The organism is Pseudoalteromonas sp. MTN2-4, assembly GCF_042848605.1.
Taxonomy (GTDB): Bacteria; Pseudomonadota; Gammaproteobacteria; order Enterobacterales; family Alteromonadaceae; genus Pseudoalteromonas.
Window position 1 is genome coordinate 230686 of sequence record NZ_BTGK01000002.1, and the last position, 57671, is coordinate 288356.

Sequence of the window (57671 nt, forward strand, 5' to 3'; positions counted from 1 at the left end):
AATACTGCTCAACAAGTTGCGCGCCGATCCCTCGAGTGCCGCCTGTGATTAAAATCGTTTTCGTCATGTTCATGTCCTTATAGCTTTACCAATGCACTGAGATCTAGTTCTTGCTCGAGCTCGACGTTAGCAAGGTACTCTTTATATTTTCCGTTGTGTTTTTTGTCTCTAGGTTCAATTAAACCGTTGATTTTTCTGAGTACTGGTTTGTCTTTATCAAAATAAAATCGAGTTGAACCAAACACTAATCGCCAAAACCAAGAAGCAGGCGTGACTTTGACAACAAGCTGATCGTTTTCAATCCTGGCTTGCACTTTTATTTTGGTGTGTGCCTGAACTTTGAGTACCACATAATCAAAGTAAAACACCTCACCAGCTTTGAGTGCATCCCAGCGCTTAGCCACCTCAAAAGGGATGCTTAACAACGATGCAGGCTCGTACGTAAAGCGATTAGTTTTGGTTTTACGTTGTAAATTTGTTTTCGGACTGCTTAATACAAACTCCCCCTCTCCTGATTTATGAAAGAGCAGCCCTGTTTCATTTAAACTCGGTTGTGCCATCTCAAGACGCTGTAACCCATTTGCGACAGACCAAGCTAGAGTCTCGGTTGCGACTGGGTCTTGCCCGACAGCAAACCATTTACGGCAAATGTGTAATACGGACTGGTTGTCGACACTCAACGACATAGTCATAGAAAAAGTCGGTCTTGGGTTTTGCAGCGTTAAGTCGTAACTTTTTGCAGAGGCAAACAAGTTATTTACGGTCAGTAAGCTCATAATTTCGTTTCCTGAGTAATAATTACTGAGCCAGTGTAGGAATTTGCAAAGCGGATGAATTGAATATTTACGCCAAATTGAGATTTGTAGATGCGTTTTAGAACCAAAGAGAAAGCGCGGGATAAAGCCGAGCCTACAAGTTGAGTTCGAGTAGTTTGCAGTGTTGTAGGCACGATTTTATATCGCACAAAATAGTGTTTGAATCACAACCGATAAAACATGAACCCTAAATTAAATTTAAGGTAACAGATTCTGGGATGCCGAGACAATGCTCTATATCTTTTGCCTCGTATTATCAGCGTCACAGCGAACAGCAACCCTAAAAACCATAATCAATTGATTAAATTAAATAAACTAAAAAACTAACTTTGCAATGATCACTTGGCTTTATCAGTGAAACATGGAATCATTACACTCAACATATTATAAAATAACACTGCTAATTTATGGACAAGCCTACTATACAACTGATTGACAATATTGGCTTATGGCAAAATGCCACTTTGGAAGCGCAACAGGCAGCCATCGCATCACTTTTAAACACCACCAACCTTACAGAACATTTTGAATTTATTGCCATTGAGCCTTTTAGTTGTGCCAACCTTACTTTCAATATTGCTCGTTTTAAACACATTAAGACCAATATGGTGTTTCATTTAATCCCAGGTTGTGAGGAATATAAAGTTGGGCTATCTCCTGAGCGTTATCAAATGGTTGTTGATGAGTTTGGGCGTTCGTGTATGCCTTTAGATGAAAATGATTATGAACAGAGCTACCCCATTAAGCTCGCCCCTTTTTTTATGGCTGAGTTTGTCATCACTCAAGCACAATGGGAGAGTGTAGGCGGACGAAAAGCCCATCGTGATAATGCGCCTTCTGCTGGTATCGACGTCATATCAAAAGAAGAAGTAGCAATGCTCTTTAAGCCATTTAACTTACGCCTTCCCTGTGAGATGGAATGGGAATATGCCTGTAAAGCTGGCTCTAATTCGATTTATTACTGGGGAGATGAACCAGACCTAAGTAAAGCTTGGGTGAGTGAAAATGTTCCATTTAAGGCAGATGATTATCGGAATTTAACATTTGAAGAGCAAAAACCAGCCAATGCATTTGGTCTAGTGGGCATGATTGGTAATTTTGCCGAGTGGGTCGAGGATGATGCCTATGAATACAACACAGGGGTACCCTCACAAATACCTCACAGAACTGGCTTGCAGTCTCCCGACGGTATTTTGCGCGGCGGATGGTTAGGGTATGATTGGAACCTTAATCGCTCAACATTACGAATTCCTTGTAGTACAAGCGCTGCTGATACTGGGATAGGTGCCCGTTTAGCGGTGAGCTTACATGATCTCATTCATGACGAGCAGTCGTGATGTACTGGCTGCGTTTACTCCTCGTTGGGTGTTTAACCTTACTGATATCAGGGTGTGTTAATCGTTATTTTGCAGCAAGTTGCGATAAACAAGCGCAAACAGCCAATCAAACACGCTCATTTACTATGTTGTGCCGTTCTGAGCGCCCCGATTTACTCAACATTGGCAGTGAGTACGATGCAAAACAATTTTGCCAAGGTGCAGTGAAAATGCGGGTCCTTGAAGAAGGCACCCGTATAAAAACCATCAACACACCTGTCGCGGGTCAAAGCTTAGCCTTATCAAGGCTCGAACATTGGCAAAAAATACACGTTGAGTGCTTAACTCAAAATATACCTTAATACTCCCCCAGACAAGGCCTATAGTTGCCATTGGTTGTATATCCACATGGGGGGTAAGTAATCATTTTTATGTTTTAAGGTCCAACCGTGTTTATCAAAAGCCAAACTGGCTGCGCCGAGCAGCTCAGGCGGATAGTCTTCAAATCCATAATGGGTTACTGAGTTGACACGTTGGGCCATCTTTTTATGGGTTTGGGTGGCCGTTATCATGGCTTGTTCGAAGCCTTTTTCATCTCCGATGGCAATGTAGAAATACGGCATGTATGGGTCGATGTAAAACGCATCTATGGCATCTCTTCGCGGAAAGGCATTGACAAAATTACGCCATAAGCGCTCATGAGGGGCGGTGTCATCCAACATGCCTTTGAGATAGTCAACCTTTAAACGCGTAAAGATTTTGGAACTATCGTCTTTATCAACTATGGCTTTTTCACTGGTGTGTTGAAGTAATAAAGCCACCATGTCGTGGTCACGAAAGCTCAAAGCCTGGGTTAAACTCTCGAGCCACCTGCGAAGCGGGATAAAAGTGTTATATTGCAATGGGCCTGCAAACTCACTGACCTCAACTTCAACGGGGTTAGGGCTGGCCATATAAGCTTTGGCTTTTGCATCGGTGGCATTTTTACTTAGCCGTAACATGGTCAGTGCATAGTCTAAATCACTGTCTGCTTGTGTCTCTTTATAGACTGCAAAGCTTCTAGTAAACGCTATTCGCGCTTCTTCTTCGACACGACCGATTAGCCTTGAAAGTTGATTATCGAGCGGCGGAGCATTTTTAATTAAATTTACTTTACGTTGGTACTTATCTCTTGCCAATTTACGTAATGTGATGATTTTTTTTCAGGATCTTTTTGGTATTTAGCATGGGTTTTTATGTGTTTCATGGCGTTTTTCTTCTATGCATGATTTAGTTAATCTTATAACGCCCACTGGTTATAAATCTACGCTTTATCAGTAATATATATGGCCGAGGAAGGTCGCGCATGAGCCGCCTTCTAACAAACAAAGAAATTAGTCCTAAACATCTAAATCTCTTTGGGTTGAAGCTTCATGGGTGCATATTTTCATTAGCACTGACACCATTTGGCTAAAGTTATCAATGCGACAAATGAGAGATTTTAAGACTAAGGTTAAAACGCTACTCTTTGTAAGAAAAGTATTGTGTTGTATTACGTCCCTGTAGCTTGGATCCGGTTCGGCCATCCTGGGCCTCACGCTCGGCGCTAGCCTTGCTAAAAAATTAAAAGAGTAGGCAGTATTCGAGCCGTATTACTTCCCTGTAGCATTGCCCTTCGGGTATCCATACCCTCACTTCCTCGCGCTGCGGAACTACGTTCCGGACACTCGTCAACCTTGCGCAAAAGTAATCTTGCTGCGCAACAAAAACTAGTCAGAGCGGTTAAACTTGCTCATTTCACCTTGCGCAAAAGTAATCTCGCTTACAGAGTACTTCTCCACAGTGTATAAAACGGCTTACTTCACCTTGCGCAGAAATAACCTTGCTGCGCAACGTGTATTCTGCACTTAGAACCCAAACGGGATGTTGAACGCGAAGAACGCGATTAATAAGCCAGTCCAGCACACTAAGAAGGTCAGTGAGTAAGGGATCATCATAGTGATCACATCACCGAAACTGAGATTTTTATTGTACTTACGCATAAACGCTAAAATAACACCGGCATACGTCATCATCGGAGTGATGATATTTGTTGATGAGTCTGCAACTCGATATGCAGCGGCGACAAGTTCTGGCGTCATGGCTGGGTTGACTGCATACAGCATAGGTACGAATATTGGCCCCAATAGCATCCACTTTGATGTTAAACCACCAACGAATAGGTTAATCAACGCTGTGGTTAATACAAAGCCGATGATCAACATAATTGGTGAATCTTGTAGGCCCATTGCAGATAAACCACTTGCGCCTAGATAAGTGATGTATGTACCTAAGCCTGAGTAACCTAAAATGCCTAAGAAGTTATAACAGAAGAAGGTAAGCACTAAGATGTAACCCATGGTATTCATTTGCGCTACCATGGCTTTGACTACGTCCATCAGGCTTTTAAATTTACCTGTTGCGACACCAAAAGCAGCACCTACTGAGGTAAAAATAAAGGTGATCAACAAAATTACATTATTTAGGTAGGGCGTCACGGTTTTACCCGCTTCATTTTCGTATGGAGCTAGCGGTCCTAGCGCCAACAAAACGACTAAACCAATTGAAGCAAGCAAACCCCAGAATGCGGCGCGAAGACCTTTTTTCTCGTCTTCAGTCACTGAGAAATCAGACAAGTCCATACCTTCAGGCAGATCATAAGGCATGTCTTTAAACTTAGGTTCGATGAACTTTTTGGTTACCCAAGCACCTAAACCCACCAGCATAAAGGTCGAGACAAAAATAAAGTAGTAATGCATGGTTGCTGGTGTTAGCGCACTGCCATCTGCCGCTTGGAAAGGTATGCCTTGAGATTCAGCAAAAATTTGTGCATTCAAACCAATGATCACATCCACTGGCGTTGCAGGAATTAAGTTGGCACTGAACCCTGCTGATACACCGGCAAATGCAGCCGCCATACCTATCATCGGGTTTTTACCAAGGCCGGCATACAAGAGACCAGCCAAAGGAATAAGAATAAGGTAACCCGCATCGGTTGCGATTGAGCTCATGATCCCTAAAAAGATAAGCGCTGGCGCTAAAAATTTCTCATTTAAACGCGTACCAATTTTCTTGATAAGGGCATTGAATAAGCCTGAGCTTTCGGCCACCCCAACACCTAGCATCACGATTAAGATGACCCCTAATACGCCACCACCAAAACCGAGCCAGTTATTCAGCAGAGCATTATCAAATACCCAACGAACATGTTCGGCTTCGGTCATATTTTTGATGGTATGGGTTATGGCGCTGCCATCGGCGCTTTGTGTTTCGAACGTTAAACCGCCTATTAATGCGGTTAAGGCAAATACGAATACCAAAAACCACATAAAAATAATGATGGGATCGGGTATTTTTTTACCTGCCTTTTCAATAAATGCAACGATACCGCCGCTGCTCGGCTGAGCTACTTCACTTGTCGACACTTTTTTACTTCCTATTTTGTTATTTTAATTATGCTCTTTGTTCAGCATTAACCCACTTAGAGCACTAATAGCGCAAATAGTTTAATGATTTTGTCACAAATCAGAAACAAACAAGATAAAACCACATAATAGCGAGATAATGTAACAATTAAAAGCTCATTTACTTGTAAATTGACTTGCAACTTTGCAAAGAAAAGCGGCTATTTCCTGCGAAGTAGCCGCTTTAATTTACAATTTACGTAAAGTTAGATTTATGGTTTTACCGCTGGGGTTGAGTACTTAGGCGGCTTAATATTAAGTGGCGACTTGCCTTCAAGCTCTTTCATTAGCTCTGATACTGCGCGCTCTAGCTGAGGGTCTTTACCTTGCGAAAGCGAACGTGCATCTTGATACACCTTAATATCAGGCGCGATCCCCTTGTTTTCACCTACCCATTCATTGTTGATAGGGTCAAACACGGCATTATCTGGTGCTGTCAGTGCGCCACCATCAACCAGTGGATAATGCACCGATGATTTCACTACCCCACCCCAGGTTGTTGCACCAATCAGCTTGCCCACTTTTTGCTGTCTAAACGCCCATGGGAAGTAGTCACCACCCGAACCAGCTAGCTCGTTGATAAGCAGAGCTTTTGGCCCTTTTATACCCGCAGGTAATAGCATAGGTTTGCCGTTTGGTACTTCATTGGTGATCGCAGCACGCAGCTTGCGATTCATTAAATCAACCATGTAGTCATCTAATAAACCACCACCATTAAAGCGCTCATCGATCACCGCGCCCATTTTGTCTTGTTGCGCAAAGAAGTAACGGTTAAATGACGTAAAACCAGGTGTTGAAGTATTTGGCACCCACACATAAGCAAGCTTGCCGTCTGACAACTTATCAACTAAGCGACGGTTGTCTTCAACCCAAGCACGCTGACGAAGGCCATACTCACTTGAAATCGGCTCAACAATCACTTGATGCGCCCCTTCATAGTCTGGCTTGTCGTTTACTTTCAAGGTCGTTTGTTTACCCGCGGTGCCGTCTAATAGCGCATAAGGGTTATCGTTTGCTGTAAGCGGCTGGCCATTAATCGAAACGATATATTGCTGCTCTGCTACTTTTAGATTTGGCTGATCTAATGGACCTTTTAGTTTCGGGTTCCAGCTTTCTGAGGTATAAATTCGGTCGATTTTCCAATAACCGTTATCTTGAACTAAGTCTGCACCCAATAGGCCCGCTCGACGTTTTTCAACATCTGGCATATCACCACCGAATACAAAGCTGTGACCAACAGACAGCTCACCGTTAACCATATCAAGTAAGTAATTTAAGTCCGAGCGGTGTTTAACATGCTCAACCAAAGGCTCATAACGTGAAAACACTTCATCCCAATCACGACCATGCATATCAGGGTCGTAGAAGTAGTCACGTTGATAACGCCATGCTTCAACAAACATTTGACGCCATTCTGCTTGACGGTCTAAACGCGTTTCTAAATCAACTTTAAGTGGCTTACCCAGTTTTACAGATGGTTTAGTTGCATCGACCACATGCCAACTGCGGCCTTTTTTCACTATGAGCTTTTTGGTATCAGCAGAAATGTTCACATCACTGATACCGCTTACATATGGCTTTGCCTTACGCTTTTTAACACTGTATTTATGTAGTGAGAAAGACCAACCTTTGTCGGCACGTTTAGCAAAGAACACACTGCCTTTTGGACCATGTATCACACCGCTGTAACGGCCTTCAGGCATAGGTAGTGGCATAATGCGACGTTCAATGTTATCAAAGTCTATGCTAACAACGACGCCATCTTTCTTTTTGTCTTTGCCTTCTTTTTTATTAGACGCATCTTTTGGCTTATCTGAAGACTCAGCTTTTGCCGCTTTATCAGCCTTTTTATCTGTATCTGTATCTGCTTTACCTTCGTCAGGCTTAGCTTCTTTTTTCACCTTTTCTTCATCGCTTCGCAGTGCAAAAGGTGAATCTAGATCTTTGGCAAGATTGATAATGTAAGGCGCATACTCATGATCTGCCGACATTGAGCTTGTATTTGCCCAACCACTGTCTAGACCATAGTCAGTACTGGCTAAGAAAAATAAATGTTTACCACTTTGATCCCATGCAGGCGAAACTGAATTAGCCATGCGGTTTGTTATGGCACGGCTTTGCCCTTCTTCTAAAGACCAAACTTTGATTTGTTTAAAGCCATTATCAGCTTGCTTGGCATACGCTAACCATTTTGAGTCGGGTGCCCAAGTTAAACCTGTGCGACCACGTTCTAAATTGTTACCGCCGACATCAATGGTTTTAATCGTCTCAGATTCTAAATCGACTAAACGGTAACGCACATCGTCATCAACAAAGGCAATATACTTACCATCCGGTGACCACTGTGGTTCCCAGGCCATTTTCGACTCACCAATCGAAATGGTTTTACGCTCACCCATACCATCTTGGTTTTGTAACACTAATTTATAACCTTGCTCACCTTCATCAGAGAACCAAGCAATTTTATCGCCTTTTGGTGACCAAATTGGCGCTCTATCGGCTGAACTATGATCTTTGGTTAAATTACGCGTTGAGCCATGCTCGACAGGCACTGTGAATATTTCGCCACGCGATTCGAATAACGCGCGTTTGCCAGAAGGCGATAAAGAGGCATTTTTAGCGCTGCTAGCAACGTTTTGCCACTTAGTTTCTGCCCATGGGAAGTCGGCTTGTATGTTAATGTCGAGCTTTTTAGCACGTTTGCGCTTTACATTATAAGTATACAAATAGCCGTCTTTTTCAAATGCTAATTGCTTACCATTGCTGGCAAGTTGCTTAATGTCACCACCTTTAAATTTAGTGATTTGTTTGGTTTTGTTGCTTTTTGGGTCATATTCCCAAATATTCGATATCCAATCTCTATCTGACAAATAATACACTTTGCCTTTAAGCCACACCGGCTCAATATCTGTTGACGTATCGAAGTGAGGTAGTTGGGTTTCTTCTTGTGTTTCTAAATCAAGTAGCACAAGTGGGGTATTCTGGCCGCCTTTGTAGTTACGCCACTCGCTATCCCAGCGACTCATACGGTCAATAATGAGTTTGTCACCGTCTTTTGAAAATGCGCCATTGAAGCCCCATTGATGCGTAACAAGCTCTGGTGCTCCGCCATCGACAGACACGGTCCATAAACGCTCATAGCGCTTTGGTGCGGTACCACGAGAAGAAGCAAATAACACCTTTTTGCCATCTGGCGTCCAGCCTCTTACATACGCATTGTTTGCATGCCAAGTGAGACGTTTTGGCTCTCCCCCCGCAACAGGCACAATATAGACAGATTGCTGGCCGTTTCGATTAGAGCTAAATGCAATAGTCTCACCATCAGGTGATAAATGTGGTTCAGTTTCAACTGCTTGCGTACTTGTAATTCGCTTAAGGTTTTCACCTTTGAGGTCTGACACCCAGACATCTCCACCATAAACAAACCCGATATGAGAATCGCTAAGCGTCGGTTGTCTTAAAAGTCGAGTCTCATCAGCCGCATTGGCTGAAAAAGCACTGATCACGCCCAGTGCAACGGCTGAAATAATATTCTTCATTGTTATATTTCTCTATTTTCCTTATTGCTTGTCACCTAACAAGAGTAAAAAATGATAACTTTTAGACTGTTAGCTACATTTTGATGCTAACACAAAAACCCATATCAGGAACAACCTCTATCAAAAGCCAGATTATTAAACAGGCGCAAATTTATAATTGAAAGGAAGCAATTGTAATAAATTGCTTCCTTAAGACCTTAGCCCACCTAAAATTCTAAGATTTCAGGTATCAAAATCGGTTAGCCTTTCTGTGCAGAAAACTGCTCCCAAGGGCCTGTAATAGCGAGGGTTTTGGTCGGTGAGTAAAGATTTACAAATAGTGTTTTTCCATCGTGAGAGAAACACGCACCTGCAGGCTCTGTTTGAATGTGAAGTTTTGCAAACGGATATACTGCACCTTTTGGTGTCACGCCTCTTAAAAAGTTTCGGGTTACATCGGTGTATTGATCTTCACACACCAATAAATGGCCTTGTGGAGTCACCGTTAAGTTGTCACCAAAGTTATACTGACTACCATCAGTACTCTCAACAAATAGCTGTAATAAACCTGGGTGCTGAGATTCTTGCGCTGTGCCCTCAAAGGCTGATGGCTGATAACGCATTACTTGGCCAAATTGTTTTTGCCCTCCATTGGTACAGCAGAAATACAATTCATTAGTGCCAAAATGAATACCTTCACCACGCGCAAACAGCGCTGCGCCCGCTTCATAACCTTGCGCGCGTAAATCATCATTGGGACTTTCAGGGTTTGAAAGCGTGATCCATTCAACCTCTAACCAATCACCCAATGCCATGCTGTTTTCAGCCCAGTTTCGAGTATCAAACTGTGGCTTTTGCTTAACGACAAGGGCTTGTAATGTTCCCCCTTCACTTAACTGGCCTTTTACCTTTGGAATAAAGCGATAAAGTAGACTATCACCCCTGTCTTCAGTCAGATAAATAATGCCGGTTCTTGGGTCGACAGCTGCCGCTTCATGGTTGAAGCGACCCATAGCGACTAATGGTTTTGGCTCTACTAACCCATTCGCCTCTGCGGGTACTTCAAAAATATAACCATGGTCTTTTGAGATGTTGCCATCGGGACGATCGACTGACTCTTCACACGTTAGCCAGGTGCCCCAAGGCGTTGTACCGCCCGCACAATTTCTGATTGTACCTATCAGGCTCATGTACTGTTTTTCTAATGTTTGCGTTTTTAGGTTGTAAACCAGTGTTGAGGTGCCGCCTGGTAAAGCTGTACCAGATTTTAAATTGTCGTAACTTTTATTTGATTTAAAAGACTGCCATGGCATAGCTGACTTTTTTATGTGCTTTTGAGCCAGCTCGTGATTACGAACCAAAGCCACACGATCTTCATCTAATTTGATACACCCCATACCATCTGCATTGTCTGGTACTGGCATACCATCATCCATTTTATCGCCGAGTTGTGAGATCACTCGATAACTAAACCCTGGCGGCAAGTCTAGGATATTATTTTTGTCGGAAACTAAATCGCCATACCCTGATGACAGCGGCATGTCAGCCAAAGCCACACTATTGCCTTCTTTGCTGCGACAGCCCATCATATTGACGGTTAACCCCGAAAAAGCCAATGCCGCAGCACTGAATGTAAATTGTCTACGTGAGACCATTACTTCCCCCAAAATTTAAATTCGTACAATTACTCTAACCGATTTTGTGATAATGTAACAAAAGCATTCTATTATCAACATTGTTTTTATCTCTTATTAGCCTAGATTAAAGGCGTTATATGCAAAGCATATGAAAAGGTCGAATTTTATTTTGATATCGTCAGGTTAGATTTTATGGATGAGGTATGAACATTGAGATAGAATTGCGCGGTCTGTGCTGCTTTCGTTGTGATCCACAATGAAACAACGTTTTTTATTCGTGCTTAATACATTGAGGCCATCATGTTTACTGATACGCTTTTAACGATCCTCGTTATCTACTCTTTTGCTTTTTTCATTACTGGTATTTTAATGATTATTTTAGAACCTAAAGGTGATGAAAATCGCTACCAACAGAAGGTAACTGAATACACTATGTTGGCGATTGGATCGGTAGCTACTCTGTCATTTTCAATTTTTGGCCTGACAAGCCTTTAAATAAGTAAAAGTCTAGATGGGTTAGGGCGTGCTGAAATTACATAACCTGAGCTTTAGTTGCTCAAAGTTATCAATAATATACACGCCCTAATTTGTTATGCGCATTCAAGTTTCATCTCAACCAATGAAGGTGTAAAACCTAGCTTTTGATAAGCATTAATTGCAGCTTGATTTCCAGCGTACACATCTAAGTAAAATATATCTACACCATGTGCTCGCCCCCAGCCCATTAGCGCATCCATAACAAGCCGGTTTAACCCTCGACCACGAAAATCTGGTGCAACATACATAAAGCCAAGATAGCCATGTTGTTCATGAGACAGAGATTGCTTACTTGCTCTGAGCTGAATGTAGCCAGTCGCAATGATTTGGTCTTTTTCCTCGAGCACCAATACTTGGCTGTTTGTTTCACTTATGAGCGCAGGTAAGTCGTAATATGTCGCGTCATTCGCTTTAATATGGCTGTTGTAAGCTCTTTCTGCTTCAACGACGGCTTGCTCTAAATATAATAAATCGTTTATATCATCCTGAGTCGCGATTCTTAAATGCATCTATTTACTTCTTATTATTAATTTTTAATTTTTAATTTTTAATTAAATTGAGCCAAAAAGGCATTAAATTGGCTGTAATCGCCAATGTTCTTATCTATCCACTGATCATCATGGTATGTATTTAAGTACCTTTCTCCACTGTCGCACAAAAGCGTCACGATTGCACCTGACTGCCCCTGCTGCTGCATTTCTAAGACTTTATTTAACACGCCAAACATATTGGTGCCTGATGAAGGCCCTACACGCTTACCAAGTTTTTTACTGAGCCAATGCATGGTGGCAATACTGGCGGCATCTGGCACTTTTTGCATCTCATCTACTACTCCAGCAATAAAAGAAGGTTCAACTCGCGGCCTGCCTATGCCTTCAATACGACTGCCTCGACTGAGCGTAATGCTGTTGTCACGAGTCTGAAAGTAGTCATAAAACACAGAGTGTTCAGGGTCTACAACCAACAAGTTTGTATCGTATTTTTGAAAACGTAAATATCGGCCCAGCGTCGCTGAAGTACCACCAGTACCAGGGCTCATCACTATCCAACTTGGTATAGGATGAGGCTCATCTTGCATTTGCTTAAAGATACTTTCAGCAATGTTGTTATTACCGCGCCAATCAGTCGCACGCTCGGCATAAGTAAATTGATCCATATAATGGCCATTTAATTCATTGGCTAAACGCTGAGACTCGCTGTAAATTTGGTCTGTTTGTTCAACTAAATGACAGCGGCCACCATAGAATTCAATCTGTTTGATTTTTTCTTCTGCCGTAGACTTTGGTACCACAGCAATAAAGTCAAGACCAAGTAACTTTGCAAAGTAAGCTTCTGAAACAGCAGTGCTACCGGATGAAGACTCTATGACAGGAGTATTTTCAGTGATATGACCGTTACATAAAGCATACAAAAAAAGTGAACGTGCAAGACGATGCTTAAGAGAACCTGTCGGATGTGTGCTTTCATCTTTTAGGTAAATTAATACATCAGGATGAGACGCTAAATCTAAACGAATTAAATGTGTATCGGCAGAGCGCGTGTAATCTGCTTCAATGGTTTTAATTGCCCAATTAACCCAAGATCTGTGCATGCGATTTTACCTTAAATTCTTCCCTTATTTGCTTTAAGTCCACCCTTTAGGAACATACTATCACACAAAAGTGGTGCTTTCGCCAAGCACCACTTTTAGAAAAACCTTAACAAAATATTACTGTTCTTCGAGTAGCCCCCGAGTTGGTGACTTTAACTGCCTAAGAGACATAAAAATACCTGTGATTGCGATGATTATTGCCATCATTAGAGCCTGCGTTAACACGGCAAAAAAGTTTGCTTGATAAGGCATAGCCAACTCATACTTATAAAAACTAGCAATAGACAAGTAAACACACAAGGTGGCTACTAATGCAGGTAACAAAGTAATAATTGTCCATTCATAAAATATCAGTAATTTTTGCTTTATTTTATCTATACCAAATACAGTCAATAAACCGTTGCGCGCTTTATCTTGCTTTTGGTGCACTGAAATTGCAGCTGCTAAAAGTAAGTTGGTAAGAAGTGCGATGAATGCACTGTAGATCACCACTATCATAATTAAAAAGTTCATGTAAAAACGTATATCAGCCAGCATAGCATCCACCGACATTATGCGCATGCTTGGGTGTGCTTGCCAAACTTGGCCAAGATTTGCCAACGCTTTATCACTCAGTTGTGCATCTCCCATATAAAATGTCTCAACGTTTGCGACTGCATCATTACTCTGTCTCACAAACCAGAATGTTGTGTTACTGCCACCCGAAACAAAGTCGTGTTTCGCGGCAACATGCAACTCTATAGTTTGCTCTCCCATGCGCATTTTCAGTACATCACCCAATTTAAATTGCATATCTTCAAACACTTCACTTTCAATAGAGACCGGCCACTGATTTGCTTTAAGAACTTGATCACTTTGCCAACTGCCCAATACAACTTCATTATTGCTTGGCACTTGCGCTTGCCAGTGCAGACGAATGGGTCGCTCTAAACGCGCTGATGATTCACTGGGTTGCAGCCCTGTTTCGTTAAGCTTTACTTGATTGATATGCGTTAGCTGCGCGTATTGAAAAGGCGCAATATAGTTAATTTGCCCTTTGTATTGGGTTAAAAACTGCGCTAAGGCCTGTTGCTCAGTCTTCGTTACTTGGCTTATCACCACATTGCCTTGGTCTTTAAAGGTAAGTTGCTCCAATACATTGGTGACATCTTGCGTTATGCGCAGTGATAATAGCAGCAAGGTCAGACTCAAACCTAAGGCAATGATCTGCGCACCTTTTACATATATACGTTGTTGCATAAGGTATAGGGCAAAACCAAATAGCTGAGCACGCTTTGATAGCCCCCATTTGCCCAAGCCAAGTACACACCAAGTCAACAAAACTAAACCGAATAGGCAAGCCGCCAGTGTGCCGACGACCATGACGGTTAAAGTCCAATTATCTGAGTACCATACAATCAGTGCAATAATAGCGACGAGGGGCATCATACTCGTGAGCCATTGCTTACGCTCTGGAGCTTGATAACTCATCAATAAGCGCTTAACTGGTGTGGTTAATACTGAATACCAAGCAGGCAAAGTGAGTGCAATATAAAGACTGAGTGCTATAGCTATCACCTCTAACAGCGCCGTCCATTGCCAATCAAGGGCTATCACAATTTGGTAGTTTTCTAACCATTGCACCGCAAAATAAGTGGTCGCTGTAGCCATTAAAACACTTGGCACTAAAGTAATAACAGTCGTAAATAAACACCCAAAAATAACCAACCATTTACTGGCCTGTTTTGCTAAACCATTGGCCATACAAATAGCGCTAAAGGTTTGTAATGGCTTAATGACGTTTTGATTGCTTAGAGCCAAAATGATACTCGCCAAAATCACCAACAACACAGACACTAAGCCCATAAACTTTTCGACTCGCTGCCAGCTTTTAGCTAAAGGGTGATTACCTAATGTTTGACTGATGAGCGTCGCGCCATCAATGTCATCGCTGGCCGAAACTAGGCTTTGTAATTGTGTTTCATCATGTGCCATTAAGTATCGATAAGATTTGGCTTCTAATGTGTTGGCTTCTGTTAACTTTTTAATAGATGCTAAATGCACCATGGCACGCATATCACTGTTATGTCCCTCACTCAATCTGTCAGGCTCTGAGATTAAATAATGAGTGAACATAAAGGTTTGCCCAGCGACTTTAATTTCATCATTGACCTTTAGTGATAAAGCTGCGGCTAAGCGTGACTCTAGCCAAATCTCACCTTGGTTCGGCCCTTTTGTATACTCTGTTGTAGTTAATCCTTGCTCCTCACTCACACCAAGCGTGCCAAGTACTGGATAATTATCATCAACTGCTTTTAATCTGACTAATTGGGCCAAATGTTTATCTGCAACTTGATGAGTCAGCGTGACATTATAGGTTTGGGTTTCACTAAACTCGTGGCTATGTTGAATAAATGCCGAACGCTGAGCTTGGTTTAAAGGTTGAAATGTTTGTACAACAGAGTCAGCACCCAGCAGTTGCTGCAAGTTCTGTTTTAAATACCCTTGTACACCATTGCCAAGCAGTGTGGTGAAGCTCAGATAGAAGAATAAGATGAACAGTGTGAGTAACTGAACTAGATTGACGCGTGAGCGAGTTTGCTGCCAATGAAATTGCCAAGACAGTGCCCATAATGACTTAATAGAATAGTCATTGTCTGACGCTGGCGTGCGTTTATCTATGAGATTTGAAAGTGCATTTACGAGCATAACTGCAACCTCCCATGCTCTAGTTTATAAACTGTGTCGAGCTGTTCAGCTAAGGCTTGATTATGAGTAATTAACACTAAAGTCGCGTTGGTTTCGCGACAACATTTCAACATTAATTGACTGATATGCTCTGCGGTTTGCTCATCAAGATTACCCGTTGGTTCATCGGCAAAAATAAGCGCAGGCTCAGAGACAAAAGCCCTCGCGATGGCAACACGCTGCTGTTCACCACCACTGAGCTTACTGACCGAAAAGTCTGCACGCTCAGCAAGACCAACTTTAGACAACCAATTGCGCGCTTTTTCAAATGCCTGTTTATCGCCTTTTAATTTCAATGGCAGTGCGACATTATTCAATGCATCTAACTCAGGAATTAGATGGAATTGTTGGAACACAAAGCCACTATGCTGATTTATCTCGCCCGAATTAAGTGCTACCTGCTGCTTGATAAAAGCCAATTCACCACTTTGCAGCGGCTCAAGACCTGCCAGAATACTCAACAAAGTCGTTTTACCACTGCCTGACGCGCCCACGATGGCAACTTGTTCAGTTGCTTTAATTTGCAATGATGCGTTTTCAAGTAATGCTAAGTTTAAGTCCTTATTAACAGGAATATGGTGTGTCAGGTTCGTTAAATTGATTGCGATGCCCATAGTGAACTCCGTTTATTTTTATGTCTGGGCTTAGTATTTATGATTGGCTGTGAAAGGAATGTGAAGAAACATTTTCACATCTTTGCTTACAATTTTGATTAACAAGAATGCGCAGATTACTTTTCATATTCGTTGTTTTAAATTAAGTTACCTATTCAGAAACAAGGGTTTGGATGTTTAAAGTATGTTTAAAAAAATAAAATCAAATAAAAAATCTTGGCTATTAGGCACCGCTTTATTCGCTGCAATGGGGTTTTCAGGTTTTAAAGCCTATCAATATAACAAATACTATATATCTGACTTTGAAGACCGCGTGATAGAGTCTCAGGTGCTCAATGAATCTCGAAAAATATTTATCCGCTTGCCCGAAAATTATTCTGCCGATAAACAATATCCCCTCATTATTCGCTCTGACGGCAACTTTAACCTAGCCCGTTGGGACGCTGTACTCGACGAGTTTGCAGAGCAAAAAACTTATCCCGAAGCAATTTTGGTGTCTATTCCGAATCAGTTTTGGACCAATACCCGTAACCGAGATTTAGTGCCGCCCTATGCGCGTCGAGATGTAAATATCGAGCCCCGTCCTGCTAGCGATAACGACCCTGAGATATTTGGCAAAGCTGACTTGTTCTTGTCATTTATAGAGACCGAAGTACTGCCCTATATGCATAAACATTATTCTCTCAGTGGCGAGCGCATTTTAAGTGGTTACTCTGCTGGTGGTAGTTTTGTTATTTATACTATGGTCACCAAACCTGACTTATTTAACGGTTACTTTGCTTTTAGCCCTGCTGCTTGGTATGACGATTCAGTGGTAGTTGAGCAATTTCGACAAGACATTCAGCAACTGGCTGGGAAGCCTAAACTCTTTTATTTAAGCCTAGGGGCTGAAGAACCCAGCATCATCACAGGATCTTTTAATGGCTTAATTGAAGTCTTAGAGCAAGGTGCGCCTGAAAACCTTACTTGGCAGTACAGCTTTAGCCAAGGTGCAGGCCATGGCGAGAACCCGGTGGTATCGGTGCCAAAAGCGCTTACAGCCTACCAAGATTTCAGAGCTAAACATTTATAAGCCGTTTATTTAGTATATAGGAGCAAGTATGTACGCCGTTATTTTTAAGGCCATCGCCAATCAACAAGACTCAGACTATTCGAAAATGGTTAGCGTGATGCGAGAACTTGCTTTTGAAAAATATAACTGCCAAGACTTTTTAGCAGTGCAAGAGGACGGCCAAGAAGTCGCGATTTCTCATACCAATTATCTTAATTAAGCGAACTATTTTAAGGCAAGGAAAACTGGTCGATAACGAGGCGAAAATTTTGCGATTTAGTTGTTCTAAATAAGAAATTTTCAACGAAGTTAGCGTCAGTTTTAGTCCCTTAAAATGATTGAGTATTATTGAGTATTGGTATTCTTGACTAAACGAAGATGACATAAGACGCTGGCACCAAGACAGCCAACATGCCGTTGCGCAGCAGTTAGGTCGAGATAAATGGTATAAGTCGTATGTCATCGAAGTTGTTGAGGTTAAAAGACGTTATAGCTTTGACTAAAGCTATAAACTTATTATCAAATGGGAATATCACAGAGCAAACAAGCTTTGTGGTATTTCCACCCTTGATGTAAATACACGCCTTTATCGATCAAGTACTCTGCTTGGGCTTGAGTCTCAACTCCTTCTGCCACCACATCAATTTTAAAGGTTTTTGCAAGCTCAATGAGGGCATCTAACATAGTCGCAAGTTGTGATTCAGTGCCAATGGCCGCCACATAGCTTTGGTCAATTTTTATGATATCTAGCGGTAGCGACTTTAAATACTGTAAGCCAGCATAGCCCGTCCCAAAGTCATCTATCGCCAACAAAATACCTTCGGCTTTAAAGTCTTGAATAGTTTGCATAATTTGCAGATTATCAAACTCTAACAGCTCATTTTCGGTCAGTTCTAGTACTAAAAAAGGAATAAGCTGATTTAACTCTAAAATAAGAGCTTTAAAATGCACGTCTTTTAAATGCTCGCCAGTGATATTGATATTCACCTTTTTAATTTTATGCTGTTGAGTGAGCACTTCGGCGTCAAGTATCAGTGTTTTTATGATTTCATAGGTCATTTCTTTAAGTAAGTTGTTGGCTTCAATATCTGCCAAAAACAAGTTGGGGGTTAACATGCCCTCAACCGGATCATTTAAGCGTACTAAGGTTTCTGCACCGATAAAACCCCGGGCTCTGGTATCCCAAATGAACTGATAGAAATTAGTAACTTGCCCTTGTGAAATGACATCTTTGAGCTGACTTTTACGGCTTTGATAATATTTTTGATAGTTTTTAACCAATAAAAACAACAGTAAAAATGTCACCCCATAAATGACTAAGCTGATCGTTGATGGCTGATAGACTTTTTTATAGAGCGCATCTTCATTGATGGCTAACAACAGCGACAAGGATGACAAATTCTCAAGGGGAGAACCCACCAACACGTGCGACTTACCATCATCAAATAGGCTACTTTCGAGCGTAATTGGCTTATTTATAGGAAATAGCTGATTGTCTACGGGCAAGCTGTAATCACCAACTTTAAAAATCGGCACTCCCGATTTTGAGTCAGCAATCACAATGTAATTATAAGGTCTGTCTAAGTCATCTAGGTGGCGATTTAATATGGATTGCGGTAACAGTGCGTTTATCTCATAGCCGTCGGTACGGGTTTTCGCGATAACCAGTGCAGCTTCGCCAATAAAGCTAGTGTGAATTGGCCCAAAGAAACGTAACTCTGCCGAACGAGCTGGCTTTGGCCCCGCGGTTTTAAGAGGGGTATCAAGTTTGCTCCAACTAGTACAAATTAATTCACCGCTTGGGTTCACTATGCCCATTTCGGCAATGTTGGGAATTTTAAAGTGCGCGCGGCGTAGCTCATATAAGGTTTGCTCAGTGCAAGCCGCATCTAAGTCATCGTGCTCTGTAAAGAAGTGATTTAGTAGCTCGAGCTGCTGGTTTAAATCTCGCAATAGCCAATTAAAGTCAGACTGTACCTGAGTGAGCAAAGCTTGCTTTTTATTGGCTGTTTCTCTTGGGTAAAGTAGAGCGATGACGATCAGCATCCCTGCCAGCGCAATACTGAATGCTTTGAATTTATATCTGAATTTCGGCACTTTTCCCTAACCTGACTTTGCCGCCACCTAAGCAAGCTTATTGATAGTTTGCTTCAACGTTTAAGGCTCTGACATTACTACAGATTTATTTCAGATATATTACATTTAGGTGCAGACCTTCTTTGTTAGAGGATCAAAGTCATAAAACATGAATGCGGGTCAACCTCATAATCTCCAAATGGTCCGCATGGTTCAAAACCATTTTGGCTATACAATTTACGAGCGGGTGCAAAGAAATCCATGGTGCCGGTTTCTAGGCTGAGACGTTTTACACCATTGAGCTTGGCATACTTAATAACATGCTCGAGCAATTGACGACCCACTCCTGTGCCTCTTGCTTGGTTGCTGGTGCGCATTGATTTTATTTCACAGTGATAAGGTGATAAATATTTAATTGCGACACACCCTACGGCTTCATCACCGCGCCATGCACTCCAAAATTTAATGGTCTCACTTTGTAGTGCATTAATATTAAGTGTATGCACACACTCTTCTGGTGAGGTTGCATACATATCAATAATATGCTCTTTCAAAAGCTTGATAACTTGTCGCTCATCAAGCCCACCTATGCGTATTTGAGCCGGTAAAAAATGCAGAGAAGCTGTGTTTTGGTAACATAATGCCGCTGTCATAATAAAGTCACTTTTAAAATTATCCGACAACTCATAAGCAACTCCTAGACCATATTTTTCGCTCTGATTTTATTGAGAAAAATTCACTGCCATTTTTGTATTGCACCAATTTAGTGTTTTTAACTGGCTATAACAGTGCAATGGCTTTCAAAACCTTCATATAAGCTCTTTTCAGCTTGTCTGATCCTTTTGCTTTTTATATCACCTCACCTTTATCGTGACATCAGCAATCATAAAGGGACACTCTCATGAATAAATTATCTCTCGGCATAGGCGCCATACTCTCTGTTTTTTTACTCGGCTGCCAAGCTACCAATTCAGCCAAACTGGATGAAACACAATGGCGTTATGCAACCGATCCGCACGGTAGCCAAGCTATTTTGAATGGCCCTTTAGTTAATTCGGAGCGTGTAGAAATTGCATTTAAACGAGTTCCTCGAGTAGATAAGCTAAACAACTCTTGGGTTGAGCTCATTTACGACCTCCCAAGTAAGCAGTTGCCTGAGCTGGCTAGTATTACTCTGACCTATCAAAGTGATAAAGACATGGTCATCAAGTTATCGCAAAAAGACTATGGGGGAGAAGGTGATAAAACATATGCGCATTACCAAACTGTTTTACCTGCAGCCAGTACTTGGACGACTCAAACGGTCACCCTAAATGATTTTCAACGACCGAGCTGGACACCCGCTTCTTCAATCGATAAAGGCATTATTACAGAGCATGTCTCTGCGCTGTATTTTGTCCCAGATTTGATCGATGCTAAAGGTGGTGAAGCTTACATTAAAATACAAAGTGTGAGTGTTAAATAATACCTCAGGCAGTCTACTTCCACATTCTATTCAAAGTTTGGTGATAATTTATTAAAAAACGCGAATTAGGGTAAGAATGTGGAAGACCAAAAAAACTATTTAAGCCGAGGTACCTGGCTACTCGTTTTCTCAATCATCTTTGGTTATGCAGCTGATTATTGGTTCAATGTCACCTTAAGTCAGCACTTAGAAGCACATCAATATGGTGACTATAAAGTCGCATACAGTATCACTATGCTTGCATCAGTATTAGTTTTACTTGGTGGTGACAGACTTGCCCCTCGAATTTTATCTAAGCATATCGCTAATAAAGATAACTCAGCGGTATCAGCGTATTTAGCTTGCTATATAAAACGTGCGTTTATCATTTCAATTTTTATTATCTCACTGATTTGGTTTTTAAGTTATTTCCACGTTATTCATTTCGATGCTGATGGTCACCATGCCCTATCTTTAATGATTGTAGCAGTCCCCATAATTGCGCTGGGTGCTCTACTAAGCCGAGTACTGCAAAGCGCCAAACTACTGGCTTTTTCTAATTTACCATGGCGTGTTGCTCTCCCTCTTTTAAAAACATGCGCAGTACTAGCGTTAGCGTACTTTTATATTGAGCTCAGTGTTGAGCTTGTCATTTTTGCGGGGTTCATGATCGTGATTGTCATTGTGGTATGGCAAATATGGTTATTATTTCAAAAGAATATCATTACTCTTACGCCTTTTGAGTCCGCCACTCCTGACAAGGCACTGCTTAAACAATCAATTCCTATGATGTTAGCTATGCTGGTGGCACTGATGTTAAATCAAACTGATTTATTAATGCTTGAATGGTTGGCAAATGAGCACGATGTTGGGCATTTTTCTGCAGCCAATACCCTTGCGCATATCATTCCTGTGACGCAGGTTACAATTGCGAGTTTATTTCTGCCACTTATTGGCAGGCAACTTGATAATAGTCCAGATTTAGCTAACAAACTTTTTGGTAAAGCAAGGTTTATTACTCTAGTCATGACCACTGTAGTCGGTTCATTACTTTGGTTTATCTCTGATGACTTATTGAAGCTGTTCGGTACAGACTATTCTGATGCGAAAAATGCTCTACTGATTTTAATTCCAAGTTATGCGATAACGGCTGTTGCGGCGATCACTGCCACTTGGCTGCAATATACTGGGCAAGGTAAGCAAGTTGTGGGGTTTGGTGTGATTGCCGTTGCGATTAATGTGATTGCCAATATGTTATTTATTCCTAAATTTGGTTTAACTGGTGCTGCGCTTGCAACGGCTCTCTCATTATCGACATGGAGCTTGGCTGTTCTTTTATATTACCGTTTAGATAGTAACGATTTGCTCAGTTCCGTTGAGAGCTAAAACAACGAGAGCACGGCTTTAATCCGTGCTCTCAAACCTTTTTGGAGCTTCGCTACTTTTTCTCGTCGGACTCTATGACATCATCAAGTACCGACCAGCGGGTTTCTTTTGACTTGGTTCCTTGCCCTAAAATCCAATAATTGTAGGCATTATCAATGCTGCCATTGATTTGTTGAATAGCCAACCAAGCATCGACATAACTCAATAAATCTAAATTGCGTTTTGCAACAGCGAAACCAACCGGGTACTTTTGCATGTCGCCTTCAGGCACAACTACACCATATTCAGGGTAGAACATACTCCATGCAAACCCAGCTTCTGCACTAATGACTAAACCATCGAATTGCTCTGGCGATTTAAAGTAATCTTGCAAAGTGGTCAGCTGTTTAAACTGAATTGAGCTGGTACGCTGGCTCACCTGCTTTAATAAAGGGCCGTATTCCATGTGTGCAAAGCTTAAATCTCCAGAATTTCTAATTTGCTCAATGCTTGTAAAACGCGCGAGTTCATAGTCTTTGGCTAAAATTGCCAATTGCAGTTCTAACACCTTATGGCTGAAACGCACTTTTGTTAAGTCGGCGACATTTATCTCGAGGCCCGACATCGCAATATCGAAATATCCTTTATTAAGGTATTCGCTCAATTGGTATTTCTTAAATGGAATAAATTCGACTTCAACATCTAAGTCACTGGCTAATTTATGGGCCAGGCTAATGTCAAAGCCTACAAGTTCATTTTTCTGATTGAAATAACTAAACGGTACGTTATCGACTACATAGCCAATACGTAGTAAGTTGCGCCTCTTAATAACGTCAATATTAGTTAAAGACAATTCACCGCTTTGATAAGCTTTTGGTACGTGGTTCAACACATGTGCTGGTACTTTATCTGACACCACCATGTTCGCTATGACTTCATTCGCTGCTTTGCTGCTCGCAGCCAGTTGAGTATTAAGGGTAAAACTGACAACCATAAAAGCAGGCAATAATGCGCAGGGTAAAATCACATAATATGCCGATCTTAAACGTTTAAAATGCAACTGCTTACGGCAATAAAATATACTCAACAGCACAAAGGCAAAGATATACACCACCGTTGTTGGCGAGACAACTTTGGCACTCAATACAGACATTGAAAGATAGAGTTGGTAGCTGTCAGCGGGGATCCGCAAGCTGTCTAATAAAAACGGGATCGCAATATGTACGTTTGCAAAATAGCTCAACATAGCCGAGAGCGTCACATTGGGAATATCGCTAAAACTAACGGGATTGCCCGTTAACCAAGCCGCGAACATAACAAATATCAGGGTCGTTAATTTACCTAAACTCGGGAAAGTATATGCAATTGGTACCAAAACCTCGGCAATATGATCTGACTGTTCATCATTGCGGCCGATTTTACGCATGTGGGCTTTAATCCCTTCGGTGATCACTGGCAGCACAATAAATACATTGCCTGTACTAAAAGCCGTTATCCAGGCATTACGCATCACATAAATTAAATCTCTGTATTTTATTGGCGTTGCAGCCGCCACTAACATTGGCAATAACACCAGCATTAAATATAAGCCTAAGCACAGTACCAACACCCAATATACTTGCAAGTTATGTAATTGCTCAACGCTTAATGTACCTGCTGTACTGGCACTCATTGCAAAAATACCGATAGGGAAAATAGCGATGACTTTTTTAGAGATCACGGTCAGCCCTTGACCTACAACTTCAAGAAAGTCTAAGACTTGGCTTTTTCGTTTGTTAGCAATCAGTGACATACCTAAAGCAATACAGAAAATCACAATAGCCGGTACATTACCTTCAGCTAAGGAGGCAAAAGGGTTATCTGGAATATACTGTGCAACAAAGTCAATCGATGTCGCCGGAGAGATCAGAGCAGGAGAGAAAAACGTACCTGCATCGTGCTTTGGTAAAGTTAAGGTAAAGCACCATATAGCGGCTAGACCAACGATCCACAAAGTCACCATCACAGTCGCCGCTTTTACTAAAATGCTTTTTACTTGTTCAGGATTAAATTTGCCAAGGCCTACTATCAGGCTCACAACAATGTAAGGAAATATGGTTATTTGCATCAACTTCACGAAGCCGGTACCAATGGGTTGCAAAAATGCCACCCGCTCACCAAATATCAAACCGGTTGCGACCCCCAGCAATAATGCCCATAACATCCAGTTTCGATTGCCTAAAAATGCCAATATGGATTTCACGCTATCACTCACACCTTATTTTTATCTATTAATCATAGTCGTTGTTGAAAAAGTGCGGGGATTATAAAACCTTAACCTGACCTGTATCTGAATATCCCGATAAAAAGCCGACATAAACTCTGTCCTTACCCAACAACTCTGTGTGCACTCAGTTATTTGATGCTTTCGGTCACTCATTACAAGCCAAGTTGAACCCTCAAAAAGCTAATACTTTTGTATGTACACCAACATAATATTAAAAAATTTCATCTGCAATATTTTTTATTTCAATAAACGCAATAACCTTGCTAATTAACGAAATAACAGAATTGATTCATTTAAAATCATACACTTAAAAACAAGCCTAATTTAGACTCAGGAAACCTTGCAGCCATCTATATTTCTAAATTGAAGGAATTTTAAAAACTTAATATTAAAACATTATTAACATTAAATTTACCTATTAAGTTTTCTAAGCTAGTTTTACCGCCGGTACTTAGTACCAATAAAAATACAAAGTTGAAGGAAACTATAAAATGAAATTAAAAATGTTACTGCCAATTCTTGGCGTTGCTTCTGCCTCTGCATTGGCGCAAGCACCATTAACCGAAGCGCAAATGATGAAATACACTTCAAAAGCGCAAAAAACCACAATTGGTAAAGCCTCTAAACTGAATTTGCCGCTTAGCAGTCAGTTTGCAACGGCAAGCATGAACGGTCAGTCTGTGATCACACAAACTGTTTCGCATCCCAATGCAAGCTATATCAAACTCCACTTCAAAAATATCAAACTGCAAAATGGTGGTAAGTTGGTGGTTCGCTCAGAAGATGGCAGCGAGCGCTACGAGTACACAGAATTTAATATGAATGCAGCGACGACTGCGCAAGGTGATGATGGCGTGTCTTCTTTCTACGCTATGTCTGTCTCTGCGGACAAAGTCGTTGTTGAATATACGCCTGGAAACAATGTGGGTAATGCGCTTTTGGCACAGAGTGAAATGAATACATTAAATGCTGAGATAGACAGCTACTATCATGGCACTGAAAATGAACTCGTTCAGCCAGCTGAGACTGACACGGGCATATACTCAACCTGTGGTGCAATGGAGCGAAAAGATGTGCAATGCTGGGCGAATTCAAACCCAACTGAGTTTGAGCGTTCTCGCCCTGTAGCTCGACTGCTTATGAACGGCGCAGGCTTATGTACAGGTTGGCGTGTAGGTAGTGACAACCGCATGTTTACCAACAACCACTGTGTAGATTCAAGTGCAGAGCTTGCAAACACAGAAGTTTGGTTCAATTATCAGCATACTTCATGTAATGGTTCAACATTAGAAACCGTTGTAAAAGTAACAGGTAAAGATCTCCTTAAAACTGACTACACACTAGACTACACCCTATTTACTATCAATGATTTCGCGAAAGCGGCACCATTTGGTTACTTTGGTCTTGATGTGCGTGATGCTACACAGGGCGAGCGAATTTACATCCCTCAACATGGTTCAGGTAACCCTAAAGAGTTATCAATTGAGTCAGATCGTGATGCGACAGGCTTATGTTCAGTCAATGATGCAAACGCAACGGGTCGTGGAACGGGCACAGATTTAGGTTACTACTGTGACACCATTGGTGGTTCATCAGGTTCTCCTGTTTTAGCAGCTCAAACAAATAAAGTAATTGCCCTTCACCATTTAGGTGGTTGTACCAACAAAGGCGCTAAAATCAGCCTGATCTGGCCACAAGTATCGAGTCACTTCAACGGACAGATCCCGAATGGCGATAATGGTACAGGCCCTGTTGATCCGGTCGATCCACCAAGCAATGAACTTCAAGATGGTGTTGCAGTATCACTCTCTGGCGCGACTAATTCAGAGCAATTCTTTACTTTTGATGTACCAGCAAACAAAGCAGAAGTATCGTTTAACATGACTGGGGGCTCTGGTGATGCTGATTTATACATCCAACAAGGTACTAAACCTTCGAAGTCGTCTTATAGCTGTCGCCCATATAAAAATGGTAACGAAGAAACGTGTACTGTAAATAACCCAACTGCGGGTACTTGGCATGTCATGGTTCATGGTTATCGAGCTTTCTCTGGTGTATCGTTGAAAGCTCAGACTGCTGATGGCACAAGTTGTGGTGAAAGCTGTTTGCAAAATGGTGTGCCTAAAACCAACCTGTCTGGCGCTTCTAACTCTCAAGTAGTTTACACCATTGATGTTCCTGCGGGCGTAACGCTTAATGTAAATACCTCAGGTGGCACAGGTGATGCAGATCTGTATGTTAGAAAAGGTCAAGCACCGACAACTTCGACCTATGACTGTCGTCCTTACCGTAACGGAAATACCGAAAGCTGTAGCTTAAATTCGGGTACCGGTGGCACTTACTACATTATGTTACGTGGTTACAACGCTTACAGTGGTTTAACGCTGACTGCCAGCCACTAATTTCTAAAGAAGTTCATTTTCTTACTAAAAAGCCTCAGTCATGACTGAGGCTTTTTTATTTATGACTGAAGCATAACTAGCTTTGTATTGTTCTTCATAGCCACTATCAGTACATACTTCAGTCCCCAAAATCTCCAGCATGACCAGGGAACACCACTGGGCTTTCAAACCCGTCTTTGCTAACACTGGCAACACCAAAGAAGTAATTATCAATCACCACATTTTTCAGCGTATAGCTGTCGACTTTGCCGACAAACCTACTGTATTGCCACTGTGGTGCGTCAGTCAGTCGCCAATAGATTTTATAACCTGCTAGCTGTGGGTTTTCTTTTTTGTCTGCAAGTTGCCACGACAGTGAAGTGTCTGGTGAAACAGCCCCCTTGATACTGACTTTTGCTGGTGGCGTCGGTGCCCATGCCATACCTGCAAGTGAAACAGCGTTGAGCGCAGTCAACTTGGCAGCATAATCAAAGTTTACTCCATCAATGGTGTCGCCATAGACAATGCCGTTTTCGGTGCGTAAATCTTGATGTTGTCGGTTATAGTTTTCGTTGGTTTCCATGATGCGCACACCCGGAAAACCTAAATCATTAAATGGCCGATGATGTCCGCCACGGCGGAATCTATCTAAACGATACACCACCATGGTATCCAGATTTGGAATATAAAGGTCGGCCATCCAATCTATGTAACGAGCCAGATTGCGACTTGGCGAATCAACTTCACCACCACGAAAACGTCGGTTGCGAATGTCGTCTTCATTTTCTGTTTGTCGGGTGCCTTCAGCAAATATGCGTGCTGTGGTGTTATTAATCACCCCGTTCACACCTTCGATATTGCCGATCATGTCATTGTTCAGCACAGCTTTTAATCGCCAGCCATCTGCCTTTGCTTGCTTTGCCATGATCTTGCCACCGAACAAGCCTTGCTCTTCACCCGCCAGTGCGGCATAGACAATACTGCCATTAAACTTGTATTTGCTCAGTACGCGCGCGGCCTCTAGCGTGCCAGCCAAACCCGATGCATTGTCGTTTGCACCCGGTGCATCATCGGTGAAGTTCATCACGTCAGTAATACGCGAATCAATGTCACCTGACATCATCACATAACGGTTGGGGTCTGTTTGCCCTCGTTGTATGGCAATCACACTCACAACTTCAGTTGAGTTAGGTATGCGCTTTTCACCGCTAATAACATCTGATTGGTAATACACTTCTAAGCAGCCACCACAGGCTTTGGAAATAACTTCAAACTCAGCCTTTATCCAGCGCCTAGCAGCGCCAATGCCGCGAGTGTCAGACTTTGTCTCTGATAATGTATGGCGTGTACCAAAGCTGACAAGCTTTTTGATATCTTTTTTAATATTGGCAGCCGATACAGCTTTATTGATGTCATGAAGTTTTTGTTGATCGATGTAATCTATTTGCGTGTTTGCATTCACAGTTGTCGCAACCAAGCTTAATAACGATGACAGTGCAATTGGTATGTAGCCCTTCATTTATTGTCGCCTTTTTTATTGTTCTAACGTTTAAGTTATGCCTTTACGGCAAGTCTCACAAGTTGAGTCATCTTGCTATACGGTGAGTTGATCCCGTACGTTTTGATAGTAGAAACATTTTTATCAATGCGCCGTCTGTATCATTAAAAATTAATAATAAAGGATGTTTTTATATGTATTCTAACGACAATAGTTGCAAGTTCTAAATATCAGATGCAGATTTAGGAACTTGATAATGATTCTTAATAAACTTTTTAATAGGACGTCTCATTTAAATGGCAAAGCAAGTCTTTAAACCAAGCTCATATTTTTTAGCTGCGTTTTGTTTTTTGGCTTTATTGGTATTCAATATGATTGAAGATAACATCTATAGTGTGATGTTGTTTTTCTGCTTATTTTTCCTTTCTCTGCTATTTGGTATTAACCAACGTTTTAACCTACTTAAATTTAAAGAGCAAAAAACGAAAAAGCCCACTACGTTTAACACCTTTCAATAGGTGAACAACGTAGTCCAATTGTTGCTCCTTAAAACAGTACTTTATATTCTTTTCAATGGTTTATTTTGTGTATCTTGTTCAAAGCAATTTTATCTCATCTAAGGTCTAAGTATGCAACTTTTCAAAATACTCAGCTTACTTTTCATTTTCTTTTTAACAGGATGCAGTGATGCCCCTAAGCTAACCCGTTTACAGCAACATAATGTTATTCTGGCCTTTGGTGACAGCTTAACGCAAGGTGTTGGCGTGTCGAAGCAACATAGCTACCCAAGCGTGCTTGAATCGCTCTCTGGTGTGAAAGTAATCAACGCGGGGATATCTGGAGAAACAACCAGTGAGGGACTAAATCGATTTGCCGATGTCATTGAGCAGCATGCTCCAACACTGGTTATTTTATTAGAAGGCGGTAACGATATTTTACAAAATAAAAACCTTGATGAAACACAAGCAAACCTTAATGACATGATCGAAATAGCAAAAAGCTACGGCGTAGAAGTTGTGCTCATCGGTGTACCTCAAAAAAGTCTTTTCTCAAGCTCCGCGCCGCTTTATCAAGCCCTAGCAGACAAACACCAAGTTGTATTTGAGCCTAGATTAATTTCTAAATTAATGAAAAAACCATCCATGAAATCTGATTATATTCACTTTAATAAGGCTGGCTACAAAACAATGGCTGAATCAATTTATCAACTTCTAAAAGAAAATGGTGCATTTTAATCAGAGATTACTCTAGATATAGACAGACCCCCTTCATGCAAGTAGTATTAATTTTGTTCATACTGATAATTTAATAACCACAATGAATTTGTCAGATGTGAAAGGAAAAAAACTAAAAATGAAGGATACTAAAATGAAAAAACTAATTTTAACTGCATTGATTGCAGCAAGCACGTTCTCTTTTAGCGCAACCACAGATGCTAGAGGTTCAAGTATAGAAAATTTTCGCTATTATCATTTCCAGTGTTTAGACAATAATAGCAAACAATTATGGTTTGAAATTTCTTCAACTTATGATCGCTCTATAGGTGCACGTTGTGCAGCAGATGGTGGAACTATGCGAGTGACTAAAGTTTTTTGGTAAGTTGAACCAAAACTGAGAGACCATGGCCACTTACGTGGCCATTTTTGATCACAAATATACTGACTTTTCTTTAGCTTTTAGAGTTTTGTACTTTTATCCAAGCATCAACATCACTTTCAACAATGGCCAGTGGGCGTGCACCTTTAAGCAAAATCAAATCATGAAATGCTTTAATATCAAACTTCTCAACAAGCTCTGCTTTTGCTTTATCGCGTAATTCAACAAGCTTTATCATGCCTAGCTTATAACCCAAAGCCTGACCCGGCCATGCGATATAACGGTCTATTGCCGATACCACATCACTCATGGCTGAGCCCGTCGCTTGAGCGAAGTATTCGATTGCTTGCTGACGCGTCCATCGCTTGTGGTGTAGACCGGTATCAACCACTAAACGCGCTGCGCGGTATGCTTCAGCTTGAAGACGGCCCAAATCACCAAATGGGTCGTTTTCGTACATGCCCATCTCGTAAGCGACTAGCTCAGAATACAGAGCCCAACCCTCAATAAAGCCATTAAATGATGCATTTTGACGCATTAAGCCAATATCTGTTTGCAACATATTTAACGCTATTTGGAAGTGATGGCCTGGTACAGCTTCATGATAAGTCAATGTTTTTAAGCCAAAGCTAGGGACTGCTTTCATGTCTTTTAGATTAATCGCAAAAATACCCGGGCGACTACCATCTAGTGATGGGGCATTGTAATAACCACCTGGTGCTCCGGCTTCAACGGCTTTAGGAATGCGTTTTACTTCAACCGCTTGAGGTGGCAAAGATGAGAATAGGTTGAGCGCTTTCTCTTCTATGGTTTTAATTTCACCACGTAAAAACGCTAATAGTTCCTCGCGACCTTCATCGCTGTCAGCAAATAAGAAGCGCGGCTCTTCGCTTAGCTTTTGCATGCGCTCGCCAACTGAGCCTTCTATGTAGCCATTTGCAGTTAAAATTGCATCCATTTGCTCCGAAATTCGTTTAACTTCAGCCAAACCCACATTATGAATTTCTTCTGCTGTCATGCTTGAGTCGGCTAAATAGGTGATCTCATGTTGATAAAATGCTTCACCGTTTGGCTGTGCCCAAATACCGACTTTTGTCGGCGCAATTGCCTCAAGGGCTTGCATATCTTTACTTACTTTTGCAAAAGCTGGGTAAATCTCAGACTCCACAATATTCGCGGCTTTTTTAACTAAAACTGCTTTGGTTTTATCATCAAGCGTTTTGAGCTCATTAAGTTTCTCAGCAAAACTACTCACCAATGGGTGTTCTGATGCATCTGGCGCTGTGAAATTATTTAAATATCTTAAGGTGTTTGGGAAAAGTGGTTTAGGTAAGATAATGCCTTTGCTAGCATCATCTGCCACTTTGCTACGTACCTGCTCTGTTAGAATTGCAAACGCAGACAAACGCTTAAGATAATCTGTCGCATCTTTTTCTGACGTAATGCCATGTTGATCTTTTAATATATTTGGAATATCAATTAATGGCCCTGAAATTTGATTTACTACATACGGTAGATGCCCGCCCCACGTATCAATATAACCACCACTGAACTGCTTATCGCCCGCATAATAACGCGCAATCACTTCATTTACGGCAACATGTAAGCGGTCTTTTTCTGAGAGGTTTTTACTCTGCAATGCGTTAAGTTGCTCCGCCGCTTCATGCATATCTATTTGCAGGGCTTGCATGCCTACCAATGAGTAATTTGGTAAACGATCTGCGTATTGACCAAACTCATTGCTATCTAGTTTTAAAGACGTTGCTAAAGCAGGCTGATGATTGATGAAGTTTTTCGTATAGGTATTTACCACACTGTCAACTTCAGCTCGACTTACTTGAGCTTGTTGTGCTGCTACTGACTTTGTTTTTTGTGTTGTTTCAGTAGAGCAACCGGCGAGTACTGCACAAACGGCAAGTGCAGTTAGGGTTTGTTTGATCATATTTGGCTCCAAGGTATTCTCATCAATATCCTAGTTTTATTGCACGTGAATATTAATGTTTTTTATTATCCAGCTCACTTTGCACATTGTATACAATTATATTCGTTGTGCTAGTACAATAAGAAAGTACTTGTTGCTTTTTTGCCTATTGAAAAACAGTTATACCAGCCCTCTTAATTAAGCGCTCTTTTTGAGGCAAGGAAAACTGCTCGATAGCACGGCAAAAATTTTGCTGTTTAGTTATTCTAAATAAGAAACTTTTAACAAAGCTAGCGTTAGTTTTAGTCCCTCAAAATGATTGAGTATTATTGAGGGTTGGTATTAAAATAGCGCTTCATTAATTTAACGAGATTGGCTTCATACGCCCCTACTATGAATAGACGTAAGAAAATCTACGAAAAACTAAAGAAGAAAGACAAAAAAGCAAATGAAAAATTGCATAAGAGCAATAAACCAAAGTACATTTCTAAAGCTGAACGTGCCAAGTTAGAAGCCGAACAACAAGCTCAAACTGACAGTTCAACAGAAATTTGCGATTAGCAGTCATTCATGTTTAATATGTCCTAATTAAAATACGTTTTATGCTGCTTTTTAAGGACAAATAGCACAATGAAGTTTAATCTCTTTTCTTTTACCCTTTTACTTATCACACTTGCATCTACCTCAGGTTGTAACACCACTTTAGGGCTAAAAAAACAACAGACCAATCGTGCGCCCCACTGGTTTATCAAACCGGTTCATAATCAAACCATTGGATTCATTGGTGCAGCAGCAAAGTATGACAGCCTAGGTAGAGTTAATGTCGCTGGCAGTAGAAAAGCGGCCTTAGTCAAATTACAAAACCACCATCAATTCGCTATAACAGAGATAGATGCCAAGCAACTCGCAAGCACTGCTAAGCTGAAGTTACCTTCAGGAAACACAGTGCGTTTTATGCCCGAGTTTTTCTATCAAGGAGTTATTTATAGTTACGCAACATTAGAGCAAGATGCATTTGCCTTGAGCCAACAGCAAACCCTCACGAGTTTATCCACGTGCCAATTTAAGCAATGTAATCCAACATGGCTATGTGATGAGCAAGCAAACACCATTACTGGCGTAAGCTTTTATACCAGCACACCGCATCAGCAACTTTCAATGGCGCAACAAAATGCCAACTTAATCGCTAATCTACTGAGTAATAGCCAAGTACATGCAACAGAATTTATCAGTCAATCTTCGGACACCAACTCAAATCGACACACTGTCAGTTTCAATCAGCAAAGTAATGTGAAAGCAAAGGCGGACCAGCATCATGGTATGATTTTAAATGAACTCTGTGAGTATCATGGCACGTTGATCGGTAATTTTGTATTGCCCATAAACTCAATCGAATTAGAAGATAATTGGCAATCTCAAGCTGTTTACCAAGACCGCAGTTTGATCCAAGGTAGTTTTGGTCATGGTGGAGCTATCTCGTCAGATTTATTACTCAGTACAGCCATAGAGTTAGCTATTAAAGACGCCTTAATAGAGTTAGCTAAAATCAAAGGTATCGCCATTGAAAATAACAGTACCTTGTCATTTAACGATGGATTTTATTTTCTCTCGAAAAGTAAAATGACAGTCAATGAGCAGGTCTCAGGGCAACTCCTCGATATCAAAATCAGCTATAAAAAAGAGAACCCCATTGTGAACGTGTGGGTACTTGAAGCGAATAACCAACTTTAAACTCCGTGTGGTGTCAGTTAAATTGAACACCAAAGAGTAACCCAAAACGGTTACATTTGAACAAGTAACCAAATTAAGTTACATTAAATCAAGTTACTCAATTTAGTTACTTATTATGCCGATTTCACAAGAAAACTATATGGGTGTGATCACCGCCGACATTGTGAGTTCACAATCGCTCACTCAAAGTCAGTATGAGCAATTACTTGCTCAATTAAAGTATTACCTGAGCGCTTTAAGAGCAGAATTTGGCGCAGAGTTTCATATTTTCCGTGGTGATAGCTTTCAAATAGCGCTACCAGAAGCAAAAGCCTTATTCAAACAGGCCATTGCGATAAGGCTATTCTTTATACAACAAGGTTTAGAAGTAAAAGTGAGTCTCGCCCAAGGACAAATTAAGTTATCACAAGGGGGGCTTGCCACCGCAACGGGTGAAGCGCTGGTAAAAGCCGGCCATGGTCTTGATAATATCAAGCATCAACGCTTCGTCTATAACAATGTCTGCGACGAGAGCTTTTTACTGAATATTCAATTTATAGATCTATTGCTGGGTAAATTAAGCCGTAAACAAGCCCAAGCACTACTTTTATATCTACAACAAAATAAACCTGAGCATGCGCAGCTTGCAGAACAACTCAATACAAGCCGGGCGAATGTGACAAAATTGCTGAATTTAGCCAACTACACCTTAATTGATGCGTTTATCACATTGAGCGAGTCTTATATTTTCAGCAAGGAGACGTAATATGGCTGAATGGCAAACACTTTTATTATGGCTGGTCATTGGTCATGTTATCGCCGATTTTTATCTGCAACCCATGAGTTGGGTGCATGACAGAAATAATCGGCACTTTAAATCAACTAAAGTCGTTTGGCATAGTTTAGTGCATGGTGTACTAGCCTTTATTGCACTGGCAGTATGGCAACACAACTATGACTTTGGGGTTAATGGTGCAGCTTTTGGTTATGCGACGCTTTTGACTGTTAGCCACTATTTAATTGATATCGGTAAATCATATTCGAGTAAGGGAGTGATACCGTTTTTGCTCGACCAACTCGCGCATTTGTTAGTCATTTTACTCATAACCTTTAATTTATCTGAGCCACTCCATATAAGTGATCAGTTACTTTTATTCATAAGCATACCAAGTAACCTCATCATTGGGCTTGGCTATTTATTGATACTGACCCCTGCCTCTGTGATGATCAGAATGCTACTTGAGCGCTGGGCATACATGGGAAATGAAGAAGAGAGCTTACCGCAAGCGGGGAATTTAATCGGGCAACTTGAGCGAGTGCTTTTACTAACTTGTATTCTTATTGATAGCTGGGCGGCTGTTGGCTTTATTTTAGCGGCTAAATCTGTATTTCGTTTTGGCGATTTAACCGCAAGTAAAGACAGAAAGCTCACTGAATATGTGATGCTAGGCACGCTTGTGAGTATTTTAGTTACATTAAGTGTGGCTGGAGTAATCAAGCTTTTCATATAACTTATCAGACTAGACCTGAAAATTATGTGCTTTCTATTAAGAGTCTTTCATTAAGAGCTTTCATAGAAAGTACATATTTTCTCAACAATGAAACAGCCCATATACATTCTGCTTCAGCTTTAATACCCCATTTAAAAATACCTTTATTTCTCAACAACAATTCAACCTTGTGTAAGCAACAAAAGATATGCTGGAAAGTCAAAAGAAAAAACAAACTGTATACAATATATATTATTCATGTTAAAAAGTTATCCCTCTTTAATATCAAGTACTAAAAAACAACAAAAAAGAGAGTAAAAATGAATAAGAAAAGATTACTTAGCTTGTGTATCGCTTTAGCATTAACAGGCTGTAATGGGAGTGATAGTAGTCAACCAGAAGTGCTTAAAGAAGAACATTCTGATTCTGAATCAGGCAATGAAAGCTCAAGTGAAAGCAGCTTTCCATACGCTGAAGAGCCGAGCTTAACCTTAGATATCGTTAAGAAAGGCCTTTCAACATCAGAGCCTATTGGCTATTACATCGATCTAAAAGAAGCAGCACCGAGCTTATTAATAAGTTTAGGTCGTGGCGAAGCTGGCTTAGACTTGGGTGATCCTGATGTTTACATTAAATACGAAGGCCTCCCTGAAACAGGCGACGCCCCTGTATTTGACTGTGTGTCTTTCAATAGCCCAAATAGCCATGAAACTTGCATAATCGATAACCCTCAGCCGGGTCGATACAACATTCTCATTGACGCTTATGAAGACTCGGCTGTAAATGATGCAACTTTATTCGCAACGACTTCGCTTTTTGCTAGCAGCGAATTATGTGCTGATATGGTACAAGTTCGCATTCAAGAAACGATGAATGAAGAGGCAAGAAAGCGTATTTGTGACACCTTGATAGAAACCAAAGCTCGTTTCGAGACAGTACTTAATGACAAGCTGTCAGCGGATACTGGCGTACCTGTACCGAATGACTTAAACGAAATCACCAATATAAATATCTTTGCAAGTCTATCGAATCATATGAGCTGGGTTGAACACTTATGGGACTCAGATAACAGCAGTGGTATTTATTTTGAAACTGCACCTACTGAATGGTATCACGACTCAACCATCCTTACTTTTAATGCCCTAGAGTGGAGCGGCGGCCGCTCAGTTGTGCGGTCACTCGCTCATGAGTATGTACACGCGCTTGATGGCCGATATAACAAAGAAGGTGGTTATAACGGCGACTTAGGATGGTGGACCGAAGGGTTAGCTGAATATGTAGGCACTTATTACCAGCGCCCATATCAAATGTTACTCGATGCTAATCAAGAAACAAGTTATTCGCTCAGCGATATTACAACTCCTACCATTAGCTACAGCTCTTTTTATGATTGGGGCACTTTAGCCGTCGCTTACATGATTGAGCAGCACCCAGGTGAAGTTAAAACACTCATCGCGAATATGCGCGCTGGTGAATGGGACACGGTGAGTGCACAGTTAGCAGAGTTTTCAACAGCCTATGAAGAAAGCTTTAAAACATGGCGCACAAAGACCTTGGTTGACAACTTTAAAGCAAGCGCACAACCTTTAACCTTAGGTGAAGCGATGCCAATTAACGGGCGTGGTGGCTGGGTATATAGTGTCACTCTATCAGAAGAGACACCTGCGTTAACCTTCAAAACGTCTGGTGGCTCGACCAACGTGGACCTTTGGGTGAGCAAAGACTCACCTGCACACCCAGCTATAGATCAGACTGTGCTTTGCAGCTCAACCACAGAGTCATCCAATGAAGAATCTTGTTCGCTTGAAACACCAGAACTAGGCACTTACTTTGTCACAGTAGGCTCTGATTTCGCTGGCGCAGATATTTTAGACCTATATTTAACGGCATGTACGGGCACGGACTGTACTGTAGATTTACCAGCACCTATGCCACTGATCACACCTGTCGAACCATACCTGCCTCACTGGCCAGAAAAAGGCATATTGGGCAGCTGTAATTTAGTTGAAACCTATGGCCGCAGCCGGCAGCAGATTGAAGGCTTCACCGTCAATAATAGCTCTGACAAAGATGTTCAGCTTTATTGGATCAACAACTACTCGGGTACTCAGCCAAGCTCTGCATTCCATACATTAGCAGCAGGTGAAACATTCAACGCGGATAATTGGGTGGTTGGCGATCGTATGATGTTAGGCGATGCTGCGGGTAACTGTTTAGGGGTTGCCATCGTCAACGATACTGATAATAGCTTTGAAGTAGATGCTGAGTTTGTAAAAGATGCCGTTAGCGAAGCCCCTATTCCTGTCGCAACAGCTGATATTGGTAGCTGTGAATTACTCACCACATATTCTAGACAAAGTAACAATGCGCCTGAATTTGCAGTACATAACCAGTCTGACACACCAGTGACACTGGCATGGGTCAACAACAGTGATGGGTCTTTATATTATGGTAACTATGGCACGCTCGAATTTGGCGACAGTTACGCTAATAGTAACTGGGTTGTAGGCGACCGTATGGCACTGATGGGCAGTGATGGCCAATGTTATGGCGTGCTCGACCTAAATGACAGCAGTAACATTTATGTGATTGATGAAAGCTTATTTAAAGAGTAACGCCTTTTGAACACAGACCTACTTTGAGTCACTTGCAAATAGGTGACTCACACAAATCAAAAGAAACAAGGATGTTCTTTTCTGACAACTCAAGTGTTGCATACCCTGATCATGTTTAATCAAATGACCAGCTCTGCATTTCTACTAAACGACTTTTGGTTCTCTCAAAAGCAAAAGCTAACTGCTCTCCCACATATAACTCGCTTAAATCACACTGTGCATCAATCACCAATAAACAATGCTGTTCGTAACACTCGTCAACCAGCGCAATAAGACGTCGTGCTTCATCGTCAAAACGGGCATTTTGAATGCTTGAATGCGCACGTTGATAACCGTCTTCTATACCTTGAACTACTCGCTTTTCATCTAGTTCAGCGCCCATTTTTGGCACTTTGCTAATAAATATAACCCGGTGATTTTGTGCCAGCTCGATGTAATCTGCAGTTGCTCTTGGGGTTGAACACAACGCCATAAAGTCAAACAAGTAGCCGTGCTCACTTTTACCTAATACTTCGACTTCTCTGCGGCATATCTCGATTTTTTTCGTTTCTAACACACCATGAGCGCGTTCAAATTGAGTTAAAAACCCTGCCTGATCCTGCACAAAGAAATGGGTGTAATTCGCACCATAAGCAAAACGATGATCAACCTCTCCTGCCACATTAATGACTTCACACTTCAAAAGTAATAAATGTATGGTCGGCAAAAAACGCTCTCTTGCTAAACCATTATGATAAAGCTGCTCCGGGTGAGCATTTGAAGTCGTTACCAGTATCACATCTTCTTTAAATAAGGCTTCAAACAGTCTTGCCATGATCATGGCATCACCAATGTCAGTGACAAAAAACTCATCAAAGCACAGTACCTTGGCTTTGCTGGCCCAGTCTTTCGCAACTTGCTGTAAAGGGTTAAGCGTGCCTTGAAGTGCGTTAAGTGCTTTATGCACTTGCGCCATAAAGTGATGAAAATGAAGTCTTTGCTTGGTCACCCCCGACAAATGTGCAAAGAACAAATCCATCAGCATGGTTTTGCCTCGCCCAACTGGGCCATATAAATACAAACTTTGACATGGCTTGCCCTGTTCAAGTGCATTCGCCAACGTATCTAAGGCATTCAACGCGATAATTTGGGCAGGATCTTGAGTCAGCTTTTGAGAATGAATTTGTGAAAAGTAACTGTCAGAGAGAGTTGTCATACTATAGCGAAACAGAATAAAGATAGTCTATCGTGTATTTTACAGGTTTTGCTAAGAAGATAAGACTATTTTGATTTATACCAAACCGCTTAACTAAGTGGTCTATTTTGAGGCAAGAAAACCTTGTTGGTAGCACCGCTCACGCGTCCTGCTATCGCTGAGGTACCTACATCCATGTAGGCAAGGCAAATATTTCGTTATTTAGTTGTTCTCGGCAATTGCTCCTGCATTGCCCAACCTTCTGCATCCATGCAGTCGTAAATGAGAAACCTTTAACGCAGCTATCATCAGGTTTAATCCCTCAAAATGATTAAGTGTTATTGCGGATTGTTATTATTAAAAAAAAAAAAAGCGCCGGGGGCAGCCGGCGCTTTTAGATTCGTATTCAAGGGGAATTGAATACCTTTACTCTCAGTAATTTAACCAGTATAGATGAAATCACTAAAAGTCCAGTAAAGTATAGGTCGTTTTACTTATACTTGACTAAGACCACCGTGCTCAGTGCCGGTACATCAATTCCCTCTGCTGTAATTTTTGTCTCTTTGACCACAGGGTCATGACCCTGTTTTAGCACTGGATGTAACTGGTAATCTTGACTTCCGACAACTTTGAATGAATTTTGTTCATCATTAGCGTTGAAGATCACCAAAATACGCGAAAATTTGTTATCTACAGCCTCTCCCTGAGTATCATCTAACTGCATAACAATTAAACCTGATTGATGATTTTTATCATTCACTGATTTTTGCGTATTTAAAAATTGGACTTTTTGCTGAACTTGATCTGCGGTTGCGAGACGGAATAACTCAGAGCTATTTCTGATTTTCAGCATATCGATAAACATGCCTTTTGCCAATTGAATATCTGCTGTATTTACATCATCACGATCTTGGTGACCTGCAAGTACCGTTTTGATTAAAGGCCAGTTATCTTTGTCTTTATCGGCAGGAGGTAGACCTACATTAAAGTTATTGTTTTGCCCTGCAAAGTCTGTGGCATTAAACCAATCACCATAATCATAGCTATCTCGTAAAAATGACTTTGAACGTAATAGCTCAGACCCCATATGAATAAACGGAATACCTTGGCCATACATTACATAACTCATGCTTTGTGCATGTAAACGCACACGCTCAGCGGCAGTTAAATCAAACGCTAGACGGTACTGACTGTTATCCCATAGTGTTTGGTTATCATGCTTAGACACATAATTAATGGTGTCTGCCGGGTCAAACGCATAACCAGTAGGTTGGTCACCATAAGGCACCTCTTTACCTAAACGCTTATCTAACCCATTGTATTTATTTGCTAAGTTATATTCAGCGAGATTACCCGCCATACCGATGCGCACTTGATCCATCGCCACAAAATAACGTTGTTTGCTTTGTGCGTCAGTTTGTAACTCGTTAGGTAATGTTAGCAGACCATTACCCACACCTTGCGTGTCACGGGTATTGTTGCCAGGGCCTCGAACTGCATCACGAAGACGATCGCTAAATGTGCCAATCTCAGTGCCTCCTAGCTCTAATTGGCTAGCTTGAACAAATTGTACATTATTGGCTACTTCACCAAAGTTCCAACCTTCACCGTAAAAGTAAGTATCTGGATCAACTTCACGTACTAGCTCTCGCGCTTGTAGCATTTCGGTTTTTGGCTGGTGCCCCATTAAGTCGAATCTAAAGCCATCAATCTTGTAATCACGGGCCCAAGTCACTAATGAATCATTCATCAGCTTTGCCATCATGGTGCGCTCAGTTGCAGTGTTACCACAGGTATAGCAAGTTGATTGCTCAACAATGCCTGTTGTTGGATTTAAACGGTGGTAGTATCCCGGCACAATTTTGTCGAGCACGGAATTTTTCGCCAAACCAAATTGATGAGTATGGTTGTACACCACATCCATGATCACACGAAAGCCCATCGAATGAAGGTGTTGTACCATTTTTCTAAATTCAACAATACGCGTTACCCCCATCGAATCTGTCGCATAACTGCCCTCAGGCACTGTATAGTGAAAGGGATCATACCCCCAGTTATAGTTATCAAATTGACGAAGGGCACTAACAAGCTTTTGCGCTTTAGCTGAGTCTGTTGGGTAGCTATTTAATACATCGACTACTCGTGTGTCTTTATCCCAAGAGTATTGACACTCGTCTAGCTCAGGCAACTGCTTGCACACAAACTGCATGCTAGAGGTATGACCAATGACAGTTGCAGCATCTTCGTTGATACTGCCTAAATCATAAGTCGGCAGCAGATGGATGTTATTTAAACCCGCATCTCTCAGTGCCGTTAAGTGCTTCATGCCATCTGAGTTCATATCGGTAAAAGCAAGATATTTACCACGCCAAGCACTGTTACTCAGCGCTTTATCACTGGCACTAAAATCGCGAATATGAGTCTCGTATAATATGTTATCTTCAGGCTTATTGATGCTTGGCACCGAATGACTTGCCCACCCAGTTGGCTGTGTGACTTTGTTGTCCAAGTCAACAACTTGTGCATGAGTACTGTTTGTGGACAAACTCAATGCATAAGGGTCAGTAGTAACGATTGTTTCGACTTTTTTCGTTTCTGGATGATAAACGGTGATTTCATACTGGTAATAATCAAGCGCTGCGATATTGTCCGTATTTACCTGCCAGACGCCGGTGTTTTTATCTTCCTGCATGGCAATTTTATTAGCGGGATTGTGAAGACTATTACCAAATGCTAGTAGAGATACTTTTTGCGCTGTAGGTGCCCACAGCTTAAATTGCACAGAATCTGCAAGTACGGTTGCCCCTAGATCAGACACTTCATTAGCATCATTCGCCGTTAGAGTATAAAGTGAATCTAATAGCTCCCCTTGCTGTACAAAGCTCACTAGCTCACCTTTGCTATCTACGACACTGACCTGCCCTTTCGCCCAGTTTTTCGCTTTTAGATTAGTAAGTGCAACTTTATATGCCTTAAAATCAGCTAAATGAGGATAACTAGCTGCAACCCAATTAGGCAACTCAATAGCCGTTAATGTCGCTAGCTGTGACATTTGTCCTTCAAGTAAGGTAGTTTTTAGCTCTAAGCTAAGCGCCTTGATCGAAGGGTCAATCAATACTAATTCTGACGTTAACCAGTGCGCTGCATATATAGCTTGTGTTGTTTTTTGCTCTGCTTGGCGCATTTCTGCTTGTGATGAAGCAACGATTTGGCAAGCGCTAAGTGATGCTAATAGTGGGATTGTTGTTATTTTCAGAAGTAAACCCAAAGATTTTTTTACTTTGCGCATTGCTATACCTCGTATTTACAAAACGATATTCAACTCATTTATAAGGTACTGAATGCTCTATATTTGACACAACCAAATAGACAGTCTTTGCATACGTATTCAGAACTTATTAACTAAACTCATCATTATGAATACGTATGCATTAACTATTCATCAACACAACACGGCTATATATTAAGCTCCGACAACCCATAACATGTTGGCATGACCGAACGATTACACAAGTTACTATAAAGTTTGGCATGTTAACGGTATAACCGAACACCTATGGCAACGGGGATAAAACAAATGCAAAAACTAAAACCAAGCAAAGTGACTTTGGCACTTTTAGCAAGCGGCTTTGCTGCAATGAGTGCACCAATGTTTGCTGCAGCACAAGATGCCGAAAACAAAGCACAGCAAGACGTTGAAGTAATAGAAGTAAAAGGTTTCCGCCGCTCGCTAGTTGAATCAATCAACGCTAAACGTTTTTCTACTAGTGTCGTTGAAACCATTTCAGCCGAAGACATCGGTAAACTACCTGACTCTTCGATCGCAGAATCTTTATCTCGCTTGCCAGGTCTTGCTACACAGCGTTTAGATGGCCGTGCAAGTAAGATTTCTATCCGTGGTTTCGGTGAAAATGAAAGCGGCACCACGTTAAATGGCCGCGAACAAGTTTCTATCAGCGACAACCGTGGCGCTGAATTTGACCTTTACCCATCTGAGATCATGAGCGGCGTAACCGTTTACAAAACACCAGATGCAAGTATCGAAGGTGAAGGTATTGCAGGTACAGTCAACCTACAAACAATCAAGCCATTGGACCAAGATGGTCGTATTATTCAAGTTAATGGTGTTATTGAAAAAACCAGTTTTGAAAAGCTAAACCCAGACGGTGAAAACAAGGGCCATAAAGCGACATTCTTCTACCTAGACAAATTCGCTGATGACACAATCGGTGTGGCATTTGCTCTTAATACTATGAGCTCGCCAAACCAAGAAAAACGCTGGAATGCATGGGGTTACCCTGAGTTTGAACAAGACGGAAAAAAATACTCTATTCTAGGTGGTGCTAAACCATACGTTCGCTCATCTGAGCTTGAACGTGATTCAATGATGTTCGTACTAGAAGCAGCACCGCGTGATGACGTGCGTATGACATTCGATGCGCTATATGTAGATTTCTTAGACAAGCAAAGATTACGTGGTATTGAAATTCCATTTGCATGGGGTCAAGGTACTGTAAGCGCAAACTCAGTAGATGATGCGTCAGGCTTTATTACTTCTGGCACAACCACGGGCCAGCGTGTTGTAGTGCGTAACGACTACAACGAACGTGATGCTGAAATGAAGTCATTAGGCTTCAACACAAAATGGGATGTAAATGAAGACTTACACTTAGATTTCGACGTTAGCTACTCAAAAGTTGAGAGAAAAATCATCGGTATCGAAAGTTACGCAGGTACTGGCCGAGGTGATTCTCGAGGTGAAGCAGACACGCTAACTTACACGTTTGATGGCGGCAACACAGGTGCTAAATTCGATCACAACCTTAACTACTCTGACTACGACCTAATTCAATTGGGCGGTCCTCTAAGTTGGGGTTGGAGTGGTCCACTCAATGATGCCTATGGTGTTAAAGGCACTGAATTCGAAAACCAGCTACAAGACGGCTTTATTAATACACCAGAAGTAGATGATGAACTTAAATCTCTTAAATTTGCTGCTACCCAAGCCATTGAGAACGATTTTATCTCAGCTGTGTCTGCTGGTATCTCATACCGTGACCGCGAAAAAGCGAAACTATCAGAGGGTTATTTCTTAACGCTTTCTAGCTTCAGCTACCCAAGTAACACAGGCATGATGGTCGTACCTGAGCAATACCGTTTAGGAAATGCCGACTTAGATTTCATTGGCATGGGCCAAATGGTCGCTTATGATGTAAACGCCCTTATTCGCGATGGTTATTACTATGGCCTAAAAGAAAGTAAAAATGACACATCTCACAAAATAAGAAGTTGGACAGTACGCGAACAAGTCACTTCTTTATTTGTAAAAGCAGATATCGACACTGAATTTGCTGACATGCCACTAAGTGGTAATGTAGGTCTGCGCTATGTGCGTTCAGAACAATCATCTCAAGGTAACGCAACATCAATTAATGAAAAAGGCGAAGTAGTCGTAGCATCCACCGATATCAGCCACGATTACAGCCACCTTTTGCCTAGCTTAAACTTAACGTTAAAGCTTGATGACGACCAAACGTTACGTTTTGGTGCAGCAAAGACTATTTCTCGTGCGCGCCTTGACGACATGAATGCTTCATTCGGTGCGACTTACAATGAAAAGCCAGATGAAAATGGTTACTATTGGGTAATCAGCGGTGGTAACGCTAAACTTGAACCAAAAGAAGCATTTGGCCTAGATTTAACTTATGAAAACTACTTCAGCAGTGAAGGTTATTTCGCTGTTGCATTATTCCATAAAGACATTTCTAACTGGCCATTCGACGATAGTTATGAAGTTGATATGACAGGTGTTGCAAACCCTAAGGATGGTGAAATTCCACCATACTCGAATGGTATCGCTAATGGTAAAGTAAACGGTAGTGAAGGTACTTTATGGGGCTATGAGCTATCAGGAACATTACCACTGAATGTATTCTCTGAGTCATTAGACGGGTTTGGTATTATTGCCAGCTACACAGGTGTTAAGTCAGACTTAAAGAGCCCTGAAGGTTTTGAATATAAGTTGCCAGGTCTGTCCGAAAGCATTTCAACATTCACTTTCTACTATGAGAATCACGGTTTCTCAGCACGTGCTAGCATGCGTAAACGTGATGACTTCAAAGGTGATATAAATGGTATTGGTTATAAAGCCGTTCAAGTAGACATCATGGGTGAAACAATTTGGGATGCACAAATTGGCTATGACTTTGGCGAAGGTGGCTTCAAAGATCTAGAAGGTCTATCTGTATTCCTACAGGGTTACAACTTGACTGAAGAACCATTCACGACACTAAGCGGTGACAATGCGTTACAGGTACGTGATTACCAAGATTATGGTCGTAACTACTCGTTAGGCTTCGCATATAAGTTCTAAACGAGCGTGATAAAGCTAAGTTAGATATGATAGCCCTTGCGATGAAAATCCAAGGGCTTTTTTGGGAGTAAACATGCAAAACAAAATTAATGATGTCGTCATAGTTGGAGGTGGTACAGCAGGCTGGATGACTGCAAACTTACTCGCAAGGGTGCTAGGCAAAAGCATTAACGTGACTCTACTTGAGTCAAATGACATTGCAACTGTCGGTGTTGGCGAAGCGACTATTCCGCCTATTATGCAATTCAATCAAGCCATTGGGGTCAATGAACACGCATTTATGCAGGCTTCCAAAGCCACCATTAAGCTTGGCATTCAGTTCGAAAATTGGCTAAGGCCTGAACATAACTATATGCATGCCTTTGGCAGCATAGGTAAAAACTTCCCATTCTGTGACTTTCATCACTTTTGGTTAAAACAGCAAAACAAAAATGAACAAGTCGATGACCTATCTTATTGGGATTTCTCACTTAACTACCAAGCCGCTAAGCACAACAAGTTCCAGAAGCTCAAACATCTTCCTAACACTAACCTGCCGGGCATTGCCTATGCGTATCATTTTGATGCAGGATTATACGCCAAGTTTTTAACGGAACATGGCAAGCAGCATGGGGTTAACCATGTTATTGGTACGGTAAAGCAAGTTAATCAAAACAACGAAACGGGTTTTATCGAAAGCTTGTTACTTGATGATGACACACAGCTCAATGGTAATTTATTTATAGACTGTACTGGCATGCATGCCCTACTCATCGAAAAAACACTCAGTACTGGTTACGATGATTGGTCACATTGGTTACCTTGCGATCGCGCTGTGGCCATCCCGAGTGAAAATGCTGAAACCGTTGTGCCTTATACGCGCTCTATTGCCCATCATGTTGGCTGGCAGTGGCAGATACCACTGCAACACAGAACAGGAAATGGCTTGGTGTATAGCTCTAAGCACATGAGCGACGAAGAAGCAAAACAAACACTACTGGGTAATCTGCCGGGCAAACCATTAAGTGACCCAAGAATTATAAAATTTAGAACTGGTCGTCGCAGAAAAGTCTGGAATAAAAACGTCATCAGCATTGGTCTATCAAGTGGCTTTTTAGAGCCATTAGAATCAACCAATATTCATCTTGTGCAAAGTGTGGCAACGCGTTTACTCAAGTTCTTCCCGCACAACGGCATTAGCCAAACCTTAGTCGATGAGTTTAACCGCTTGTGCAAAATTGAAATTGAAGGCATTCGCGACTTTATTATTTTGCATTACAAGTTAAATGCTCGAACTGATAGCGCGTTTTGGCGACAGTGTCAGCAAATGGACATTCCCAACACGCTGAAAACTAAAATTGAGCTATTTAAACAAACAGGCAAAGTGCACTGCGAGCCAAACGATTTATTTACCGAAATCGCTTGGCAACAAGTCATGCTCGGGCAAGGTATTACGCCAACCGATACTCACCCACTTGTTGATGGGTTAAGTGATGAACAAATCGAAGATATGATGGAAAGCTTACGAACGCTGGTCGATAAAACCGTCGAAAATATGCCTACTCACCAAGACTTTTTAATGCAATTCAAATAATCCCACACGCTTTATTATGCAGCCTGATGATTAAACTTTCAGGCTGTTTGTACCTACTAAAAACACATGCTAACAAAGTATGTGAATTTTCTTCATTGCCAAGCCATTAGTGGTTTAAATTCGAACCGATATAACGTTAGTATGTAATCGGTTTGGTCAATTATTTAGGAGAAAATAACATGGGTTTAATTCAATTATTATCACAACAGGCAGCTAAGGCAGCCAAAGTACTAGCACTTCTCACAACAGAGCAAAAAAACCAAGTATTACAAGCTATGGCACATGCGCTGCGTGCCGAAACCGATCAGATCCTTGTGGCAAACCAAACCGACCTAACCCATGCCAAACAAAATGAATTAAGCCCCGCAATGATTGATCGCCTAACCCTAACACCCGCACGCATCGAAGACATGGCACAAGGCATAGAAACCATCGTGTCGTTAGATGACCCTGTGGGCCAAACACGCAGCATGGGCACCCGACCAAATGGCATCGAAATCAATAAGATGCGTATTCCTCTAGGCGTGGTATGTATGATTTATGAAGCTCGCCCAAATGTTACCGCGGATGCGGGCGCACTGTGCTTTAAATCAGGTAATGGCGTGATCTTACGCGGCGGTAAAGAGGCGCTAGCCAGCTCAATGGCCATTGCTAAGGTCATGCACAAGATTTTAGCTGAGTTTAATCTGCCTGAAGCACTTATTACCGTCGTACCCGACCCTGATCGCGGTTTAATGATGGAGTTGATGCAACAAAAAGAGTACATCGACCTAATTATTCCACGCGGCGGTGAGGGGCTTATCAACTTTGTGACCGAAAACAGTACCGTGCCTGTCATTCAACATTTTAAAGGCGTGTGTCATTTATATGTTGATAAAGACGCCGATTTAAACATCGCAGAAGCGCTGCTATTGAACGGTAAAACTCAGCGAACTGGCGTATGTAATGCCCTAGAAGGATTAGTGGTTCATAAAGACATCGCTGATAAATTCTTAAACCAAGTTGCGCCTATTTTGCGTGCTGCCAACGTGAAAGTGAATGCCTGTAAACATGCTGCAAAGTACTTTGACGACGTCACTGTATTAAACGATGACGAATTTGGTGAAGAGTATTTAGCGCTAGAAATTGCAATTCGCGTAGTAGACGATTTTGCAGGTGCAATCGACCACATCGACCAATTTGGTAGTCATCATACTGAAGTGATCTGTACCACAAACCAAGAAACAGCCACGCTGTTCCAACGCAGTGTTGATGCATCTGTGGTCATGGTCAATGCGTCATCACGTTTCAGCGACGGCGGTCAGTTAGGTCTAGGTGCAGAAATTGGTATCGCAACGACTAAGCTACATTCATACGGTCCGATGGGCTTGGAGTCATTAACCACTGAAAAGTATTTAGTGAATGGTACAGGTCAGGTGAGAGATTAATTGGGTACTACCTTCCCTATAAAGGAATTATCAAAGTTTCTAAATCTGTAGGCGCGGGTTCACCCCGCGCTTTTTTTGCGCGAAATAAAAATCAGACTCACAGAACGATTACACACCATATCATGAACCTGTTAGTCACCCTTAACCTGTTAGTCACCCTGAACTTGTTTCAGGGCCTAATAAACACCAGGGTTATCTAACGGTGTGAGCAAGCCACCTTAGTACCGTTCGTATAGTAAAATAGCGGCCATGTAAGCGATTATGTAAGCTTTTTAGATCCACATAGAAAACGCCTGACCAGAAATAGTGGTCAACTTAAGCCTTTACTGAATAGCCAGTGGTAGTATGTTCATTTGTTTTTCATCAAGATCTAAATATAAAAGGTTTAAAGATATAGTTTTATTTTCAACATGTTCTTTAAACTTAGCCATTAAGGTTGCATCTAGCTCGTCATAAAGTTCCATAGAATAAACAATTAATTTCAACCATTCAGATGAGCCTTGAAGAAACGGGCCTATGGCCATTCTATCGAGTTGAATATCTCGCCCCTCTTCGACTGTTTTTAAGCCAAATAACAAAATAAAGTCATCGCCGTTCTCACCAATGGCAACCATATCGTTGTTATATTCACCGCCAAACCTGCCGGGGAGGATAGTTAAACCTTGCCTTGATGCAATGCTTTCAAAGAGGCCTGAACGTTTAACAGCATCAGTTGAAAATTCATTCATTGGTAAAGATAGCGCTTCAGATGGTTGCTCATCTGCTTGAACTGCTTGCTTGTCTTTTAAATTATCATAAATTGTCATTAAAATTTCCTAGGGAAGCTTTTCCATGGGTTTTGAATTCAGTGTAATGTCTAAGTTATATTCACCTTGTGGCTTGGGTGTAAAAGGGGCAAACTCACCATCGAATGTTTGATATATGTCTAGCTCAGCCAACACATCAACTTCGCCCCGCGTATAGTCAGCTAATGGGTTAACTTCTATTAAATGAGCGGGATAAAGCGGCATATCAACATCTAGTTCGTAGCCCGCCAATCTAGCCAACTTACCGTAGTAAAACGCAGCAGCCGACATAAAGTGCTCTGAGCCAATGATACCATCTGCGCCGTTGCGGTTTTGCGCTACTTTTAAGCTGCACAGCGTTTGCAGTGCACTTTCCATTTCTGTTTTATTACCCTTAGCTAGAGCCAAATAAAAGGCATTGTCGGTTTGAAAGCGCTTCATGGTTTTACCTGGTGGATTTGCCAAAATATATTCAGCACGCTCACCTAGTAAGTCGAACTTTTGCTGCGCGGCTAACAGGTCTTGAAACGCTTGGAATTCAGTGGTGCCAACTCTATTTCGATTAATCCACTTTTGATGGGTGTTATACACTGGCAACACATGTTGCCTATACCAATGTAATAGCTCAGCATTATCACTGAGCAATACCTCAAAGAGTGGAAACAGCCAGTTGCCATCTCCGGGTCGACACTGGAAACGCAAAATATCCGACTTTGCCGAAAAATACGCATATTGGCGCATGGTATCTAGATCTTGTTCTATAAAACACGCATAAAGAGCCAGTTTTCTGTAGCTGTTATTCAGGCTTGAAGCACAGTTTTTTCTATTACCCTCATTGTTTCTCAGGTAATTTAACGGCCTTTGTAAATCAACACCGACTTTTAAGCGTTGTAACTGTTCTTGCCCAGTTTGTTGGCAAATTTTCATATTTTTACCTTTTTAAAAAAAGGGGCATTGCCCCCTTTTGTTAATCATCAGCGCTTTTAATGGGTACAAACCACAGCTGTTTGGTATTGGGGTTAATCGCCGTAACCGCTTTGGTTAAATGGCAATTTAATCACCAAACTCAGATAGCTGAGTAAACATTTGGTCTTCAGTGAGTAAAGACTGGCCAAATAACAATTTTCTGAGTTTAATTTGAATGGCTCTTTGCTCACCTTGGTCGCTGTTAAACTCGGTCTCATAAGCCTTAATATGCACTACAACGTTGTCTAGCTCTGTCACGTCTACCCAAGGCACATCGAACAAGGCTGATTTTTCTAAATTAACTGCATCAATAAATTAATGTTTAAATAGAGGCTCATTCTTTGATTAAATAAATCGTTTTGTAAAAACTCAGGGGCACTTGGCCCCTGAGTTTTGTATTACAGCATATACGGGTTGTTTGAACTACTGCCCTCTTCTTTACTAGGCAAATGCTCTAACTGAGTGAGTTTGGCAAGAATGCCATCAAGCTTGCTTGATATTGCAGGGTCCAGCGCTTGATGTTTATCAAGGTGCTGAACAAAGCTTGGCAGTGTCACTTGTAGCAACTCAGTGAGTGCCGTTAATGACTGACCTTCGCTGCTTTGCTGTTGCGACTGTGCAGTATCAAACTGAGTATACAGCCCCTCTAGCCTTTCAACCAGTTGGCTCAACACCGCACTGTGTTGTTGCTCACTTTGCTGGGCTTGTTGCTCTACCTGTTGGTTGAGCTGTTTACTGTTTGCCTGTAAAGCCGCTTCAGCTTGGGACAGCCTGTGCTTGAGTGCATCAAATTGCGTGTTCAATTCAATATCAAACTCCGCTGAAGCACTGTCCGCATTGTGCGCTTTAAGGTCTTGTATGCCCTGAGTAAGCGAGGTAACCCCTTGTGTTAAGGCTTTATTGAGCTGCGATGATGACTGAGCCTGACTGTTCACTAAGGCGTCTTGCAATGCTTGTAAGTCCGACGCCTTGGGTTTACCTTCGGTATTGGCAAGCAGCGCTTGGAAAACGTCAGTATAGTTATGACTCAGCTGGGTTTTATTCAGCTTATTAGCAATTACATTAAACGCCTGTGCAATATCCACCAGCTTGTTGGCCGTAAGCTCACCACTTTGCTGACTTTGTGCAACTTGGTTTTGCAAGGTCTGATTAATACCGTTCAGTCCTTCATTGATTGCCTCAGCACTCTGTTGGTTTTGCTGTGCGCCAATTAACTGCGCTAGTGCCTCTGAATAATCAAAGCTTAACGTATCTTTGTTCAAGTTACCCGCAATCGCTGTCATAGCGTTATTTAATCTGGCTAACTCTTCGACAGCTAAGAGCGCCGGACTGCCTGCATCATTCGCTCTGTTGAGTCGTTCATAGTCGCCGCAAATTTGCGCCCAACGGGATTGCTCTTCAGCCGTTAACGTACCGCGGATGGTACCCAGTTTAAGTAAGTTTTCTTCACTGCCTTTACTGAGGGTTTGCGCTTCGCCACGGTAGTGATCACGAATAAGATTTTCGAGTTCGTCATCGTTCATGGCTGCAACGACTTTTTCGGCCATCTTATTCATGTTTCGATAACTGCCCTGCAGTTTAAATGGTGGCTCTACGCGGTAGTCATTATCTTGAGCGGCTGAGGCAATGTACTGGGCATTCACTTTTAATACGGTGTCGCGAATGGTCAGTAGTTTTTGTAGCACCGAGACAATTTCGTTGGCTTGTGCTTGTGAGTAACCGTACTCTAACTCGTTCAACGAGATATCTTCACCTTCGGCAATACGTACCAGCTTATATAAGTCTTCCATATTGCGGTTCGCCAATGGCGCTAGCACAGCATTCGAGGTCAATGCGTTTTCTACAAAACTCATGGCAAATTCTTGCTCACACCCACTGAGTGTGTCACCTAAGTTGTAGATATCGGCACGGTTTGCCAACATGTCTGGGATCTTAAAGCTTTCACCTGACTCGGTATAAGGGTTACCGGCCATCACAACCGCAAATTTCTTGCCGCGCAAATCATAGGTTTTACTGCGACCATTCCATACGCCATCAATACGACGAGAGCCATCACACAATGAAATAAACTTTTGTAAGAACTCAGGATTAGTATGCTGAATATCATCGAGATACAGCATGACATTGTTACCCATTTCAAAACTTTGGTTTATCTTTTCTATTTCTTTGGCTGCGGTGGCATTAATGGCCTGCGATGGGTCGAGCGATACTTGATCATGTCCTATAGACGGACAGTTCACTTTGACAAAAGTTAAGCCTAAACGGTTTGCCACATATTCAATTAAAGTGGTTTTACCATAACCCGGTGGAGAGATGAGCAGCAGCATACCCATTAAGTCGGTACGCTTATTACCACCTGAGGCACCAATTTGCTTGGCGAGGTTATCACCGATGATCGGAAAGTAGACCTTATTAATAAGCTGGTTTCGGACAAATGAACTCAGTGGTTTTGGCTTAAATTCATCAAGTTGTAAACGCTCTTTTTGGGTCGCTAAAATATCACTCTTAAGAGATTGGAATGCAGAGAAACCAGTTACATGCTGCTCAATATAGGCATTAGTACGGGCAAAGAATGCCGCATAATCAAGTTGTAAAGTTTGATCTTGAATCGTACGATGCTGCCCCATTAAACCGGTTACTTGCTCAGATACATTGGCATCGTGGGCATAAAACCCAGCCAGTTTGTCATTGCTCAGCAACACCACAGTCGCCGCTTCAAGGGCGATGTTGATGTTAAGTGCGCTGATTTGGTCATTACTTTGCGTTTGGCTGTTTTGCGAATAAGCCACTAACCAACTGAATAATAATTTGGCTTTGTCACTCACATGGCTTGCCGCTTTTAGGGCATTTTGTAACTCACCCCAAAAGCCTTTGCTTTTCGCACTGCTTTGGAACTGCTCAGCTAAGTTTTTAACTTTACCTGACACAATAAACTTTGCTTCAGTGTGCTTTTTAGCTAATTCATCTAATAGATATTGCGCACTCAACTGCAGCGAAAAATCATTAAATACCGCACAAATATCTGCAATTTGTTCTGAATACGCTTTAATGTCCTCAGCTAATTGCTGAATTTGAGCATTATAAAAAGCGGTATCGTTAAACATGGTCTGCATTAAATACGCTTGCTTAGATGACTGCTGCAATGCTGTAAACGCTTGTTTTGACAGTTGCACTGCATAAAGCTGCGCAACAATCCGTGAACCAACCGGATAAATCAGTAAATCTAAAGCCCGCTTTTGCACTAATAGATTCGTTAAAATCGCGCACGCATCATGATCATGAATGCCCTTTTCGTATCCCTCTTGATACCTTGGCTCGGCAAATTTTTGTACCAAAGACAGCAATTCATCTTTTTGAACCGCCTCATTCAATACATCAAAGTTTAAGCCTTGCTCACCTTTATTGGCGCATGCCAAAATCTGAGCCGCCAAGTATTCACCACGATAAACATCGGCATTTTCAGAAACAAGATTTTGCTCCCAATAGGCTTTGCCCGTTTCAAGCTGCGAACGAGTTGCTGGATCTGGAATTGGCTCAAAATACTCAGTACCCGTAAGGTGCAGCATTAAGGTATCGTCACGAGGCAAAAGTGTTAAATCAAGTGCTTGTTTATTAACGCTAAAACCGTGCTTGCCTATGTTTACAAGGTTGCCGCCTTGCACATAAATGTCTTGTTTATCACGAAGGGCACGAATGCCCTGATCTTTGCATGACTTCAGCTTAGATAAAATATCATCCGCTTTAATTTCATCGCCAATCTCTTGCAGCTCTTGGGTTAACCCGCGTAGCTTGCTGATCATCGGATCTGACGCAAAGTAACTGTTGATCTGTTCAAGCTCAGTAAAGCTTTGCGAACGTCGAGTCACGCCTTGTAAAATACGTTCAGCGGCATTAGCAATGTTTAATGCTCTACGCTGACGCTCTTCCATCAACTGTTGCTTATGCGCTTCAAAGCTTTCGTATACATCATCGCGCTTAGCCATGATTTCAGCTAAGTATTCGTCGTACTCGCTAAAGTGAGATTCTAGCTCTTCTAACTGAATTAATAACCGCGACAGTTGTTCATCACACTGCTCTGGGGTTTTGGCATTGTTTAAGCTGCTGGTAATACTCTGACTAAAGAGCTTAAAGCGTGCCGAAAACTCCGCTTTGGCTTCAACAGAGCCTAAGCTTTTGCGGCGAATTTCAATGCTTGCCTTGGCCCGGTTAACCAGACCATACACACCGCTGACATCTTCAAGGATTTGCGTGCGAACACGACTGTCTTCGATCTCTAAGTCGAGCATGGTGTGGTTAAGTAAGTCGAGCTCTTCGCTTAGCGTATCTAGCTGAGCTAAAAAGCCATTTAACTCAGTCACGGCCTCGCTTTTTTCAGAGGCAGCAGTAAGCTCATCAAGCTTGTTATGGTAAGGTGCAAGCGCCTTGTCTTGTTGTAAAAACTGCGCCGTTGCTTGACTGAGCTGTGCGGTTTTTTCATCAACGGTTTTAAGCTCCGCTTTTAAACCATCAAGGTCAATGTATTTCACCTCTTCAAGGCTAATGATTTTGCCTTTTAATAGCTTTAAAGCGTCTAACCCAGCTACAAATTCGCTGGTTAACTTAAAACTATCGGGGCGAATATCGCGCAGGGTGTCGACCACTGTTTGCTTAATATCAGCAAGAGACTTTAACGCTGTTTCTTGAATTTGTTTTACTTTTTCAAATTCATCAAGCACTTGCTCTGAGGTTTCAAAAATCTCATGTATCAGCGCAATGAGCGCCTCGAAATCAGCTAACCAATGATATCTATCAAGCACACTCCGTGCTTGTGCGATTAAGGCTTCATAGTGGTTGATATTTGGGTTTTGTTCACTGATGGCTTTGCAAACTGAGTATAAGTCTGAAATACCACGAACTAAGTCTGGGTTACCTATTTTGCCTAGTATGCTGGTTGGTGCTGGCGCATTTGCGGCAAATTCGACAGAGCAAAATGGGCTTTGCCAAATTTGAATGGGATGAACACGCTCAGCTTCTTCTTTATCGGCTTTGAAAGTCAGTGTTAAACCATCGTCATAGACGCCATAACCATGGCAGTAGATTGGGTTTTGTAGATTCTTTTCTATTAGGTTATAGGCAAAGAGTGCGTAACGACCTTCATTTGGCTCGTAAAACACATACAGTACGTCTTCACCGTTGGGTGATTTAACCTGACGATGAAACTCTAGTTTCTCGATTTGATCATCAAAGTAGCGCGTTTGACCCGACTGCAGGTAGTACCCACCTGGGAAAATAATACCGTGGTCATCTGGCAACTGAATACAGGCATCGCCAATAGCATCTTGACGAGTAACCGCCTCAGTACGGCAATTGAAAATAAAGAAGCGCCAATCTTTTTCACGGTACGGCTGCACTTTAAGTAAGATCAATTCACCCACTTGAGCGTATTCAAGCTCACAGTCGGCCAATGATTGATTTTTATCTTCAACAGGCTCTGAATAGATCCCCTCACCACTATCGGTGTTATTTTCAACTTTAATGGTTAAGTCGCCACCTGTGGTTTCGACAAAAATTTTGTCGAGCACATTAATATGACCAAAGCGTCCTTCAACATGATCGGCGCGGTCGGTTTTTACCCACTCAAAGTCGTAGTCTTGCTTATCTTGTAAGTCTCGCTCACCGCGATTGTCGATATACTCAAGGGTGTTATCAGCTGCGATTTCCCAACGAAATACGCGGACATCAGTCAGCTTTTCACCAATTTGGAAGCAAGCAAATACTTTGCCCGCTTGTTGGAATAAATGCTGTAAACGGGTTTCTTTGTAGTAAGTGTATAGCTCTTCAAAGTCTCTTAAAAATCGTGGATTTGTCAGGAACTTGGTTTCGCTTGGATAAGGCTCTACTTCATAGTGATCGTCCTGCTCAACCAGTTTTTGAACAGTGAAAACATCACTCACATGAATGTTTTTCTTTAGTCCCAAGAATACGTTGTAAGCAAAAATAAGTTTATCGCCAATTAAGACAATGTCTCTTGGAATACAGTTGTGCTCTGTACGTACACGAGCACGGCCTTTTACTTTCAGCTCAGTACTACCAAAGGTATCAACGCGTTGTTGGTTTAAATCATCGGCGAGAGAACGTAATTGTGTACCTGAGTTACTCAATCTACGTTTAATTAAGTCATAGGAGCCCTGTTCGAGCGCAGCTTCATTTGCTGGATCTGCCATAATCTCTTTGTCCTAATAATCTTTAAAGAAGTTGCCCTCAAAAAAAGGGCAAAGTACGTGTAACAAGTGAAGTGTTGTCGTAGCTGAGTATGTGTCGCAATAAACGACGACCTACAATTAAAACCCTATTCGTCTGTAGGTTGGTGTTTAGCCCAACCTACATCGTTTGCACAAATAGTATTTTGTTCAGGGTAAACCACTCGCTACTAAGCTGCGCTAGTCTTGCTTTTCAACTTCTTTGGCATTGCCGTTTAACAATGAGCCGCCTAACATACCTAATAACTGCTGCTTTTCAGTCTCTGATGAGTTACTAAGCTGCTGCATAAGTTTGCTCATGCTAAGGTTTTTCATCGTTTCTGACGACGCGTTTGCACCCGCTAACACCCCTTTTAGGTCATCCATGATGTTTCTGTCACCGTTTAAGTGATCTTTAAACAAAGTTTGAACTGTTTGGCTTTCATCGACTAACCCATCGATTGATTTACCCACCGTAATGGCTTTCATGAACTGGTTGAAGAACTGGCCGTCACCACCCATGATGTTGATATCTGCATTACCCAATGTCTTAGATAAGATCTCAGCTTGGTTCGCTGCAATGTCTTTTTCAATGTCTAGTTTCGCAAGCGTTAGCTCTTTTTGCTGATTCAGCTGTAATGTGAAGCTCTCGTAATCACGGGCGTCTTGGTCCATGGCATTAAGCGCTTGTAGTTTCTCTTCTAGACCTTTCGCTTCTGCTGACATTCTGCGTTCAAGGTTGATTGCTTCTGCTTCACCTTGCTTCTCAACAGCTTCTGCCATGGCAGTTTGTACTTGTGCATCTGCAAGACCAATTTCACGCTTACCTTCAGCTTCTGCTTCAAGCTTCTGACGCATCACGACAGCTTCTGATTCACCAATGTTACGTTTACCTTCTGCCTCGGCAGCTAACTTTTGTTGTAACACTCTTGCGTCTGTTTCACCTTGAATTGCACTTGCTTCTGCTTTAGCTTTAATAACATCAGCTTCTGCAAGACCAGATGCGGCAATCTCTACTTTTTCAGCTTCGGCTAAAATCTTCTTAGATTCTGCTTTTTGGTTTGCAATGCGAAGCTCAGCTTCTGCCATTTTCTCTTGCTCACGCGCTTTAAATTCAGCCGCTTGCTCTTTGGCTTTAGCAGACTCGATATCTTTCACTAATGCTTCTTCAGCTTCTGCACGAGCTCTAATAACAATCGCTTCTTTTTCACGCTCAGCTGCAGCAAGTACTTGTACATCTTTGATACGCTCTTGCTCTTCAGCTACGGTTTTCTCTACCGCGACGCGATCACGACGTACATCAGCAATTTCTTTTTGCTCAACTTCAAGCGCTTTTTCTTTATTAATACGCAAGATAGAAGTTTCTTTTTCACGTTCAATCGTCTCTATCTCACGTGCTCTGGCTACTTTTTCTTCTTCAATCGCAAGCACACGCAAACGGTTTTGCTCAGCAATATCGATTTCACGTTGTTTATTTTGCTCTGCGATTTCTAACTGCTCGTCAG

40 protein-coding genes (2 of these 40 only partly in view) are annotated in these 57671 nt (G+C 41.7%); 18 read left to right on the forward strand and 22 right to left on the reverse strand.

Annotated features, from left to right (window positions below):
- Both ACGHEH_RS06070 and ACGHEH_RS06075 read right to left on the reverse strand, forming a co-directional pair.
- Positions 1-67, reverse strand: the beginning of a protein-coding gene (locus tag ACGHEH_RS06070; RefSeq protein ID WP_390442890.1) for an SDR family NAD(P)-dependent oxidoreductase. Its footprint begins 656 nt before the window's first position; 67 of the gene's 723 nt are visible here — the first part of the coding sequence; the start codon lies at positions 65-67; its stop codon lies off the left edge, out of view.
- Between the two features lie 10 nt (positions 68-77).
- Positions 78-776: a hypothetical protein gene (locus ACGHEH_RS06075; protein WP_390442893.1), complete on the reverse strand. Its 699-nt coding sequence runs from the start codon at positions 774-776 to the stop codon at positions 78-80.
- Between the two features lie 446 nt (positions 777-1222).
- Here ACGHEH_RS06075 and ACGHEH_RS06080 point away from each other — a divergent pair, with 446 nt between their 5' ends.
- Both ACGHEH_RS06080 and ACGHEH_RS06085 read left to right on the forward strand, forming a co-directional pair.
- On the forward strand, positions 1223-2152 hold the full coding sequence (locus ACGHEH_RS06080; RefSeq protein ID WP_390442895.1) for a formylglycine-generating enzyme family protein: 930 nt from the start codon (positions 1223-1225) through the stop codon (positions 2150-2152).
- Positions 2152-2493, forward strand: a complete 342-nt coding sequence (locus ACGHEH_RS06085) for a hypothetical protein (protein ID WP_390442898.1) — start codon at positions 2152-2154, stop codon at positions 2491-2493. Before ACGHEH_RS06080 ends, ACGHEH_RS06085 begins: the two co-directional genes overlap by 1 nt.
- Before the next feature lie 18 nt (positions 2494-2511).
- Here ACGHEH_RS06085 and ACGHEH_RS06090 read toward each other — a convergent pair whose 3' ends face one another.
- The 4 genes from ACGHEH_RS06090 to ACGHEH_RS06105 all read right to left on the reverse strand — a co-directional run bounded on the left by ACGHEH_RS06090 (position 2512) and on the right by ACGHEH_RS06105 (position 10786).
- Entirely contained in the window at positions 2512-3309 is a 798-nt protein-coding gene (locus ACGHEH_RS06090) for an immunity 49 family protein (protein ID WP_390442900.1), read from the reverse strand.
- Positions 3310-4017: 708 nt separating this feature from the next.
- Positions 4018-5574 carry an AbgT family transporter gene (locus ACGHEH_RS06095; protein WP_390442902.1) on the reverse strand — a complete coding sequence of 519 codons (1557 nt, stop codon included), beginning with the start codon at positions 5572-5574 and terminating at the stop codon, positions 4018-4020.
- A 251-nt stretch (positions 5575-5825) separates the two neighbouring features.
- A complete protein-coding gene (locus tag ACGHEH_RS06100; protein ID WP_390442905.1) occupies positions 5826-9152 on the reverse strand; it encodes a PDZ domain-containing protein in 3327 nt (1108 codons plus the stop codon).
- A gap of 239 nt (positions 9153-9391) precedes the next feature.
- Positions 9392-10786, reverse strand: a complete 1395-nt coding sequence (locus tag ACGHEH_RS06105) for an alkaline phosphatase PhoX (RefSeq protein WP_390442908.1) — start codon at positions 10784-10786, stop codon at positions 9392-9394.
- 282 nt (positions 10787-11068) lie between these two features.
- Between ACGHEH_RS06105 and ACGHEH_RS06110 the strand changes: the two genes are divergently transcribed.
- Entirely contained in the window at positions 11069-11263 is a 195-nt protein-coding gene (locus tag ACGHEH_RS06110; RefSeq protein WP_349286862.1) for a hypothetical protein, read from the forward strand.
- A 95-nt stretch (positions 11264-11358) separates the two neighbouring features.
- On the opposite strand, the gene ACGHEH_RS06115 is transcribed toward ACGHEH_RS06110, so the two are convergent.
- From ACGHEH_RS06115 to ACGHEH_RS06130, 4 genes are all read right to left on the reverse strand, one after another.
- The gene (locus ACGHEH_RS06115) at positions 11359-11814 is read right to left on the reverse strand and encodes a GNAT family N-acetyltransferase (RefSeq protein ID WP_390442911.1); all 456 of its coding nucleotides are present in this window, start codon (positions 11812-11814) and stop codon (positions 11359-11361) included.
- 38 nt (positions 11815-11852) lie between these two features.
- Positions 11853-12896 (reverse strand): PLP-dependent cysteine synthase family protein, encoded by a 1044-nt coding sequence (locus ACGHEH_RS06120; RefSeq protein WP_390442914.1) that lies wholly within the window; start codon positions 12894-12896, stop codon positions 11853-11855.
- Between the two features lie 117 nt (positions 12897-13013).
- Positions 13014-15584: an ABC transporter permease gene (locus ACGHEH_RS06125; protein ID WP_390442917.1), complete on the reverse strand. Its 2571-nt coding sequence runs from the start codon at positions 15582-15584 to the stop codon at positions 13014-13016.
- Entirely contained in the window at positions 15575-16237 is a 663-nt protein-coding gene (locus ACGHEH_RS06130) for an ABC transporter ATP-binding protein (protein WP_138566713.1), read from the reverse strand. The genes ACGHEH_RS06125 and ACGHEH_RS06130 overlap by 10 nt, the downstream gene beginning before the upstream one ends.
- Before the next feature lie 184 nt (positions 16238-16421).
- Here ACGHEH_RS06130 and ACGHEH_RS06135 point away from each other — a divergent pair, with 184 nt between their 5' ends.
- The gene (locus ACGHEH_RS06135; protein WP_349286867.1) at positions 16422-17309 is read left to right on the forward strand and encodes an alpha/beta hydrolase-fold protein; all 888 of its coding nucleotides are present in this window, start codon (positions 16422-16424) and stop codon (positions 17307-17309) included.
- A 28-nt stretch (positions 17310-17337) separates the two neighbouring features.
- Positions 17338-17508 carry a hypothetical protein gene (locus tag ACGHEH_RS06140; RefSeq protein WP_390442921.1) on the forward strand — a complete coding sequence of 57 codons (171 nt, stop codon included), beginning with the start codon at positions 17338-17340 and terminating at the stop codon, positions 17506-17508.
- A gap of 299 nt (positions 17509-17807) precedes the next feature.
- Here ACGHEH_RS06140 and ACGHEH_RS06145 read toward each other — a convergent pair whose 3' ends face one another.
- Both ACGHEH_RS06145 and ACGHEH_RS06150 read right to left on the reverse strand, forming a co-directional pair.
- Positions 17808-19385 carry an EAL domain-containing protein gene (locus ACGHEH_RS06145; protein ID WP_390442923.1) on the reverse strand — a complete coding sequence of 526 codons (1578 nt, stop codon included), beginning with the start codon at positions 19383-19385 and terminating at the stop codon, positions 17808-17810.
- 125 nt (positions 19386-19510) lie between these two features.
- Positions 19511-20017 carry a GNAT family N-acetyltransferase gene (locus ACGHEH_RS06150; RefSeq protein WP_390442925.1) on the reverse strand — a complete coding sequence of 169 codons (507 nt, stop codon included), beginning with the start codon at positions 20015-20017 and terminating at the stop codon, positions 19511-19513.
- A gap of 248 nt (positions 20018-20265) precedes the next feature.
- Between ACGHEH_RS06150 and ACGHEH_RS06155 the strand changes: the two genes are divergently transcribed.
- Together ACGHEH_RS06155 and ACGHEH_RS06160 are read left to right on the forward strand one after the other, a co-directional pair.
- The gene (locus tag ACGHEH_RS06155) at positions 20266-20829 is read left to right on the forward strand and encodes a hypothetical protein (protein ID WP_390442928.1); all 564 of its coding nucleotides are present in this window, start codon (positions 20266-20268) and stop codon (positions 20827-20829) included.
- Positions 20830-20907: 78 nt separating this feature from the next.
- On the forward strand, positions 20908-22194 hold the full coding sequence (locus ACGHEH_RS06160; protein ID WP_390442930.1) for an oligosaccharide flippase family protein: 1287 nt from the start codon (positions 20908-20910) through the stop codon (positions 22192-22194).
- Positions 22195-22246: 52 nt separating this feature from the next.
- Here ACGHEH_RS06160 and ACGHEH_RS06165 read toward each other — a convergent pair whose 3' ends face one another.
- Positions 22247-24376, reverse strand: a complete 2130-nt coding sequence (locus tag ACGHEH_RS06165) for a cation:dicarboxylate symporter family transporter (protein ID WP_390444152.1) — start codon at positions 24374-24376, stop codon at positions 22247-22249.
- 554 nt (positions 24377-24930) lie between these two features.
- Here ACGHEH_RS06165 and ACGHEH_RS06170 point away from each other — a divergent pair.
- Positions 24931-26841 (forward strand): pre-peptidase C-terminal domain-containing protein, encoded by a 1911-nt coding sequence (locus ACGHEH_RS06170; RefSeq protein ID WP_390442933.1) that lies wholly within the window; start codon positions 24931-24933, stop codon positions 26839-26841.
- Positions 26842-26959: 118 nt separating this feature from the next.
- Here the strand turns inward: ACGHEH_RS06170 and ACGHEH_RS06175 are convergent, their stop codons facing one another.
- On the reverse strand, positions 26960-28339 hold the full coding sequence (locus ACGHEH_RS06175; protein ID WP_390442935.1) for a M28 family metallopeptidase: 1380 nt from the start codon (positions 28337-28339) through the stop codon (positions 26960-26962).
- 608 nt (positions 28340-28947) lie between these two features.
- On the opposite strand from ACGHEH_RS06175, the gene ACGHEH_RS06180 reads away from it, so the two are divergent.
- Positions 28948-29553: an arylesterase gene (locus tag ACGHEH_RS06180; protein WP_390442938.1), complete on the forward strand. Its 606-nt coding sequence runs from the start codon at positions 28948-28950 to the stop codon at positions 29551-29553.
- 133 nt (positions 29554-29686) lie between these two features.
- Complete coding sequence (locus ACGHEH_RS06185) at positions 29687-29917, forward strand: hypothetical protein (protein WP_390442940.1); 231 nt, start codon at positions 29687-29689, stop codon at positions 29915-29917.
- Between the two features lie 70 nt (positions 29918-29987).
- Here ACGHEH_RS06185 and ACGHEH_RS06190 read toward each other — a convergent pair whose 3' ends face one another.
- Positions 29988-31856 carry a DUF885 domain-containing protein gene (locus tag ACGHEH_RS06190; protein WP_390442943.1) on the reverse strand — a complete coding sequence of 623 codons (1869 nt, stop codon included), beginning with the start codon at positions 31854-31856 and terminating at the stop codon, positions 29988-29990.
- A gap of 372 nt (positions 31857-32228) precedes the next feature.
- Between ACGHEH_RS06190 and ACGHEH_RS06195 the strand changes: the two genes are divergently transcribed.
- The 5 genes from ACGHEH_RS06195 (at position 32229) to ACGHEH_RS06215 (ending at position 37650) form a co-directional block, all read left to right on the forward strand.
- Complete coding sequence (locus ACGHEH_RS06195) at positions 32229-32396, forward strand: DUF2986 domain-containing protein (protein ID WP_083496681.1); 168 nt, start codon at positions 32229-32231, stop codon at positions 32394-32396.
- Between the two features lie 69 nt (positions 32397-32465).
- On the forward strand, positions 32466-33566 hold the full coding sequence (locus ACGHEH_RS06200) for a hypothetical protein (RefSeq protein WP_390442946.1): 1101 nt from the start codon (positions 32466-32468) through the stop codon (positions 33564-33566).
- Between the two features lie 115 nt (positions 33567-33681).
- Positions 33682-34311 carry a hypothetical protein gene (locus ACGHEH_RS06205; protein WP_390442948.1) on the forward strand — a complete coding sequence of 210 codons (630 nt, stop codon included), beginning with the start codon at positions 33682-33684 and terminating at the stop codon, positions 34309-34311.
- Position 34312: 1 nt separating this feature from the next.
- Positions 34313-35056, forward strand: coding sequence for a DUF3307 domain-containing protein (locus ACGHEH_RS06210; RefSeq protein WP_390442951.1), 744 nt, complete (start codon positions 34313-34315; stop codon positions 35054-35056).
- Between the two features lie 299 nt (positions 35057-35355).
- Positions 35356-37650: a collagenase gene (locus ACGHEH_RS06215; RefSeq protein ID WP_390442953.1), complete on the forward strand. Its 2295-nt coding sequence runs from the start codon at positions 35356-35358 to the stop codon at positions 37648-37650.
- A 115-nt stretch (positions 37651-37765) separates the two neighbouring features.
- Here the strand turns inward: ACGHEH_RS06215 and zapE are convergent, their stop codons facing one another.
- Complete coding sequence (zapE, locus tag ACGHEH_RS06220) at positions 37766-38845, reverse strand: cell division protein ZapE (RefSeq protein ID WP_390442956.1); 1080 nt, start codon at positions 38843-38845, stop codon at positions 37766-37768.
- A gap of 469 nt (positions 38846-39314) precedes the next feature.
- Complete coding sequence (gene pulA / locus ACGHEH_RS06225) at positions 39315-42113, reverse strand: pullulanase-type alpha-1,6-glucosidase (RefSeq protein WP_390442958.1); 2799 nt, start codon at positions 42111-42113, stop codon at positions 39315-39317.
- Between the two features lie 288 nt (positions 42114-42401).
- On the opposite strand from pulA, the gene ACGHEH_RS06230 reads away from it, so the two are divergent.
- The 3 genes from ACGHEH_RS06230 (at position 42402) to ACGHEH_RS06240 (ending at position 48197) form a co-directional block, all read left to right on the forward strand.
- Entirely contained in the window at positions 42402-45197 is a 2796-nt protein-coding gene (locus ACGHEH_RS06230; RefSeq protein WP_390442960.1) for a TonB-dependent receptor, read from the forward strand.
- Positions 45198-45270: 73 nt separating this feature from the next.
- A complete protein-coding gene (locus ACGHEH_RS06235; RefSeq protein WP_390442962.1) occupies positions 45271-46770 on the forward strand; it encodes a tryptophan halogenase family protein in 1500 nt (499 codons plus the stop codon).
- A gap of 179 nt (positions 46771-46949) precedes the next feature.
- Positions 46950-48197 carry a glutamate-5-semialdehyde dehydrogenase gene (locus ACGHEH_RS06240; RefSeq protein WP_390442965.1) on the forward strand — a complete coding sequence of 416 codons (1248 nt, stop codon included), beginning with the start codon at positions 46950-46952 and terminating at the stop codon, positions 48195-48197.
- A gap of 323 nt (positions 48198-48520) precedes the next feature.
- Here ACGHEH_RS06240 and ACGHEH_RS06245 read toward each other — a convergent pair whose 3' ends face one another.
- The 5 genes from ACGHEH_RS06245 to ACGHEH_RS06265 all read right to left on the reverse strand — a co-directional run.
- Positions 48521-49003, reverse strand: a complete 483-nt coding sequence (locus tag ACGHEH_RS06245) for a hypothetical protein (RefSeq protein ID WP_390442969.1) — start codon at positions 49001-49003, stop codon at positions 48521-48523.
- Between the two features lie 9 nt (positions 49004-49012).
- Entirely contained in the window at positions 49013-49909 is an 897-nt protein-coding gene (locus tag ACGHEH_RS06250; protein ID WP_390442970.1) for a hypothetical protein, read from the reverse strand.
- Positions 49910-50035: 126 nt separating this feature from the next.
- Entirely contained in the window at positions 50036-50230 is a 195-nt protein-coding gene (locus tag ACGHEH_RS06255) for a hypothetical protein (RefSeq protein WP_390442973.1), read from the reverse strand.
- A 116-nt stretch (positions 50231-50346) separates the two neighbouring features.
- Positions 50347-56151, reverse strand: a complete 5805-nt coding sequence (locus tag ACGHEH_RS06260; RefSeq protein ID WP_390442975.1) for a DNA repair ATPase — start codon at positions 56149-56151, stop codon at positions 50347-50349.
- Positions 56152-56367: 216 nt separating this feature from the next.
- Positions 56368-57671, reverse strand: partial view of a flotillin family protein gene (locus tag ACGHEH_RS06265; protein WP_058031984.1) — the 3' portion only. It continues 859 nt past the right edge of the window; the window shows 1304 of its 2163 coding nt (coding positions 860-2163); its start codon lies beyond the right edge, outside the window — the gene reads right to left on this strand; the stop codon is at positions 56368-56370.

Coding starts and splice junctions, on each gene's coding strand:
- ACGHEH_RS06115 (WP_390442911.1), bottom strand. CDS start 11,814: ATGCATTTAAGAATCGCGACTCAGGATGATATAAACGATTTATTATAT.
- ACGHEH_RS06140 (WP_390442921.1), top strand. CDS start 17,338: ATGTACGCCGTTATTTTTAAGGCCATCGCCAATCAACAAGACTCAGAC.
- ACGHEH_RS06150 (WP_390442925.1), bottom strand. CDS start 20,017: ATGACAGCGGCATTATGTTACCAAAACACAGCTTCTCTGCATTTTTTA.
- ACGHEH_RS06195 (WP_083496681.1), top strand. CDS start 32,229: ATGAATAGACGTAAGAAAATCTACGAAAAACTAAAGAAGAAAGACAAA.
- ACGHEH_RS06205 (WP_390442948.1), top strand. CDS start 33,682: ATGCCGATTTCACAAGAAAACTATATGGGTGTGATCACCGCCGACATT.
- ACGHEH_RS06085 (WP_390442898.1), top strand. CDS start 2,152: ATGTACTGGCTGCGTTTACTCCTCGTTGGGTGTTTAACCTTACTGATA.
- ACGHEH_RS06215 (WP_390442953.1), top strand. CDS start 35,356: ATGAATAAGAAAAGATTACTTAGCTTGTGTATCGCTTTAGCATTAACA.
- ACGHEH_RS06120 (WP_390442914.1), bottom strand. CDS start 12,896: ATGCACAGATCTTGGGTTAATTGGGCAATTAAAACCATTGAAGCAGAT.
- ACGHEH_RS06125 (WP_390442917.1), bottom strand. CDS start 15,584: ATGCTCGTAAATGCACTTTCAAATCTCATAGATAAACGCACGCCAGCG.
- ACGHEH_RS06235 (WP_390442962.1), top strand. CDS start 45,271: ATGCAAAACAAAATTAATGATGTCGTCATAGTTGGAGGTGGTACAGCA.
- ACGHEH_RS06230 (WP_390442960.1), top strand. CDS start 42,402: ATGCAAAAACTAAAACCAAGCAAAGTGACTTTGGCACTTTTAGCAAGC.
- ACGHEH_RS06185 (WP_390442940.1), top strand. CDS start 29,687: ATGAAAAAACTAATTTTAACTGCATTGATTGCAGCAAGCACGTTCTCT.
- ACGHEH_RS06200 (WP_390442946.1), top strand. CDS start 32,466: ATGAAGTTTAATCTCTTTTCTTTTACCCTTTTACTTATCACACTTGCA.
- ACGHEH_RS06075 (WP_390442893.1), bottom strand. CDS start 776: ATGAGCTTACTGACCGTAAATAACTTGTTTGCCTCTGCAAAAAGTTAC.
- ACGHEH_RS06210 (WP_390442951.1), top strand. CDS start 34,313: ATGGCTGAATGGCAAACACTTTTATTATGGCTGGTCATTGGTCATGTT.
- ACGHEH_RS06175 (WP_390442935.1), bottom strand. CDS start 28,339: ATGAAGGGCTACATACCAATTGCACTGTCATCGTTATTAAGCTTGGTT.
- ACGHEH_RS06080 (WP_390442895.1), top strand. CDS start 1,223: ATGGACAAGCCTACTATACAACTGATTGACAATATTGGCTTATGGCAA.
- ACGHEH_RS06105 (WP_390442908.1), bottom strand. CDS start 10,786: ATGGTCTCACGTAGACAATTTACATTCAGTGCTGCGGCATTGGCTTTT.
- ACGHEH_RS06240 (WP_390442965.1), top strand. CDS start 46,950: ATGGGTTTAATTCAATTATTATCACAACAGGCAGCTAAGGCAGCCAAA.
- ACGHEH_RS06190 (WP_390442943.1), bottom strand. CDS start 31,856: ATGATCAAACAAACCCTAACTGCACTTGCCGTTTGTGCAGTACTCGCC.
- ACGHEH_RS06165 (WP_390444152.1), bottom strand. CDS start 24,376: ATGTTATGGGCATTATTGCTGGGGGTCGCAACCGGTTTGATATTTGGT.
- ACGHEH_RS06250 (WP_390442970.1), bottom strand. CDS start 49,909: ATGAAAATTTGCCAACAAACTGGGCAAGAACAGTTACAACGCTTAAAA.
- ACGHEH_RS06100 (WP_390442905.1), bottom strand. CDS start 9,152: ATGAAGAATATTATTTCAGCCGTTGCACTGGGCGTGATCAGTGCTTTT.
- ACGHEH_RS06155 (WP_390442928.1), top strand. CDS start 20,266: ATGAATAAATTATCTCTCGGCATAGGCGCCATACTCTCTGTTTTTTTA.
- ACGHEH_RS06135 (WP_349286867.1), top strand. CDS start 16,422: ATGTTTAAAAAAATAAAATCAAATAAAAAATCTTGGCTATTAGGCACC.
- pulA (WP_390442958.1), bottom strand. CDS start 42,113: ATGCGCAAAGTAAAAAAATCTTTGGGTTTACTTCTGAAAATAACAACA.
- ACGHEH_RS06180 (WP_390442938.1), top strand. CDS start 28,948: ATGCAACTTTTCAAAATACTCAGCTTACTTTTCATTTTCTTTTTAACA.
- zapE (WP_390442956.1), bottom strand. CDS start 38,845: ATGACAACTCTCTCTGACAGTTACTTTTCACAAATTCATTCTCAAAAG.
- ACGHEH_RS06110 (WP_349286862.1), top strand. CDS start 11,069: ATGTTTACTGATACGCTTTTAACGATCCTCGTTATCTACTCTTTTGCT.
- ACGHEH_RS06170 (WP_390442933.1), top strand. CDS start 24,931: ATGAAATTAAAAATGTTACTGCCAATTCTTGGCGTTGCTTCTGCCTCT.
- ACGHEH_RS06260 (WP_390442975.1), bottom strand. CDS start 56,151: ATGGCAGATCCAGCAAATGAAGCTGCGCTCGAACAGGGCTCCTATGAC.
- ACGHEH_RS06130 (WP_138566713.1), bottom strand. CDS start 16,237: ATGGGCATCGCAATCAATTTAACGAACCTGACACACCATATTCCTGTT.
- ACGHEH_RS06245 (WP_390442969.1), bottom strand. CDS start 49,003: ATGACAATTTATGATAATTTAAAAGACAAGCAAGCAGTTCAAGCAGAT.